The following is a 57,671-nucleotide window of genomic DNA, read 5'->3' on the forward strand; positions in this document are numbered from 1 at the left end:
GTCGGCCTGGCCGTCACCCTCGTCGATCAGCGCCTCGATCCGCTCGTTGAAACCGGCGCGGTTGGGCAGGCCGGTCAAGGCGTCGTGCAGCATTTCCAGCCGCAGCGTCTTGTGTGCCTGGCGCTCGCTGGTCCGGTCGATCAGCGTGATCAGGCCGCGCGGCGCCGGCGCGTCGAGCACGTGCAGGCGCGACAGCCGCACCTCGAACTGGCGGCCGACGACCTCGTCACCGTCGATCCAGTCGAACATCTGCGTATCGTCTTCGCCGGCGAGGAACGCTTCGAGCCGCGCGCCAAGGCCGCTGCGCGCGACGATGCCGCGCCCCTTGCCGGCAGGATCGGCGGCGTCAAGCGCCCGATACAGCCGATTGCTGGCGCCCAGTTCCGGCGCATCGCCGCCGGTCCGGATCATCACCGCCGCCGCCAGCGGCATCGCGTCGAGGAACAGGCCGCGCGCCCGCATCAGCTTGTCGCGCAACACCGGTGGCAGATCGGCGACGCCGATGCCGTCCTCCGCGCGATCGATCGCCGACTGGATACAGTATTTTCGGTTCGGGCGCATCAAAAACGCCCTAGGCCGCAACAGGTTAACGCGAAGTCAACCCGAATGCGGCGTTTCCGTGCCGGGCTGAAACATCCGCCCGGACGTGGGGTTTGCCCTGTTCAGGCGGCACCGGTCCGCCTGAAGCGGGAAACCTAGCCGAAGCGGTTGTCGCGCGGGAAGCCGACCGGCGGCATCCGGCCGGCGGCGCCGCGCGCCGCGCGCCAGGGCGACAGGTCCGCCTCCGTCCGCGTCCGGCCGCTGTCGCCGCCCATCGCCCAGCTCAGCCCGGCGGCAAAGACCAGCGTCGTCGCGTCGGCCAGCCCACCGTCGCGATAGCGCTGGAGCATCACCCCCTGCCCGCGCCCCATTTCCGGCAGCTCGGCGAGCGGGAACAGCACCAGCTTGCGGTTGTCGCCGATCACCGCGACGTAATCCGCCTCCGCCGCGATCGGCCGCGCGATCTTCAGCTTCGCGCCGGGGCGCAGGTTGACCAGTTGCTTGCCCTTGCGGGTTTCCGCCACCGCGTCGGCGGTGCGGGCGACGAAACCGCGCCCGTCCGACGAGGCGACGAGCAGCCGCCCCTCCGCATTGGCGACGGCCAGCGCGACGATGCCGGTATCGGCGTCGAGATCGGTCATCAGCCGCACCGGCTCGCCATAGCCGCGCCCGCCGGGCAGCCGGTCGCCGGCCAGGGTGTAGACGCGGCCATTCTCCGCCGCGAGGATCAGCCGGTCGGTGGTCTGGGCGTGGAGGGCGTGAGCCGGGCCGTCGCCGTCCTTGAACTTCACCGCGTCGGCTGAGGCGAGGTCGATATGGCCGCGCAGCGCGCGGATCCAGCCGCGCTGGGACAGGATGACGGTGATCGGCTCGCGCTCAACCATCGCCTCCAGCGGGATGTCGCGCGTCGGCGCCGCTTCCTCGACCAGCGTGCGGCGGCGGCCGAGCGGCGTTTCCGGTCCGTAGCGTTCGCGCAGCTTCGCCAGATCGCGCTTCAGCCGGGTACGCTGGCGGGCCGGCGAACCGAGCAGCAGGGTCAGCTCCTCCCGCTCCTTCTCCAGCGCGTCGCGCTCGCCGCGGATCTCCATCTCCTCCAGCTTGCGCAGCGAGCGCAGCCGCATGTTGAGGATCGCTTCCGCCTGGCGGTCGGTCAGCGAGAATTCGGCGATCAGCACCGGCTTCGGTTCGTCCTCCGCCCGGATGATCGCGATCACCCGGTCGAGGTTCAGATAGGCTATCAGATAGCCGTCGAGCAGCTCGATGCGGTCGGCGATCTTGGCCAGCCGGTGCTCGGAGCGGCGAACGAGGACAACGAACTGGTGGGTCAGCCAGCCGTCCAGCACCTGCTTCAGGCTCATCACCCTGGGCGTGCGGGTCGCGTCGAGCACGTTCAGGTTCAGCGACACGCGGCTTTCGAGGTCGGTCAGCCGGAACAGCCCGTCCATCAGCAACTGCGGGTCGACGGTGCGGCTGCGCGGTTCGAGGACGATGCGGATATCGGTATCCGATTCGTCGCGGACGTCGGCGAGGATCGGCAGCTTCTTGTCGTTGATCAGCGTCGCGATCTGTTCGATCAGCTTGCCCTTCTGCACGCCGTAGGGGATTTCGGTGACGACCGCGACCCAGGTGCCGCGCCCCTCATCCTGCTTTTCCCAGCGCGAGCGGACGCGGAAGCCGCCGTGGCCGGTGGCATAGGCCTCCGCGATCGCCGCCGGTGAATCGACGATGATCCCGCCGGTCGGGAAATCCGGCCCCTTCACATGCGCGAGCAGCGCCGCGTCGTCGGCCTCCGGCTGATCGATCAGCAGCATCGCCGCGTCGATCACCTCCGCGGCGTTGTGCGGCGGGATGCTGGTCGCCATGCCGACGGCGATGCCGCTGGCGCCGTTGGCGAGCAGGTTGGGGAACAGGCCCGGCATGATTTCCGGTTCCTCGTCCTCGCCATTGTAGGTCGGTCGAAAATCGACGGTGCCGTCATCGAGGCCGGCCATCAGGTCGATGGCGACCTGGGTCAGCCGCGCTTCGGTATAGCGGTAGGCGGCGGCGTTATCGCCGTCGATATTGCCGAAATTGCCCTGTCCGTCGACCAGCGGGTAGCGCAGGGCGAAGGTCTGGGCGAGGCGAACCATCGCATCGTAGACCGACTGGTCGCCATGCGGGTGGTATTTGCCGATCACGTCGCCGACGACGCGGGCGCATTTCTTGTAGCCGGCGGCCGGATCCAGCTTCAGCAGCCGCATCGCCCAGAGCAGCCGGCGGTGAACCGGCTTCAGCCCGTCGCGCAGATCGGGCAGCGAGCGCGCCGTGATCGTCGACAGCGCGTAGACCAGATAGCGCTGGGACAGCGCGGAATCGAACGGGGCGTCAACGATGTTGCCGTCGGACGGATCAAGAACATCACTCATGCCGCGGCGTGTAGCAGCGCTTGGCATCGGACGGAAAGGGCCGTCATCCGGCGGCGTCGAGCTGCGCCAGGTCGGCGGCGACCTCCGCCAGCAGCCATTCGCCGAACTGCTTGATCTTCGGCACGGTGCGGCGGTGTTCGGGATAGACCAGCCAATAGCCGTAGCCGCGCGTCGAGAGCTGCGCGAACGGGCGGACCAGCCGCCCTTCCGCCAGGTCCATCCGCCAGAAGAACGGCGTCAGCATCGCCATCCCCTGCCCGGCGATCGCGGCATGGCCTTCGTTCGCCTGGGAATCGAGGCGGATGCCGGGGCGGATCGGCCCGTCCGGCACCGCGACGCCGGCGTCGCGCAGCCAGTCGTTCCACCACGGGTCGTGCGGGCTGATCAGCGGCAGGCCGGGCAGGTCGGCGGGGGTCAGCGCGCCGCCGTGGCGGGCGAGGAAGGCCGGGCTGCACATCGGCGTGAAGTCGGTGCGGAACAGCAGCTTCGCCACCAGCCCCGGCCAGTCGCCCCGCCCGGTGCGGATAGCGACATCGACGTCGTCGCTGACGAAGTCGGTCAGCGTGTCGGTGGTCAGCATCCTGACCGCCAGGTCGGGGTGGGCCATCTGGTAGCCGCCAAGCCGCCAGGCCAGCCAGGTATTGGCGAAGGTTAGCGAGGTCGAGATGGTCAGCATCGCCGCGTCGTCAGCCCGGACCGAGGCGAAGGCGGTGTCGAGCGTGTCGAACGCGCCGGAGACCAGCGGCGCGATTCGCCGGCCGGTATCGGTCAACGTCACCTGCCGCCGGGCACGGACGAACAACGGCACGCCGACCCGCTCCTCCAGCAGCTTGATCTGGTAGCTGACCGCCGCCTGGGTCATACCCAGTTCCGCCGCGGCGGCGGTGAAATTCTCGTGCCGGGCGGCGGCCTCGAACACCCGGACGGCGGCAAGCGGTGGCAGGCGGCGCATCGCCCATACATAAGCCTGCCTTATGAGTGACGCCAAGGCTTTTGTTGGAAGATTCCCCACGCGATGGGCATATTGATCCCAGCAGCGGGATATTTCTCAACAAGGAGATAGACAATGGTCGATCCAATCGAAGTCCGGATGTGGAGCGACAACCACGTCGCGTTCAGCCGCCAGGTGGAACAGGCCATTCGCGGCTTCTGGCGCAAGTATCAGGTGGCGCATGCCCATGTGTACCGCGCGCCCTGGCGGGGCCGGACCGGCGCCCGCTGACAAAAATGCTTGCCGGAATATTCACCCTGTTCGGCAAGCTGGGGGGAACCGGTCCCGGGTTAACCGGATGCCATGGCCGCCGGATTCCCCCGACTGCTCGTTCTGCTCGCCGCAGCGCCGCTGCTGCTGGGCAGCATCGACCGCACGACCAACCTGGAATCCCGGCTGCTCGCCGCCCATAACCGCGAACGCGCCGCGCTCGATCTGCCGGCGCTGGAATGGGACAGGAAGCTGAGCGCCGACGCCGACGCCTGGGCGCGGGCGCTAAGCAGCACCGGTACCTTCGAACACAGCCGCGACGACCCCGACGACCCCGATCCGCAGGGCGAGAATCTGTGGGCGGGCACCGCCGGCACCTTCTCGCCGGAAGAGATGGTCGGCCTGTGGATCGACGAAAAGCACAATTACCGCCCCGGCCGCATCCCCAACGTGTCGCTGACCGGCGATTTCGAGGATGTCGGCCATTATACCCAGGTGATCTGGCGCGCGACCCGCAAGGTCGGCTGCGCACTCGCCACCGGCGGGCGGGAAGACGTGCTGGTCTGCCGCTACAGCGAAGGCGGCAACGTGCTGGGCGAGCGCGCGATCTGACGGAGCGGACATTCACTTCGCAGCGAGGCCCATGATCCGCCATGAAGAGCGTTATCCGAACTGGCGCGATCGCCACGCCACGCGTTACCGGATGCGCACCGTTCGGAGCAACGCCACATTCAGAGGAAGCTTGCGAAGAGCGCGACGCCCCCCTGCGGCAGCGGATCATCGCGGACAACATTCACCGCATTAAAGATTGCAGGGGTTCATTATATCAGCGAGACACGATCCAAATTTCGAAAACGATGCTGGAACTGGAATGAACGCGCTTTCCGTTATTCGCTTCATATCGTCTCATCCACTCAACCAGAGCGCACCACTTGCAGCTATTTCGCGTTTTATCCGCTGGCAAATCGCGAGCCGCCTCATCAAGGCACCTGTCGCATTGCCGTTCACGGAAAATACGCGCCTGCTCGTCGAGAATGGAATGACCGGTGCGACCGGCAACTGGTATTGCGGCTTGCACGAACCAGAGGAGATGGGTTTCGCGCTCCATGCCCTTCGTTCGGGTGATTTGTTCCTAGATATTGGCGCCAATATTGGATCCTACACCATATTGGCGGCAGGGGCCCGGGGGGCGCGGGCTATAGCAATTGAGCCGGTACCCTCCACCTTTGCAAAACTTGAGGCCAATGTGCGCCTCAACGGCCTCAGCGCAAACGTTCAAACTTTATGCTGTGGCTTGTCATCAGAACCCGGCATTATTCGATTTACGGCAACACTCGATACGATGAATCGGGTCGCCCTGCCTGGCGAGACACTGCCGACCATTTCTGTGCCTGTACGGACAATCGACGATGTCTGTGCCAACAACATTCCGCAAATCATAAAAATCGATGTCGAAGGGCATGAAACTTCTGTCCTAAGTGGCGGAGAGCACACTCTAATATCAGAGCGCGTCGAAGCCGTCGTGATGGAAACTAACGGATCCGGCACAAAGTTTGGTATCTCCGACCAGGACATCAGCGACAAGATGATGCGCTTTGGGTTCCGTCCCTACCGCTACGATCCGTTTAAGCGGACATTCGCTGATTATGCGAACGGAAATAATACGATATTTATCCGTGATGTAGAGAAATTATCAAACAAGTGCCAGCAAGCGAGTCCAGTAAATCTGATAAACGGCACGATATAGATCAATCATAAGAGTCTTTTGATTGTCCGCATTATAATATGACGCGCACAGTACAGGAATAAACTCAAGTCGTGCCTGCACCAATTTAGAAAAACGCGGTCAGGGCGAGCGAGAGGTAGTGGGTGTTCGCGGCGCCGGGGCTGTTGGGCGCCGCGCGGTAGAAGCGGCCCTTGGCCAGCCAGGCGAAATTGCCTTCAAATTGCAGCCGGTCGCGGAGCAGCCAGTGGCGCAGGCGCCCCTCGATCTGGGTACCGGCATAACGCCCGGCGGCGCCGGACGGGTCGCGCACACCGGAGGTGGCGAAGGCATCGGTCGCCGAATCGGCCCATAGGCCGTGGACGGCAACGAAGGCGTCGGTTCGCGACCCCGGCTCCACTTCCAGCCGCAGCGCCGGGCTGATGATGTTGGCGCGGCCGACCGCGCCGTAGATGCCCGACGGCGCCAGATCGCTGCGGCGCGAGCCATAGAGCGTGTCGAACCGGCCGTAGCGCCGGCTGGGGCCGTCGCCCGACGCCCATTCCAGCTCGACCGACAGGCGCGGCCGCCACGGCCCCGCCCAGCTCCGCCCCGCTTCCGCATGGAGGTAGAAGGCGCTGACCGTCTGGCGCGGCGCCGCGGCGGCGGACGAGGCGGACGCACGCCCGAACTGACGGACATATTCGATGTCGAAATCAACGGCGCCGGGCCGCGGATCGCGTAGCAGCCGGGCGGTCAGCGTATGCAGCCGCCGGTCGCGGGTGTCGCGCCCGCCGTCCCGTTCGCGCAGCAGGTAATAGCCGGCCTGCACCCGCGCGCCGGCCAGCGGCAACGTCCCGACCCCGCCGGCGAACACGGTATCGAAGCTTTCGCGATCGACGGCGGCGCGGTTAGCGAGCAGCGCGTCGCGCCCGTCCGGCAGGCGCGTCTGCGGCAGCACGGCGAACAGCACTGCCCCCGGCCCGACATCGTCCTCCGCGCCGAGGTCCAGGCGGAGGCCGGTGAAGCCGTTGGTGCTGTTGCGATAGCTGTCGTCGGCGACCAGCCGGCCGGAGCCGGTGTTCAGCACGAAACGGCCGGCCTGCAGCGTCGCCGCCGGGCCGATCCGCGCCCGGACATAGGCCTGGACCAGTTCCAGCGCGTTGACCTCTCCGGTCGAGATCGGACTGTCGCGATCGGCGAGATAGGCGCGGCTGTCGCGCAGTTCGGCGCCCAGTTCGAGCCCACCGGCGCGATAGCGGGCGCCGACGATGGTGCGGAAGGCCAGCAGCTCATCCGGGGCGCCGAAACCGGCGCGCGCCTGCCGGTCGAGTGTTTCGTAGCGCGCGCGGACACTGCCGGACAGGCTGAATCCGTCCGCGTCGGCGGCGATGGCGGCGGACGGGGCGGCTGCAAGCAGCCCCAGCAGAGCACAGACCCGAAAATGCATCGCAGCCGCGTAGCGGCGCAGGCGCGCGGCGACAAGCTTTCCGGTCAGGCGCGGGCGCCGGCGACCACCCCGACGGCGTTGCGGCGCAGCGCGGTCAGCACCGTCGCGACGATCGCGTCGGCGTCCAGCCCCGCCTCGGCATATTGCCGTTCGGGCGAATCATGGTCGATGAAATGATCGGGCAACCGCATCGTCCGCAGCTTAAGCCCGGCATCGATCAGCCCCTGATCGCTGGCCATGGTCAGCACATGGGCGCCAAGCCCGCCGATGCTCGCTTCCTCCACTGTCACCGCGACCTGGTGGCTGGTCAGCAGGCGGCGGATCAGCTCCTCGTCCAGCGGCTTGGCAAAACGCAGGTCGGCGACGGTGGTCGACAGGCCCTGCGCCTCCAGCCGCTCGGCCGCCTTCAACACCTCGGCCAGCCGGGTGCCGAGCGACAGCAGCGCGACGGTCTTGCCCTGCCGGACGACCCGGCCCTTGCCGATCGCCAGCCGTTCCGGCACCGTCGGCAGCGGCACGCCCACACCCTCGCCGCGTGGATAGCGCACGGCGATCGGCCCGCTGTCATGCAGCGCGGCGGTGTGGACCATGTGGACCAGCTCCGCCTCGTCCGCCGCCGCCATCACCACGAAATTCGGCAGGGTGGCGAGGTAGGTGACGTCGAAGCTGCCGGCATGGGTGGCGCCGTCCGCCCCGACCAGCCCGGCGCGGTCGATCGCGAAGCGCACCGGCAGGTTCTGGATCGCGACGTCGTGGACAACCTGATCATAGGCGCGCTGCAGGAAGGTCGAATAGATCGCGCAGAACGGCCGCATCCCCTGCGCGGCAAGGCCGGCGGCGAAGGTGACGGCGTGCTGTTCGGCAATGCCGACGTCGAAGCTGCGGTCGGGAAAGCGCACGGCGAACTTGTCCAGCCCGGTGCCGGACGGCATCGCCGCGGTGATCGCGCAGATGGCGGGATCGCGCTCCGCCTCGGCGACCAGCGCCTTGGCGAACACGCCGGTGTAGCTGGGCGGCCCCGGCGGCGCCTTCGCCTGCTCGCCGGAAACGACGTCGAACTTGCGGACTCCGTGATATTTGTCGGGCGCCGCCTCCGCCGGGGCATAGCCCTTGCCCTTCTGGGTCACGACATGGACCAGGATCGGCCCTTCGGCCGCGTCGCGGACATTTTCGAGCACCGGGATCAGATGGTCGAGGTTATGCCCGTCGATCGGCCCGACATAGTAGAAGCCCAGTTCCTCGAACAGCGTCCCGCCCATCGTCATGCCGCGGGCGAATTCGTCGGTCTTGCGCGCGGCAACGTGAAGGGGCCGCGGCAGCTTGCGCGCCACCCGGCGGGCAAGGCCACGCAGGCCAAGGAATTCGCGGCTGGAAACGATGCGCGACAGATAGGCGGACAGGCCGCCGACCGGCGGGGCGATCGACATGTCATTGTCGTTCAGGATGACGACCAGCCGGTTGCCCGCCGCCTCCGCATTGTTCATCGCCTCATAGGCCATGCCGGCCGACATCGCGCCGTCGCCGATCACCGCGATCGCCTTGCCCGGTCGGCCGGCGAGCTTGTTGGCGACGGCGAAACCTAGGGCGGCGGAGATCGAGGTCGAGCTGTGCGCGGCGCCGAACGGGTCGTATTCGCTTTCGGCGCGGCGGGTGAAGCCGCTCAGCCCGCCGCCCTGGCGCAGGGTGCGGATGCGGTCGCGCCGCCCGGTCAGGATCTTGTGCGGATAGGCCTGGTGGCCGACGTCCCAGATCAGCCGGTCGGCCGGCGTGTCGAACACGTAATGCAGCGCCACCGTCAGTTCGACGACGCCCAGCCCGGCGCCGAGATGGCCGCCGGTGACCGAGACGGCCGAAATCGTCTCGCCCCGCAATTCGTCGGCAAGCTGGCGAAGCTGGTCGGGGCCGAGGCGGCGGAGATCCGCCGGCGTGTCAACGGTATCCAGCAACGGGGTGGCAGGCGTTTCGGCCATGAAGTTCCTCATTCGCCGAGCATTCTAGAACAGCGTCCCGGCAGTGTCGATGTGTCAGGCGCAGCCGGCGCAGCGGCCGCGCACCTCAATCACCGGCCGTTCCGGCATGAAGCCGCTGCGGCGCGCCGCCTTGCGGACATCGCCGGCGACGCGGTCGTCGTCGACATGGATGGTCTGGCCGCATTTGTCGCACACCAGGAAGATGCAGTCGTGGACGCAGCCGGGGTGGGCGTTGACGACATAGGCGTTGGCCGTTTCCACCCGCCGCGCCAGATTGGCGCCGACGAACAGGTCGAGGATGCGGTAGACGCTGTTGGCGGCGACGCGACGGCCCCGCGCCCGCGACACCGCGTCGGCGATGTCGTAGGCCGAAGCCGGCCGGTCGAAACCCGCAAGCGCATCGAAAATGCAGGCGCGCATGTCGGTCCATTGCTCGCCGGACTGCTCAAGCACGTCCCTGGCGGCCCCGGCCAGCGCCGCCCCTTCGGGCTGGTGATGCTCGTGGCTGTAGCTCATGAAACGGATGTAGGCTTTCACGCCGGTTCCGGCAATATCGGCGGGCCGGCAGACGGGCGGTTCAGCGCACCGCGCGGATGTTCAGCATATGGCCGAAGGCGAGGATGCCGACACCGATGACGGTATAGGCCGCCTCGAGCCCGCTATGGTCCATGGCCAAGGCCGCCGCCATCACGCCAAGACCGATGCCGCCGATCGCCGCCGGCAGCACGCGGCGGTGGCGGACGATGCCGCCGGTCAGCGCGATCAGCCCCAGCCCGATCGCCAGCGTCAGCCCGACTTCGTGGACGGCATGGCTGAAGAAGCTGCCGCCGGCCGAAACCAGCCCGAGCAGCACCGCCGTGCCGATGCAATGCACCATGCACAGACCGGACAGGGCAATGGCCAGGCGATCGAGCAACCCGTCCCGGGCAAGCCATAGCGTGAGTCGCGATTCGTGCATGGCGGCGCTATGCCACAAGCTGTGATGTGTTACAATATATCATTGATATGCTGGGCGACGCTTGCGCCTGCCCGGCGGGGGGGGCATAGGCCCGGCCGATGACCAGCGCCCAACGCCGATGGGGACGGACCGCCGCTGCCCCGCGCCCGCTCGCCCTGTCCTGGTGGCTGCTGCTGGTGGCGGCGCTGGTGTTTCTGATCATCGTCGTCGGCGGCATCACCCGGCTGACCGAATCCGGCCTGTCGATCGTCGAATGGAAGCCGGTGCGCGGCATCATCCCGCCGTTGAACGCCGAACAGTGGCAGTCGGAGTTCGCCGCCTATCAGGCGATCCCGCAATATATCGAACTGAACGCCCACATGACGCTGGAGGGGTTCAAGCAGATCTATTTCTGGGAATATGTCCACCGCCTGCTTGCCCGCGCCATCGGGCTGGTGCTGGCGCTGGTCGTCGCCGTCTTCTGGTGGCAGGGGACGATTCCGCAGGGCTATGGCCGGCGGATCATCATCATCCTGCTGCTCGGCGGGCTGCAGGGGGCGATCGGCTGGTGGATGGTGACGTCCGGCCTGCAATACCGCACCGAGGTCAGCCATATCCGCCTTGCCATCCACCTGATGGCGGCGCTGCTGATTTTCGCCGTCATCCTGTGGACGGTGTTCGACCTGCGCGCGCTGGCCCGCGACCCCGCCGCCCGCCCGGCCCGGCTGACCGGCGTCGGCGCGATGGCGCTGACGGTGCTGTCGGTCCAGATCATGTACGGCGCCTTCACCGCCGGGCTGCGCGCCGGCTATGCCTTCTCAAGCTGGCCGAAGATGGGGGCGGACTGGTTCCCCGCCAACACGCCGATGCTCGACCCGGCCTGGCTGAACCTGTTCGACAACCCGATCGTCGTCCAGTTCATCCACCGCTGGGTCGCCTTTGTCGCCGCCGCCGCGCTCGGCGTGCTGGCGATGCGCGCGGCCAAGCGCGGCGGGCGGGCGGCGGCCCGCGCCGTCGCCGCGCTGCTCCTCGTCCAGATCCTGCTCGGCATTGCCACGCTCTTGAGCGGCGTGCGGATCGATATCGCCGTCGCGCACCAGGCGGTCGCGGCGCTTTTGCTCGCCGCGTCGGTAGCCAGCGCCCATGCGCTAGGCCGCTATAGGGTATTCTGATACCCGTCCGCAAAGGCGCGGATTTGCTTGACTTCCCCCGCCTCCTTCGTCATTAGGGCCGCCGAGCACCGCCGTCCGGCAACGGGTGGCGCTTTGTTTTCGCAAGACGAGGTCTGGGCCCATGAAGGCGCTGATGAAGACCACCAAGTCGGTCACCCCGGCCCAGGTGGAAAAGAAGTGGCATCTGATCGATGCCGACGGTCTGGTGGTCGGGCGCCTTGCCACGATTATCGCCAATATCCTGCGCGGCAAGCACAAGCCGAGCTACACCCCGCATATCGACTGTGGCGACAACGTCATCGTCATCAACGCGGACAAGGTGCGCTTCACCGGCAACAAGCTGAAGCAGAAGATGTATTACAAGCACACCGGCTATGCCGGCGGGCTGAAGGAAATCACCGCCGGCAAGGTGCTGGAAGGCCGTTTCCCGGAGCGCGTACTTGAAAAGGCGGTGGAGCGGATGATCCCGCGCGGCCCGCTCGGCCGCCAGCAGATGCGCAACCTGCGCCTGTTTTCCGGCCCCGAGCACAGCCACGAGGCCCAGAACCCCGAGCCGCTCGACATCGCGGCGATGAACCGCAAGAACAAGGTGGGCGCATAATGTCCGATAACCGCCAGTCCCTGTCCGACCTCGCCGCGCTGACCGGCGCGCAGGCCCCCGCCCCTGCGGCAGCCCCGGCGACCCCGGCCGACGCCGATGCCGCTGAAACCCCCGTCGCCGCCGACGCCGCGCCGGCCCAGCCGACGACGCCGCTGCGCGAACGCCAGGTTGACGCGCAAGGCCGCGCCTATGCCACCGGCCGCCGCAAGGACGCCGTCGCCCGCGTCTGGCTGAAGCCGGGCACCGGCAAGATCACCGTCAACGGCCGCGACCAGACCGTCTATTTCGCCCGCCCGACCCTGCGCCTGGTGCTCAACCAGCCGTTCAGCGTGTCGCAGCGCGAAGGCCAGTACGACGTGGTCGCCACCGTCAAGGGCGGAGGCCTGTCGGGCCAGGCCGGCGCGGTCAAGCACGGCATCAGCCAGGCGCTGACCCGGTTCGAGCCGGTGCTGCGCGCCCCGGTCAAGGCCGCCGGCTTCCTGACCCGCGACAGCCGCACCGTCGAGCGCAAGAAGTACGGCAAGGCCAAGGCCCGCCGCAGCTTCCAGTTCTCGAAGCGCTGATCGGCCGTCACGCCAACCGAAAGGGGCGGCTCCGGGATGCCGGGGCCGCCCTTTTCCTTTGCGCGGCGCGCTCCCCGGCAAAGAAGGGGCCGGCACGTTGCCGCGCCGGCCCAGGGCGTTCGCTGGCGGAACCCCGTTCAGTAATTATAGGCGCGCTCGCCATGCTCGCCGAGGTCGAGCCCCTCGCGCTCGACATCCTCGCTGACCCTGAGGCCGATCGTCACCTTGACGATGCCGAAGGCCACCGCCGAGCCGATACCCGACCACAGCACCGCCACCGCGACCGCCACCGCCTGGGTGGCAAGCTGCGGCGCGACCGCATAGTCCGCGGCGCCCGGCCCGCCGAGCGCGGGCGCGTAAACGATCGCGGTGCCGAGCGAGCCGATGATGCCGCCGATACCGTGGATGCCGAACGCATCCAGCGAATCGTCGAGGCGCAGCCGCGGCTTCAGCATGGTGACGAACCAGAAGCAGCCTCCACTGGCGATTGCGCCAAGCAGGATCGCGCCGAGCGGGCCGCTGTTGCCCGCCGCCGGGGTGACCGCGACCAGCCCGGCGATCGCGCCGGATGCGGCGCCGAGCAGCGAGCATTTGTATCCCGCGACCTTTTCCGCCAGCATCCACGCCAGCACCCCCGCCGCCGTCGCGACGAAGGTGTTGACCATGGCCAGCGCCGCTGCGCCGTTCGCCTCCAGCGCCGAACCGGCGTTGAACCCGAACCAGCCGACCCACAGCAACCCGGCGCCGATCAAGGTCATGACCAGCGAATGCGGCGCCATCACGTCGCGCTGATACCCGGTGCGGCGGCCAAGCATCAGCGCGCCGACCAGCGCGGCGACGCCGGCGTTGATGTGGACGACGGTACCGCCGGCGAAATCGAGCGCGCCCATTTCGAACAGATAGCCGCCCGCCGCCCACACCATATGCGCGATCGGGAAATAGACGATGGTCAGCCAGATCGCGGCGAACAGCAGCGCGGCGGCGAACTTCAGCCGCTCCGCCAGCCCGCCCAGCACCAGCGCGGCGGTGATCGCGGCAAAGGTCATCTGGAACGACACGAACACATATTCGGGAATGGCGACGCCGGCGGTGAAGGTTTCCGCCAGCGTTTCCGGCGTCACTCCGGCCAGGAACAGCTTCGCCCCGTCGCCGATGAACGGCCCGCCGCCGCTGAACGCCAGGCTGTAGCCCCAGCCGACCCAGACCAGCATCGCCAGCGCGCAAACGCCAAGCACCTGGGTCAGCATCGACAACATGTTCTTGGTGCGAACGAGGCCGCCGTAGAACAGCGCCAGCCCCGGCACGATCATCAGCAACACCAGGACGGTCGCGGTCATCATCCAGGCGGTGTCGCCCTTGTCGACGGCGGCGGCGACCCAGGCAGCGGCGGGCGCCGGCAGGGTGGCGAGTGACAGGACTGTGAATGCGGTGATGTATTTATATCGAAATCGCATGTTCCCCCCGGCGCGTTGGCACATCCGGGTATGCGACTCTATCCCTGCGGTAGCGCAGAATTGCAGGCCCCGGAGGACCATGGGCAGGCGGGCGGCGATCAGCCCAATGGCGGGCTAAAAATACACACACACAGCCGTGCGTCGGTCCTAAGTGTGGCACAGCACGGAGCGTGCCAGTTCCTCTGTCCAGCTCGAAATCGGCGATCATCCATGATTGCGGATCGGCATATGGCCAATCTGCGATGCACATCGCCAGCACATGCGCCGCTTTTTTAGGCAGATGTTGTCAGTCCAGTCGGCCAGCCTACTGACGAGAGCCGGTATAGACGTCGGTGAAAGCAAAATATTTGGATATGTAGCCGCCGACGATGTACGAAGAAGGCGAATATGCAGGCGCCGGAGCTTCACCGTGAATGTCGGCCAGCATATGCGCCAGTAGATTGCAGCCAAAAGCGTACGAGGCCGGGTAGTTGCCGCCGATCCGGCAATTGATCTCCATGATCTTAAGCACGCCATCGTCCAGATAAATATCAAGATTGACGATCCCGCGCAGCGGCAGCGTCGATCCGATCTGCCGTAGCAGATCCACAAACGGGTCGCGCACTGCCGCGCGCAGCAAATAGCTCTCGCCATCCTTCTTCGACAGCACTTCCTTCACGCAGCAGTCGACCAGCGTCCCATCGGCGAGTGCGTAATAGGCATCGATGCAGTAATGCGTTCCTGCGCAGAAGGGCTGGAAGATATAGCGCGGATCGTGGTTCTGCTCGAAATGCGGAGCCAGGTCAGCGGGCGCGTGAAACACATGGAACCCGCTTGCCGCCGATCCGCGCCTATCCTTCCGTATGAACGGGAATTGCGCGGGAGGGGCCAGAAACGTTGGCACGCCGGGCAGAGCGTTTTCGGTCAAAAAATCATAGAACGCATACTTATCCTCGCACAGCCGGGCTGTGTCCTCTACTGGATGCAACAACAACGACCCACCGCAAGCACCGTCGCGCTCCAACCCGCCGAGCAGCGGGATTTCAGGATCAATCAGCGTCATATGGGCAAGGGGCGCATACCGCTCCAGTATAGCAGCGAAAGCCGCAACGAAGGCGGAGTCCGACGCCAGCGGCACCACCTCGAAATGGTCCACCTCCACCCGTGCCGGCGGAAACGGCGCGGCATCGCACCCAAGAACGTCCATACCGTAAAGCGCACATTCCTGCTTGAGCAGACGCAGCAAAGCGTTACGCTTACCGATGCCGGAAACTAATAGCGGCCTGGTCGTCATACCGCAGGCTCGCCACGTCGCCATATGCGAGCGTTGAAATTCTCATAAATACGGTGCTGATAATCGTAAATTCGTGCAAATCCTTGACGAACGAGCAACGGCTCTATGATCCGGTCATGGTTGATTGTGAGAACGACGGTTATGTTATTCGGAAGATTATCAAAGAAGCGGCAAGCCATGTCACCTCTGAACGGACTGAAAAAGGAAATCGCCTTGAACGGGGACAAATCCATCGACAGGGCATTACCGTGGATCAGCGTTGCGCGATTACCCACGTTAATCAGAGATATTTCGAAGGGGATCCGGCCATATTCTATGCCGGTCAAATTACGGTATCCCATTTGGGCCGCAGTATAGAGAACAATACCAGAGCCATGGCCGACATCGACGATCGAATCATCAAAGCCGAGGCCACTGGCGCGCAGAAACCGCCTGATCAGACGTGGGTGAACGGGGAAATTTCCGGTGCCGCCACTGACCGGCGACCCCATGTTCTCCGGCGCCTGAGAGTTCGAGAACCGCGTTTTATGCTTCCAGTCGAATATCGATAAATAGGCATAGTAGTATGTCAGGTATAGTGGCTTGACGACCTCACCGCGCTTAACTCTATTCACGAAGGACCGAATTTTACTCCTCATCCCTGATCCTTCCCGGACATCCATTTCTCTCCCATAAAGCGGGGCATTGTTTCATCTGCGCTTGCGTCAATTCCTTGGCGCCTAAGTGCGGACAATACCGTTAACATCAGAATTTTCATATCCAGCGAGAAACTTTGGTTGTCGACGTACCAGACATCCAGGAAGAATTTCTCTTCCCACGAAATAGCATTCCGCCCGTTTATCTGGGCCCAACCGGTGATGCCGGGCAGAACCTCATGCCGTCGCGCCTGACTAGGCGAATAAAGCGGCAAATATTCCATAAGCAAAGGGCGGGGACCCACCAGACTCATCTCACCCTTCAGAACATTCCACAGCTCAGGCAACTCATCAAGGCTAGTTGCGCGCAGAAAAGCGCCCAAGGGCGTGATCCGCTGAGTGTCCGGCAGCCGTTCGCCCTTCGTATCCACCGCATCGCACATGGTACGGAACTTGACCATCTGAAACGCCCGACCGCCACGGCCAGGGCGGCTTTGACGAAACAACACAGGGGCGCCCATGTTGAACCGCACCGCAATCGCGACGACGGCAAGAACCGGGGTCAGCAGCAACAGCCCCGCACCACTCGCAACCACATCGAAAATCCGTTTACCGGTCATCGGTTACGCCTTACCATGCCCGGCGCCGGGTTCAGCAATTTAGCGATAACGTTGGCAATCGTCGCGGCAGCGCTCTCGAACGAATAATGCGCCCAATAGGCTGCCCGCCCCTTGCCGCCCATCGCGATCAGAGCAGACTTGGGCATTCGTGCCATATCGACCATCGCCCGCGCCATTGCGTCTACGTCATCGGGAGGAACAGCCACGCCTGCGCCAATATCAGTGACCATGCCCGCCGCCTCCCCTCGCATACCGATCAGGATCGGCTTTCCCATCGCCATATAGAATTGGGTTTTGGACGGGATTGTAAATGCGAACATTGGATCGTCGATCAAATGCAGTATTAGCACGTCGGCGGCAGCGAATACGTCGCCGATCTGGCTTTGAGGCACTGACGGCCGGAGGGAAACCACGTCGCCGCCGCGACCAGCGATCAACGCGGCGATCCGGTCGCGCTCGACGCCGTCGCCGATCAAGGTCAGCTTGATCCGCGGCACCGTACGCGCCGCCTCATATGCCGCATTGACCATGGTCTCTAACCCCTGGACCTTGCCCATGTTGCCGCCGAACACGAAGTTGAAACGCCCCTCGAACGCAAGAGCAGCAACATCATAGGATCCGGTCGACTCGATGGCGTCTTCATTGGCCCAATTAAACAATGTATCGGTCCGCTCCTCGGGCACGCCGCGTGCAATCAGCCGCCGCGTCATGCCCCGCGATTGCCCGAGGACCACCGCCGCCCGACAATAAACGAACCGACAGATGGGTCCCAAAATTCGTGACAGAACCGACGCCCCGCCCATCCGAGACGTCGCGACCGATTCCGGCCACAAGTCCTGTACCTCCAGGACAAAGGGCCGGCGTGTAAACAAGCCGCTGATCGCCGCGGCAAGGCCCACGGTTATGGGCGGATGATAAACATAGATCGCATCGAAACGCCGGGCACGCAGCAGGCAGAAAATGAATGCCGACAGAAAAAACGACCAGTAGTTCAGCGCGCGGCCGATACTCGAGGAATCGTGACTCGGATAGAGGAACACCCGGTGCACAGTCAGACCGTCGAGAGTCTCGCGCATATAAGGGCGCAATGTATAACCGGGCGCGATCTTGCCGGTCGGATAGTTTGGAAAACCGGTAAGCGCCTCGACCTCGTATCCCCGCTCGATCAGCGCCTTGGCAATCCGCAGCCCCCGGTCCGAGTTTTCGGGCAAGAACCATTGACTGAGATACAGGATGCGTTGCGCCATTGTCCGATCAATCCTGCGCTGAACGGATCAGATTACGGTCAAAAGGTCGACCCATCGCTGCGTAGAACAGCGCACGATTCGCCTGAAGATCATCCGCGGCCGTCTGGCGAACGCTACTGAAGGCCTGCGCCGCCCGCCGACCCTCCTGGCGTTCATCGGGGCTGAGCGTTGCAAAATGCCGTATCCAACTCCGGAATGCCTCGGGCTCATCCAACGGCAAGTCCGCCCCCACGCCCTTACTTTTCAAGTCACGCCACGGCGTCTGGTCGCTGATCAGCACAGGTAGGCCGGCGGCCAAAGCTTCTGAAATCACATGGCCGTAATTCTCCCCAAGCGTGGGGAAGAAAAAGAAATCATAGGCGGACAGTGTGGCAAGTACTTTGTCCGGGTGTAACGCCTCTCGATAGTGTATCAGAATATTGTCTGGAAGGTGTGCAATCTCGGCCTGACACTGCCTCCAATAGACATTGTCTTCCAATACCCCATACACGTCGAGATCAAGGCGAACATTACGAAGCTTCGACAGTATCTTGATCGCACCAGCCAGATTTTTCTTCGGGCTGATCCGTGAAAGGAATATCGCCCGTATCGGCTCCCCATCGCCTCTTGATACCTGCCCAGACAACGGCACTGCCGAATGCCCGGTGAGGTTGTTTGCCACTTCCACTCTGCTCGCCGAGCCCAAAACCCGCTTGATATCCTCAGCCTCGTAACGCGACGAAGCATGGAAGGTGACGTTGCGATAGAGTCCAAACGCTTTGGCGAGAGCTATGAAAATGCGCTTCTTCGACGACTTCAGAGCGAGTGCCCCGCGCGAGAGTTCGCCACGGGGGGCGAGCAACACCGGCCCGCGAGCGATAAGTCCCAGCCGCCGATACAACAGAAACCGCAGGGTCGAATCCACGCTGAAAAAACTGTTCAGATAAAGCAGGTCGAACCGCGTTTTCTTCAGGCCCTTACGTAGAGCGCGCCAGCCCCGGCACCCCGGTGCCCGATAAAAGACCTGTGCCTTGCCACACGCGGTCCAAGCATTGGCAGAGACCCCGTCATAACCCTGCGCGTCCCCCAGATCGCGGTCCGCCGTCACGATCCGAAAATCAAATGCCTCACCCAGTTGTTCCACGATGTTCGCGACAGAGCGAATAGGTCCGCCCGCTTTATAGCCGGGCAGATAATAGCTTATCGACACTAGAATGACCGGTTGAGAAGCGCGCATAAATCCTGCGGTCATAGGGTCCGAGCAATGGTTGAAGTGGGCCCCGCCCAAGGCGGACTCGGCCGCGTTCGGATCGAATGCTCGGAGGCCCTCGCATAGTCTAGAATTTCATCCAGATACGCTGCACCGGCCTTAGCGCCAAGGCAGCGGGCCCAGGCGGCTAGCTCAGCCCTTTTGTCCGGTGTGGGACGTCCCAACGCAATTTGGCAAGAGATGGCGTTCGCCAGTTGCGCGACATCGCCGTAGGGGACAACCGCCCCTAAACCACTGGCGTACACCGCCTCAGCCGCGCCACATCTGTCAGTGCAGATCGCCCGAGTCCCAGCCATAAGGGCCTCAGATACGACAGCGCCCCAACCATCATGCCGGCTGGGCAGTACCAAGCAATCCGCCTGCGCCATGTGACTGGCTATCGCATCCATTGGCTGCCGCCCGAGCCATTTCAGCCTCTTCCCCATAACCGCACTGGCCTCGACACGGAGCATCGCCTCCAACGGTCCAACCCCGATGACCGTCAATTCGACAGACTGCGGTGCGATACACCGTAAAGCCGAGAGAAGCAGGTCGACCCTCTTTCTTTCGATAAGAGCCCCTACGAACAAAATCTGAAACGGTTTCGTTTCAGAATTGGGAGGGGCGCTGGCTGGCGCATTGTCCGGTAGGAAATAGGCGAATGGAAAGACGTTGTCGGGATTTGCTCCACATTCCACCAGCCATGAAGGAGTCCTGTGTCCTATCGCCAATATGCCGGCAAGATGCGTTTCCGATTGCCGGAGCAAACGGCGATAAGCCAGCCGCCGCGCCGCGCCGCGCCACCCGGCATTGTCGACGGCCTCCATCACGACCCAATGCTTGATCCGACGCGCCATCAGCGCGCGCCGGGCAACGCCTACCAGGCCATTACCACGAAAGCCCTGGAAAATATGAGTGGCGTCCGCAGAAACGTCTGCTGCCAGACGGGACACGGCCGGCAGATCGGGCGCCATGTGCAGTCGTGCCTCTCCGGTGTCCGGCGTCTTCCATCCCTGCTTCACTCGGCCTTCGGAAATGGCTCGCTCCGCAACGAAGTTAACGGCGTGCCCCCGGGCTGCCATCCCAGCCACCAAACCCGCCATATGGGGCGAAAGCGTGCGTTGCCAGAACCATATTTCAGACATCCGCTCTGCTCTCCGCCCCGTTCAGGCCATCAGCGTGGGCCCAGCCCAGAAGGATGATGGCAAGCAAGCCTTGCCCCCCCGGCGAGAACAGCGTGTTTTCACCCATGTTGAGCAGAATAATGACCAGACACATCGCAAAAGCGGCTAGGCTTCCGCGCGCCGCACTACGTAAAAGAACTATCAGCCAGCAGGCGACCAGAGCCGCCCCGAACAACCCAAGCTCCTCCATGGTCGCAAGAGGCGCCACCCCCTTTTCCACCGGTGCGCCAGTGGGAATTCCAAACATAGGATCGCGCTCGATGTCCCATACGCTGCCGGGAACCGACGGAATGCCAAAGCCAATCCCCGTATAAGGGTGGTCCCGGATGTTGACCAACATCATATCGATCAGGAAACCGCGAGACTGATCATAGGCACTGAACAGCCCGTCAGCACCCGCACGGCCCGATTTGGTTATGAAATTCTGGATGATATTGGACAAGAGCCCGGCGGCGGAAATCGCGCCAAGAATGGCAAGCCATATTACCATGAAGAACCGGCCAGTGAACAGGCCGGGCGCGACGTCGACAAGCGATCTGCGCGCAAATACCGGCAACACGGCGACGGACAATATCACGCCGAATACCATCGCCAGGCCGGCTGTCCGCGCTTCCGACAGCAGGGTGACGACAAGACCGATAACCGTCACTCCCAGCAATGTCCAACTGGGCTTACTCTGTCCCAGCATCCGTGTGATTGCCCAGGTGCCAACCAATGCCGCAGTACTGCCCATGACCTGCGGGTGATTGATGATCCCCTGAAAACCGGTCCCGTTGACCAGGTAACCGATCGGTAGAACAATGAGCGGCAGACTGACCAGAATAACCGATGTCACCCCCCAGAATATGACACTGGCAATTCTGGCTCTTTCATCTGGCGAACATCCGGACCATGTCGATATCACCGCGACCATCGTTACGATCCACGACACCGCTTTGGTGATGGAAATATCTAGCAGCGGGCTGAACAAAATGGAGTGGGCGACAATGAAGGCGCCTAATAACATGGTGGCCAAGGCGAAACGCGACGAGTGCGCTTTCGATGAAAAAAGTCGACTATGCCCGATAGACGACAGAGCGACAGCAGCGATCACGATATAGCGCGAGGCGCCGCCCCCACCTTCTGGCGCCACTCCGGGACTGGCCATGGTGAACAACCAAGACAGGCAAAGCGCATAGATCGCCGGGCCCCGACCACATAAGGCAAACACCGCGAGGACCCCATAGGAAGCGCTTACGGTTGTCTCCGACCAGCCGCGCATAGCGATGGCGACGACCGGCAAGACATAAGCCAAGCGCGACAGGAAATCGGGGCGCGCGACAGGAGGATTGTAGATTCCGCTAACCATGCGTTTCCTGAGACCTAGGAGCGAATAAAGCACCGTTTCCATGATCGACGGGGTGAGCGCCCAACCGTTCACGACGTCGGTAATGTAGCGCTATCCGCGCCAATTCTCTGCTTTTCATGGTCACGCGGCACTCGCCGCCGGCCGCAGCTGCTTGGTAAACCCCCAAATAAACAGGCCAACCCTCGCTATTGCGCCAACAAGCATCCCCCCTGCCAAGGCATAAACGCCGTGGGAGGAGAACAAGAATGCTGCACTGAGAACAATCAAACTCCATGGAAGGGTGGTCCCTAGAATAAAATAGGGGCGATTCGTGGCCAGCAAATAATTTCCAAGGGAGGTCTGGCCCGCGGTTATGACGCCCACGCCGAGCATGAGCAGAAAGGCCGGCCATGCCGCGGCAAAGGCTGGGCCCGCATAGGATAATATAAAGGGGGCACAAAGGGCAATTGGGATGCTAATCGCTGCCGCCACCGCCATTTGCGCCCAGCAAAGCAGACGGGATGCGCGCTTCAACTCGTCACCGTTCCCGGCTGCGAACAGCGAGGAAAATACCGGCATCGCGGCCTGATTGGTCAGGCTGCTGACCAACAGCAGCGCACCAAGGATATTGCTCATCAAACCATAAACGCCAACAGCGACGAGACCATCCGGAGCAAAAGCCTTTACGACGAGTTGCGCCCCCCAGATTGTAGGTGAATACATCGCCGACGTGAGGAACACCGGAAGCCCGAAAGTCAAAAGCAAAGGTAGGTCGGACCGATGCGGCCAGACAAACGGGTTCGCCCCCAGACCCTTGACCACCCGAAAGTAAACTAGTCCTGCCACGACAAACCGGATTGATTCCACCACGATGAAACCCGCAACGGCGCCCTGCAGTCCCCACCGCATTCCTGACCATGGAACGACCGACAACGACAATCCCGCCACAACAAGCGCGACTGTCCCCAGGGCCTTGCCCTTCTCCAGCGACAAAAGCGCGATCAGCATCAACTCATTGAATGCCATCAGAATTACCCATCCCAGCACCAACGATGGAATCGGCGAGCCAGTGGGCAGACTCAGCACATTCACCGCCACTGTTCCCTTGGCGAACGGCACCGCAATGCAAAGTAGCAAGCTGGTCGTCGCAATGACCGCACCACTCAGGTTGACGATCTGAACGGCGCGTTGCGGGCTTTCCTGCAGCATCTGAGGAACATGTTTCGAAACGAACGGCCCCGCCCCAAGAATGACAAAAAGCCCAAGGACATTGACCAAACCTTGAGTCAGGGTCAGGCGCCCATAGTCTTCCGCGCCCAGCACCCGCGCCAAATAGATGACGACGATCATCATCGCCCCCTTCGAGAGGGCGAACGACACCATCGTCCAGCTGGAAAGCGACAGGAAGCGCTTGAGCGTATCCGGGCTGACCAACTGCGTTAACGGCGTCGCCCAGCGCGTGAAGATACGGCGTGCCTTTCGAGCAAAGACCGCCATCTAATAGCGTTTCCAGACGGTCCGCTGCACGAAATCCGTATAACTCAGGATCAGACGCAGCACCTTGTCGGAAACATTCGGCATCGCATAGTCGCTGACGAGGCGCAGGGTGCGATCCTCGCCGCGCCCCTGGTGCTCTAGGATGGCGAGAGCCTGAAGGACACGTTCCCGGCCAAGGCCGGTCATCATCACCGCACCTTCCTCCATCGCTTCCGGGCGCTCATGCGCCTCGCGGATGTTAACGGCGGGAAAGTTCAGGATCGAACTTTCCTCGCTGATCGTGCCGCTGTCCGACAGCACCGCGTGCGCGTGCACCTGGAGCGCGTTGTAGGCGAGAAAGCCGAACGGCTTCAGCAGCCGGACATTGGCGTGGAATTCCAGCCCATGCTGCTCGATCCTCTTGCGCGTGCGCGGATGAGTGCTGACGAGCACCGGCTCGTCATATTGCGTGGCGATCGCGTTCAGCGTGTCGTGCAGTGCCCGCAGGTTCCGCTCGGAATCGACGTTCTCCTCTCGGTGGGCGCTGACCAGGAAATAACGGCCCGGCTCCACCCCGGCCTCGGCCAGCACCGGCGACGCGGCGATCCCGGCGCGGTAATGGTTCAATACCTCGAACATCGGGCTGCCGGTCTTGATGACCCGCTCCGCCGGCAGCCCTTCCGCCAGCAGATAGGCACGGGCGATGTCGGAATAGGGCAGGTTGATGTCGGCGGTATGATCGACAATGCGGCGGTTGATCTCCTCCGGCACCCGGTCGTCGAAACAGCGGTTGCCCGCTTCCATATGGAAGATCGGGATCCGTCGCCGCTTGGCCGGGATCACCGCGAGGCAACTGTTGGTATCGCCGAGGACCAGCATCGCCTCCGGCTGAACCTCCGCCAGCACCTTGTCGACCGCGATGATGATCTTGCCGATCGTCTCCGCCGCCGAGCCGCCGGCCGCGTCGAGGAAATAATCCGGCTTGCGCAGGCCGAGATCGTCGAAAAAGACCTGGTTCAGTTCGTAATCGTAATTCTGGCCAGTATGGACGATCACATGGTCTGTATGTTCGTCAAGCCGCGCCATCACTCGCGACAGGCGGATAATCTCCGGCCGCGTACCGACGACGGTCATCACCTTCATGCGTGCCATGTCAAACCTTCTCGGCAATCGTGTCGGGGCGCTGGCGGTCAAATATCTCATTCGCCCAGAGTAGCGAGACCATGATGCCGTCGCCGACATTGGTCACGTCATGGGTCCAGCCGGGAACCGTCTCGACGACGACGGGCGCCTCCGCACTGGTGCGTACCTCATGCACTTCGCCGGTCAACATATGGCGAAACCGGAAAAGCGCCTCGCCGTGGACGATCAGGAACTTCTCGGTCTTGGTGTGGTGATAATGGCCGCCCCGCGTCACGCCGGGCAGGGCGTTGAAATAGGAGAATTGCCCCGCATCCCTGGTCTTCAGCATTTCCGAGAATGCACCGCGCGGGTCGCGGTGGCTGGCGATCGGGTAGCTGAACTCCACCGGCGGCAGGTAGGAGACATAGGTGGCGTAGAGCGCCCGGATCAGGCCGCTGCCGACATTCTGGATCAGATTGTCGGCCCGGTCGTCGCGGAACCGTCGGACGATCTCCGCCACTGCGCCGACCGTGCTGTCATAAGCCGGCGCGACCACATGAAAGCCGGTGGCGAAAGCACCGGCATCAAGCAGGCTGATGAAAGCGTCGATGACATCGTCGATGTAGACCAACGTCAGCGGCGCCGCTGGGTTGTCGATGCGGATCGGCAGGCCGCGGGCGATGTTGTGGCAGAAGGTGGCAACTGCGCTGTTGTAGTTCGGGCGGCACCATTTGCCGAAAATATTGGGCAACCGATAGACGGCAACCGGCGCACCGGTGCGTTCCGCCAGGCTGAGTAAAACATCCTCCGCCGCCTTCTTGCTTTCGCCGTAGACGCCAGGCTCGACCGCCTTCGCGGAGGATGCGTAGAGGATCGGGATCGGCCGGCCGGCCGCTTCGACCGCATCGGCCAGCAGAGCGGCGGTGCCGCCATTGCCGGTGGCGAACTCGGCCGGGTCCGTGGGCCGGTTGACGCCGGCCAGATGGACGACCGCATCGGCCGCGCCGATCCGTTCCATCCAGTCCTGGTCGGTCGCGTCGCGCAGGATAGGCACGACGTCGAACCGCCCGGTTTCCTTCAGACGCAGTAGCAGATTCCGCCCGACGAAGCCCCCCGCGCCGGTGACCGCAATGGTGCGGCGGCCGCTCATTCAGTCACCCTCTGGCGTATCGGTCGGGTTTTCGCGGACGCGCTTGATATAATCGAGCCGCAGCAGCGTTTCCGCCATCTCGGCACGGTCGAGGATGCGGGTGTTGTGGGAATTGAAATCGGCATGTTCGGCAACCTCGGCGTTGCCGGTTTCTACGAATGCCGCGTAGTTCAGGTCGCGGTTGTCCGGCGGTACCCGGTAATAGGCGCCCTGGTCCTCCGCTACCGCCATCTCCTCGCGGCTGAGCAGCGTTTCGTAAAGCTTCTCGCCGTGGCGGGTGCCGATCACCTTCAATGGATGATCGGGGACGCCCATGACATCCTTCACCGCCTGTGCCAGCGTCTCCACCGTGGCGGCTGGCGCCTTCTGAACGAACAGATCGCCGTTGTTTCCATGTGCAAAGGCATGGAGCACCAAGTCGACCGCCTCGCCGAGCGACATCACGAAACGCGTCATTGCCGGGTCGGTGATGGTCAGCGGCTTGCCCCGCCGAATCTGGTCGACGAACAGCGGGATGACCGACCCGCGCGATGCCAGCACATTGCCGTAGCGTGTCCCGCAGATCACCGTCGCACCGCCGATCGCCAGGCGTGACTGCGCGATCATCACCTTTTCCATCAGCGCTTTGGAAATGCCCATCGCGTTGATCGGGTAGACTGCCTTGTCGGTCGACAGACAGACGACCCGCGCCACCCGGTTGGCGCGCGCCGCCTCCAGCACGTTGTCGGTGCCCATGACGTTGGTCTTGACCGCTTCCATCGGATGGAATTCGCACGACGGCACCTGCTTAAGCGCGGCAGCATGGAAGATATAATCGGCCCCCTGGGTCGCGCCGGCGATCGAACGGTAATCGCGCACGTCGCCCAGATAGTAACGCAAGCGCTTGTCCCGATAGAACAGGCGCTGATCCTCCTGCTTCTTCTCGTCGCGGCTGAAAATGCGGATTTCCCGAAACGGTTCAGCGATCAGCCTTTTCAGCACAGTCGATCCGAACGAGCCGGTCCCGCCGGTGATCAGGAGAATCTTGTCTTGGAACATGAGCATCCGCTTGTTTGACGACGATCGCGTCCGGATTTCCCCGCGCCTGGAAGGATAAGATCGAACGCCCTTGGCCATAGGTCGTCGCCCTTAACGGATCAAGTATACCGCCGCCGGAGCTGCACGCGACCAAGGCAAGCTGCCTCCACGATGCGCCTACCGACATTCCCAGCTGACAGGAGGGGCGCCTAGCGCGATCGATCCCAGGCGCCTACAGACCGGATCCGTAGCATGATGGTCTCACGAGAAGAAAATATGCCCAACCCGCCTATCGCGCCATGGCCAAGTTTCACCGCCGAAGAACAGGCGGCGGTATCGCGCGTGCTCGCTTCCAATCGCGTCAACTACTGGACCGGCGACGAAGGGCGCGTGTTCGAATGCGAATTCGCCAAATGGACCGGGACAGAATATGCCATAGCGTTGGCGAACGGCACCGTCGCGCTGGATCTGGCACTCCACGCGCTGAAAATTGGCCCCGGCGATGAGGTGATCGTCACCCCGCGCACCTTCATCGCGTCGATCTCGACGGTGGTGAATGCCGGCGCAACACCGGTATTCGCCGATGTCGACCAGGACAGCGGAAATATTTCCGCCGCAACGATCGAGCCAGCAATTACCGACCGGACGCGGGCTATCATACCAGTTCATCTGGGCGGGTGGCCGTGCGACATGAGCGCGATCATGGCTCTAGCCAAGCAGCACGACCTATTCGTCATAGAAGATTGCGCGCAGGCCCATGGCGCGATGGTCGGCAACCACATGGTCGGCTCGCTTGGCCATATAGGCGCGTGGTCGTTCTGCCAGGACAAGATCATGACTACCGGCGGCGAAGGCGGCATGGTGACCACCAATGATCGCGATCTCTGGTCGCGCATGTGGTCGTTCAAGGACCATGGCAAGAGTTGGGAGGCCGTGTACGAGCGCCAACATACCCCCGGTTTCCGCTGGCTGCACGAGAGCTTCGGCACCAACTGGCGGATGATCGAGATGCAAGCGGCCGTCGGCCGGATTCAACTGCTCCGCATGGAGGAGTGGACGAAACGGCGAACGGAGATTGCACATCGCTACTATAAAATGTTGAGATCATTCGCAAATTCCGTGCGAGTGCCGCTGCCAGCCGAAGGATTTACCCACGCTTATTATCGTTTCTATGCCTATGTGAAACCAAGCGGATTGAGGCCGGGTTGGAGCCGCGACCGTATTGTCGCTGAGGTAAACGCTCTTGGCGCACCCCTGTTTCACGGCAGCTGTTCGGAAGTCTACTTGGAAAAGGCCTTCGACGGCACGGGGGTACGTCCCGCAACTCCGCTGGCGAACGCCCATCAATTGGGCGAAACAAGCCTGATGTTCCTGACCCATCCGACGATGACTGAGGCTGACGTGGAGCGGGTCTGTGCGGCGACGAGCCAAGTCCTTATTGAAGCTAGCACCGGGGGCTGATCTGCGCTTTCTATCTCGAGAGGTTCTGCCGTGCCACTGACACCCAATGAAGGCGTCATTTCGCTGGCGCGGAGCCCCATGTCATGATCAGGGATTCAGTCACCCGCCGCGGCGCGCTTGGCGGATTGGTTGCTACCAGCGCAGTCACCGCCGCGCCGGCGGCCACTCCCGGTCGCGACGCTGCGGCCCGCCCGGGAAATACCCGGTCGATCGTCTCAGTCACGGATTTCGGCCTCTCCGGCAACGGCAAGACGCTTGATCAAAGAATCCTGCAGGCGGTGATCGACACCATGTCTGCCAATGGCGGTGGCAGCCTCCATTTCCCCGACGGCACTTATAACCTGGGAGGTGACACGCTTGTTCTGAGGAGCGGCGTATCGCTCATCGGCAATTCCGGCCGAACTAAATTACTGTATAACGGCACCGGCAGAGCCGTCATGCTCGATGACCGCCCGCGTGTTTACGGTGATCTGCGCTTCGAAAATTTCATTATTGATGGATCGGGAACAGATGCGCTCTTTTGTGCGACTGTCGATGCTTCCGCACTTGGCGGAGTAAACATCGATGTCCGTAACATAAAAATCAAAGGGAAATGGGTAAACGGCGCGACCTTCGCCAATCTTTACAACTCATCTATTTCCCGAATTTCCACGGACGGTGCGATCATATCGAACGCCTGCCATCGTATCATGGCCACCGTCAACGGAATGACCTTCCACGATCTTTATACGGGGGGAAGCAGAGGGCATAAATACAGTTACTATATCGATAACAGCGGTCAACTCGGTGCCCCTAATAACCTGCCCATCGGGCATGACATCGCACTTATCGGCTGCGTCGCCCAGGGTGGCCTATATGGCTTTTACATCCGGTCGGCCCGCAGTCTCAGCATCATCGCCCCATATACCGAGGAGGTGGCCAATCCTGTTGTCGTCGGTGAAGTCGGCGCGCCGCGAACCAGCAATGTTATCATCGACGGCGGCGGGCTGGGCGGCACAGACGATCCCACCCGGCCATATTTCGCCCAACGGGGACCGCGCATCCACGTCGAAAACGCCGAACACACCGTCATACGCAGCCTAGACTGCCGCCAAGGGTGCCGGTTGGTCGCTTTGGCTTTCAAAGGCGGCGGCGGCACCGGGGCGAGAGGGTGGGCATCAATCGGCAAAGACGGCAGAGTGAGCCATGCTGTCGTCACCTTTCCTGGGTCGGGCTATGTCCGTGCACCGATCGTTACCGAGCGGACGACAGGAAGCACCTATACCGCAATCTTAGATGACAGTCGGCAAGTCATTGGCGTCACGGTAAACGCCGTCGGGCAAACAAAGCTGGCCACCGCCTATCCGGCGATCGTCACCTACGGCAACCAGGTTCAGGGCCTGATCATCGACGCGCCCTATGCGCGCCTTCTCGATGTGGACGGCCGTCAATGCACCGACACGATGATTCCAGCGATCGCGCGACGGGCCTCTACCAAAGATTCAAGCGGCGGCCTTCTGGTCACCGGCGACTATCTCGGCATGAAGACGTTTGAAGTCGTCGACATTCGCAAGGTCGCTGGAACCGGCCACCGACACTTCGTATCGTGGCGAGATTCGGACGGCATCGAAAAGGGTTGGGTGTACGAGGTTCCGGTAGTGGCAGCACCGTAAGGCCGCCCTCCAATTCGTTCCGAAACGCTGAAAGTGATGGCCTCAACGAACAGGCGCCACCGCGACATTATCGATCCAGCCAATCAAGCGAATCGCGTCACGCGAACCCTCTGCCGACAACTTAATCCATTGAAACGGGCAGTCGGACGGTACGACGAACCTGGACCGGTGCGTGATCCAGCCCTTGGTCGATGCCGGCCACTGTAATGACGCGGCCGTATTTCCGGCGTTTTCGCACAACACAGACCATGTCAGATCCCAACCGCCGTCCGCTTCCTCCGCATAGCTGTCCGCAGACAGCGTATATGCTCCCGGTCGCAATGCCACGAGTTGACGCGCGATCACCGTGGCGAAGCCGCCATCCACCGAAAAGTTGAGCGCGCTATTGTCAGGCACGTCGGGTCGACGCGCACGCTCCGCCGTGGCCTTGTCATTTTCAGTAAGTTCCCACCGGAACGGCGCTAGTCCCCGCTGTTGGTCGAAGCCGCCGTCACGGACGCCGGCATGCCGCGCGCCCACAACCAAAGCGTCAAGCAGGGCGGCATTTTCCGGCATGTGAGCTGCGACCAGCCGCGTTACTAGCGTTTGCATACTGACCTCGCTCGGACGGCTTCCAACCGCATTCAACCGCATGAAAAAGCGCGTCGCATTAGGCAATGGCGTCGCGCGCGCCGCTACCAGCTGCTGAAAGCCAGAACTCCACCAGCGCTTGCGCGCGGCCAAGTCCGCGATCGGGACCACAAGTTGTGGGTCATCGAGCGCCGCGAGCAGAATCGGCGACAAGGTCGCCCAGCCTCGACTCGACGTGCTCATCGCCGCATCGAAATGCTCGAGGGCCCCGCGGACGTCATCGCGTGCCACATTGGCTTCGATCAACCAGAGCTCGGTGGCAAGATCACGCCGTGAAAGCCGATGAGCGTAGCGGAATATGCGATCCGCCGCCAACTTCTTCCCTGCTATGTCGGCCCCCAGCCCCAGGACATTATAGGCCGTCAAGACTGTCGAATCCCGTTGCAGGGCGGCGACTGCCAAGGCTTGGGCGACCGCTACCGTATCCGGCTTATCGGAAGCTCCGAGAAGCATTGCCCGTCCCAACGCAGCGGCCGCACGCGCATCGGCAGACCAAACAGCATGAGCAGCGGCGGGGTTAGTTCGCCATCGACTGTTGGATATGCCGGTTACGGCCACCAGCCACAGACACAGAATAGCAACCGGCACTACAACGAAGGCACGCAGTGCGACGCTGCGCGGTGCGATCACGTCCCAGGTTATGTCGCGATTGGGTTCAGCCATCCTTTCCGGTCTTTTTCTGGCCATAGCCGTAACCGTAATCGTAGCCATATCCGAAATGCGCATGCTTCTGGCTGAATTTCGTCAGGACGGCGCCCAGGATATGCGCCTGTGCATTTTGCAACCGCCCTACCGCCATCTTGCCAAGGCCCGCGCGAATTCCACGCGACTCGACCACAAAAATCGTCCCTGCGACTTTGCTGGCGATCAGCGGGGCGTCCGCAAGTCCCATAACTGGCGGCGCGTCGATAACAACATTGTCGTAATACTTCAGCGCCTCTGCGATGACCTGCTCTATGCGATCGCTAGACAACAACTCGGCTGCATTCGGAGGCGGCGGTCCTGCACTGACTACGGCCAGATTATCGATGCTGCTCTCGCGTATTACATCGACTAGTGTGGCGTTGCCCGACAACAGGCTGCTCAATCCTCTCTCGTTGTCGATTCCAACGCCAATATGTACCGACGGAGACCGCATGTCGCCGTCTATCAGCAATGTACGTCGGTGCAGCCTGGCCAGGCACTGAGCAATGGCAAACGCCGTCGTCGATTTGCCTTCCGCGGGCCGCGTCGAGGTTATCATCAAGCTACGTGGCACACCGTCGGCGGTCGAGAATTGGAGGCTTGTCTGGGCCGACATGTAGGCTTCGGAAATCGGTGACTTCCGGTCGCTTAGTGCATCCGCAACACTCAGACCATCATCGACACTAGGTATGGCCCCTAGAAGCGGTAGATTGAGTGTCGTCTCCAGATCGCCCGGGTCGGTTATAACCTCGTCGATCTGCTCCAGCACAAAAGCCAAACCGAAACCAATCGCCGCGCCGCCGACCAAGGCCAGGAGCAGGTTGATTAAAGGTCGTGGCCTGGACGGCCCTTCGGGAATTTCAGCTTCGTCGACAATAGAAATATTATTGGCACCGATGCCACCCGCGATGCCGATTTCCTTATAGCGCTGGAGAAGACCATCATATAGACTGCGATTGGTATCCACATCCCGCTGGTAAATATTGTACTGGATGCTGCGTCGCCGAAGATTGAGGAAGTTGTTCTTCAAAGTCTCAACCTGTCGCGCCATTGCGTCTTCACGGTCCACCGCTTCACGATATTGGGTCTGGATCGAATCCCGGATCCGCGCTTCTTCCCGAACTATACTGCGATCGAATTGCGCGATCTGTGCCTTAAGCGCTTGCACAGGTGGATAGCCGGGCTCGAATTGGCTCAACAGCTTTTCATAGTCGGCCGCCGCCTGCGCGCGCTCCTGTCGCAAGTTCGCAATAGCCGCTGTGGTCAAATCCTCAGGCAATGCTCGCGAAGACCGCGCTTGGCGCGCGCGACTCTCCGCAGCGACCCGTTCAGCCGTTGCCGCAGCAAGACCGGCATTGAATGCGGTCAGGTCGTCGGCCAGTAGGGGGCGCTCCGTGGACGGCACCTTGGGATCGGCACTCGCCGAACCAACACTGATGATCCGCTGATCTGCGGCGTAGGCCACCAGCTTGCGTTCGGATTCGTCCAGACGCGTACGCGTCTCGGTCAAACGCTCCTCAAGAAAGCGCCGGGCATAGGCGGTCGTCTCATAGCGCCGCTCGAGAGAGGATTCGATGAACAACTTTGCCCAAGCATTGGCCACGCGCGCAGAGAAAGCGGGATCGGGACTGGCGAAAGAAATGGAAACCAGCCGCGACAGACGGACAGGCGAAATCGAAATGTGATCGAGAAGGGTCTCGGCCGCGTCGCGGGCAACCGCGTCGTTCGCCCTGCGCTCGCCGGCGCCAGCCGCGACGGGTTGCTTGATCCCGAACATGTCGAGAAACGCCTGATTATTCGCCAGCCGCAAATCGCGCACGACCCGGTCAGCCAGCGAGCGCGACGCGAGCAACCCATACTGGGTCTGATAGAATTCCTGATCGGCGGCCGTGTTCTTGGGCTCAAGCCCGTCCATTTTCAGGATCTGCGCTTCTTCGCGCGCAATCTCCACCGTCACCGTGGCCGTATACATGCGCGTCATCAACAAGGTTACCGCCACGCCCATGAGCACAGCGACCAATATCGCGCCGATAATCACCCGCCGCCAGCGAACGATAATCCGCCAGTACTGCATCAGAAGCGGCAATGTCGGACCGTCGCGCACCTGCAGTAACAATGCTGGGGGCAAGGCAGAGGCGCCGTCGCGCGCAATCGTATCAGGCTTGTTCATGGACAGAAGGAAGCTCTCGTCGAAGAGGAGTTCATCGCCGATAGGCGATCAAAGTGACCAGCGGCGTCGTGATCAGCGGCGTGATTTTCAGTATCTCCGAGAACATTCTACGCGCCGGCGAATCGCCAACTACGACAATGTCGCTCGGATAAACCCGTGGGTCATCGTACACGCCTCTACGGATCGCATCGAGATCGTACAGCGCTGCGTACTGCTGGCCTTCAACCTTTCGGAACAAGACGACTTCACGCAACTTAGCAAACTCGCCCGCGCCTTTGGCTGAAGCCACCGCGCGCATCAGCGTCATTTCGCCGATCACAGGATAGATACCCGGCTCACGAACCTGCCCGTCCACGGTTATGACATTGCTTGCGTAATCAACGATGTTGACCGCCACCTGGGGGTTCCGAACATAGGTACGCAGCTTGTCTTCGATGAGAGCAGAAACCTGCGACGGCGTTTTGCCACCAGCGTCGATCGCCCCGGCAAGCGGAATCGCGACCCGCCCCCCCGCATCAACCTGGATTTCCTTGCTACTCAATTCCTCGAGACCCAACACTGTCACCGATATTTTGTCTAAAGGCCCGATGAGATAAACCTTCTCGCCATCGGTGCCGACATACTTCGGCGCGGGCAATTCGGTCGTATCCAGCACCTGTACCGCCGGCCCGCCCACCAGCGCCGGCCCCGTGGCGCATCCGGCCAGAGCCAAAGGCGCTGCAAACGACAACTTTAAAAAACGGGAAATCACTATGTTTCACATCTTTCTGCAGCAAGCGGGCGATGTAGACGGACGCGTCACTGTCGTAAAGCTACGAACACGCTCAACCGCCTCGTTCACGAGCCAAACACGCACCGGAAGACAGCCACAATGCCGAAATCGCTAATAACGCCGCAATGATAGGCGTTCGCGCTGGGTAATCGACAAAACTATGCAATAGAATCATGATAATAAAGATCGACGCAAGTCGCGCCATGCCCACGGTAAGCGAGCCTCTTCCTCCTCCGCGCCACACTCGCCAGCAGGCCAGGCCATAGAGGCCTACGGCCAGCGCAAGCAATAGGCCCGCTAGCGCACCGCCTTCTATGATTATTTCAAGAATATCGTTATGTGCATGATTCATATAAATTTCGGAAAGCGCGTCCTGCCGCTCCACAGCACGGTAAACTGAATCGAAACTTCCGAAACCGGCGCCTACGGGAAAGAACTGCTGGCCCAACGCGGCAAATTCGGGAAACAGGACCACACGCGCGTCTCCGCTGATCACTTCCGTCTTGAAACGATCGAGATTGCCGATCTGCGAAACAACGAACAGTAGGGCAATACCTCCTGCGACCGCGCTCCCGACCAACAGGCGCCGATCGACTCGCGCCAGCACACCTTCCCGCCACAACAACAAAATTCCCAGCCCCAGTCCCAAGCCGGTCAGGAGTACGCCTGAGCGTGACCCCGCCACCACGATCGAAACCAGTAGAAACAACAGGACGGCACCAGCAATAGCCCAACGCATCAACGGACTGAAGATACCGGCTAACCGACGCGTCGCGATCCACAACGTCAGCGGAATTCCAGTTGTCAGGAGCAGCGCATTATGATTGCGGTTGGCAAACAAGCCCGTACCCGTGTCAAAACTGGAAACGCGATAGAGACGCAGTGGGCTGGTCGGCCCCTCCGCGAATTGGAACACGGCCATTACACCGGTTACCAGAGCAAGCCCTGCCACCCCGGCCAGCACCCAATCCCGCCGCACCCGCCCCAGCCATGCCGCCGCAACCAGCGCCGCAAACGGCGGAAAAATCGCGAGCAGGCTGTTGATCGTCAGGTCCGGCGTCAGGCTGATTGGGCGCCAGGGCTGTTCGATACCGATAACGCCGGCCGCTTCGGCATACAGGCTCCGTCCGGGCATCGCCGTCCACCATTGCGGCGGCAGTGGAATGAGTTGCACGGCCATGATCGCGGCTAGCGCGGCTAGCAGCAGGAATGGCTGCCGCATGTCGCGCCAGCACTCGCGCGGGAATACCACCAACGTGGCGGCCAATGCGACAATGGCCGTAGCGCGCACAAACATCTGCGACGCGGCGTCGGCGCGTGACGCGCCGCCGCCGAACATGAGCATCACAAAAAATACGGTGATCGCGGCAACCGGAAGCCAGAAAGACAGCCTTCCTACTGACCATTTGATCTGGAACGATTTTTTCCGGTGTCTGGACATATGTCAGTTAGGCGTCCTGTTGCGTGTGCATTCACCCATTCACGGTCGGGCGTCTAGTATTGAAGTGGCATTAGCGTCCTGATCCCACGCCGTAAACTCCACGGCAGACCGCTCTTAGCCCTTGTTAATCCCGCTCGGCTATGCACCGATGCCGCATGCGTAAAATCCTCGTCCTGTTCGGCACGCGGCCTGAGGCAATCAAGCTGTTTCCGGTGGTCGATGCCCTGCGCGGCCGGCGCGGCGTTACGGTGCGCACGCTGGCCAGCGGCCAGCATCGGGCGATGCTCGATCAGGTGCTCGCCGTCGCCGGCCTCGTGCCCGACATCGACCTGGACCTGATGCGGCCGGGCCAGAGCCTTGAGGCGCTAACCGCGCGGCTGTTGACCGGGATCGGCGGAGTCCTCGATACCGAAAAACCCGACCGGGTGATCGTTCAGGGCGACACCGCTACTGCGATGGTTGGCGCGCTCACGGCCTACTATCGCAAGCTGCCGGTGTCACATGTCGAGGCAGGATTGCGCAGTGGCAACATCCATCACCCGTGGCCTGAGGAGGTTAACCGCCGGATCATTTCGACGATCGCCGACCAGCACTTTGCGCCGACCGAGACCGCCGCCGCGGCACTGCGCCGCGAGAATATCGCGCCGGAACGGATCCACGTCACCGGCAACACCGTGATCGACGCGCTGCTCGCCACCCGCGCGCGGATCGCGGCCGATCCTGCGCTCGCCGCCGGACTCGACCCGCTCGTCGCCCGCTTCGCCGGCCGGCGGGTCGTTGCGGTCACCAGCCATCGGCGCGAGAATTTCGGCAACGGAATGGCCGACATCGCCGCGGCGATCCGCGGCGTCGCCGCGCGGCTGGACTGCGCTGTCATCTTCCCCCTCCACCCGAACCCCAACGTCCGCGGAGTGATGGAGCGGGTACTCGGCGATCTGCCGAATGTCGCGCTGGTCGATCCGCTCGACTACCCCCATTTCGTCCGCCTGCTGGACATCGCCGACATCGTTCTGACCGACAGCGGCGGCGTGCAGGAGGAGGCGCCGGCGCTCGGCAAGCCGGTGCTGGTCATGCGCGAGACGACGGAGCGGCCGGAGGGCATTGCCGCCGGCACCGCCCGCCTCGTCGGCACCGACACGGACCGGATCGTCCACGAGATATTTACCCTGCTGGACGACAAGGCGGCCTACGCCAGCATGGCCCGCGCGCATAATCCATTCGGCGACGGCCATGCCAGCGAACGTATCGCGAGGATCGTCGCCGATGAGTCTGGATCGTCCGCCTAGCGTCTGCGTCGTCGGCCTCGGCTATATCGGCCTGCCGACGGCAGCGCTGATCGCCCGGTCCGGGGCGCCGGTGGTCGGCGTCGACGTCGCGCCGGCAGTAGTCGACACGGTCAATTCCGGCCGCATCCACATCGAGGAGATCGATCTGGCGGGGCTGGTCCAGGGCGTTGTCGAACGCGGCCTGCTGCGCGCAGCGCTGGCGGTCGAGCCGGCCGACGTGTTCGTCATCGCCGTGCCGACGCCACTCGGTGCCAATCACGTACCCGATACCAGCCATATCCTCACCGCCGGCCGGGCGATCGCGCCAGTGTTGAAGCCGGGCGACATGGTCATCCTCGAATCGACATCGCCGGTCGGCACCACGGAGGCTCTGCGCGACCTGCTGGCACGGCTGCGGCCGGACTTGCGGGTGCCGGGCCATGCCGGCGACGGCGCCGACATCGCCATCGCCTATTGCCCGGAACGGGTGCTGCCCGGCCGTATTCTGGTCGAGCTGATCGACAACGACCGCTGCATCGGCGGCATCACCCCACGTTGTGCGCGCAAGGCGCTGACCTTCTATCGCCGCTTCGTGCGCGGCCAGTGCGTGACGACGACGGCGCGCACCGCCGAAATGGTCAAGCTGACCGAAAACGCCTTCCGCGACGTCAACATCGCCTTCGCCAACGAACTGTCGCGCGTCGCCGACACGACCGGGCTGGATGTGTGGGAAGTGATCCGCCTCGCCAACCGCCACCCGCGCGTCAACATTCTGCAACCCGGCCCCGGCGTCGGCGGTCACTGCATCGCGGTCGACCCGTGGTTCATCGTCCACGGCGCGCCGGACGACACGCCGCTGATCCGCGCCGCGCGCGCGGTGAACGACGGCAAGACCGACCATGTCATCGCCCGCGCCACCGCGATGATAGAAGCGCATCCGGGCGCCGGCGTCGCCTGCTTCGGCCTGGCGTTCAAGGCGAATATCGACGATTTCCGCGAAAGCCCGGCGCTGAAGGTCGCCACTCATGTCGCCGCCCGCTTCGGCCCGCGCATCCATGTCGTCGAACCGCATATCGACGCGCTGCCAGCCGCCTTCGCCGGCACTGGCGCGCGGCTCTGCGACATCGACCGGGCACTGATCGACTGCGCGCTGCTGATCGTGCTGGTCGACCACGACGTGTTCCGCTCCGTCCCACTCGACGAACGGGCCGACAAGATCGTCTACGACACCCGCGGCATCTGGCCGGACCAGCCGAAACGCGCGGAAGGCACACCGGCGCTGAAGCTGGCGGGGTAAGCGCCGGGCCCCACCCCCTACCCCAACCGCGCCAGCGCGGCTTCCAGCCGCTCGACTTCCGCCGCCTTTTCCGCGTGGTCGGCACGGGCCTTGTCGACCGCTTCCGGCTTCGCGCGTTCGACGAAGGCGGGGTTGGCGAGGCGGGCGGCGAGGCTGTCGCGTTCCTTCGCGGCGGCGTCGCGCGTCTTGGCCAGCCGGGCGCGCTCGCCGGCCAGGTCGACGACATCGCCGATGGGCAGTACGTAGGTCGCCTCGTCGACGACGATCTGCAGCGCGCCGGCGGCATCGGCGGCGCCATGACTGACTTCGGCGATGCGGGCGAGGCGGGCGATCGCCGCCGCCTGCCGCTCCAGCCGCTCCGCGGTCAGCGCCGATGCATCCTGCACCACTGCCGACAGCCGCGCGCCCGGCGGCACGCCCAGTTCGGTGCGGGCGGCGCGGATCTCGCCGACCAGCCGGATCAGCCAGTCGATCTCCGCCGCTGCGTCGGTGTCGTCGGTGCCGGCGCCGCCCTCCACCAGCGGCCATCTGGCGATGATGATCGGGTAGGCGCGCGTGCCCAGCGCGTTCCACAATTCCTCGGTCACGAACGGCATGAACGGGTGAAGCATGACCAGAATCTGGTCGAGCACCCAGCCGGCGACCGCCTTTGTCTCGTCGTCGATCTGGCCCTTGATCAGCTCCAGATACCAGTCGCAGAACCGGTTCCAGACGAAATGGTAGATCGCGTTCGCCGCCTCGTCGAAACGCAAATCCGCCAGCGCCGCGTCGAGCGCGCGGACCGTCGCCAGCGTCTCGGCGATGATCCAGCGGTTGACGGTCAGCGCCGCCGCCGGCGCACGCAATGTCGCCGACGCGCCGATGCCGTTCGCCTGGCAGAAACGCGCCGCGTTCCACAGCTTGGTCGCGAAGTTGCGGTAGCCCTCGACCCGCTTTTCATCGAGCTTGATGTCGCGCCCCTGGCTCTCCATCGCCGCCATGAAGAAGCGCAGCGCATCGGCGCCATACTGGTCGATCAGGCCGAGCGGATCGACGACATTGCCCTTGGACTTGGACATTTTCTGCCCGTCCGCCGCGCGCACCAGCCCATGCAGGTAGAGCCGCTTCCACGGCACATCTTTCATGAACTGGATGCCCTGCATCGCCATGCGCGCATCCCAGAAGAACAGGATGTCGAAGCCGGAAATCAGCAGGTCGTTCGGATAGTGCTTGGCGAGCAGCGGCGCGGTCGCCTCATCGTCCGGCCAGCCCAGCGTCGCGAAGGGCCAGAGCGCGGAGGAGAACCAGGTGTCAAGCACGTCTTCATCGCGCCAGATGGACAATTCGGACGTGAAGAGAGATCGCGTCAATCCCTTTGCAAAGTCATTCGCAATGCCAACATCGCTTGGATCGACGCCGTAGTAATCTCCCGCCAGTTTTCGTGCTGTGGCCTCGTCCTCGGCGACGAACGTTTCAAATTCGCCGGTCTTGTTATCATATTCAATGCCGCCCTCGGCACGCCGCTTCGGCCCATACCACGCCGGAATCCGGTGGCCCCACCAGAGCTGGCGGGAGACGCACCAGGGCTGGATGTTCTCCATCCAGTTGAAATAGGTCTTTTCCCACGTCTTGGGCACGATCTCGATGGCGCCCGAACGCACCGCCTCCATCGCCGGCTTGGCCAGCGTCGCGGCGTCGACATACCATTGGTCGGTCAGCCACGGCTCGATGACCACGCCGGAACGGTCGCCATAGGGAGTCTGGATCGTGCGCGGCTCCGCATCCTGTTCGACCGGGTTGCCGTCCTTGTCCTTGGCCACATGCGGGATGAGGAAACCCTGCTCCTTCATCCGCTCGACGACCAGCGCCCGCGCCTCGAACCGGTCAAGGCCGAGGAAGGCGTCGGGCACCAGCCCGTCCGCCGTCTGCACCACCCGGGCATCGGCATCGAGCATGTTGAGCATTTCGCCCGGCTTGATCCCGGCGCGCTTGCCGACCTCGAAGTCGTTGAAGTCGTGCCCCGGCGTGATCTTGACCGCGCCGCTGCCCAGTTCGGGATCGGCATGCTCGTCGGCAACGATGCGGAACCGGCGGCCGGTGATTGGCTGCAAAATCTCCTTGCCAATCACGCTGGCATAGCGCGGGTCCGCCGGGTTCACCGCCACTGCCATGTCGGCCAGCATCGTCTCCGGCCGGGTGGTCGCGACTTCGATGTAGTCGCGCCCGTCATCCAGCCGCACGCCGTCGGCCAGCGGATAGCGGAAGTGCCAGAAACCGCCCTTCACCTCGCGCGTCTCGACCTCCAGATCGCTGATCGCGGTTTTCAGGCCGGGGTCCCAGTTGACCAGCCGCTTGTCGCGGTAAAGCAGGCCCTGCCGGTGCAGGTCGACGAACACCTTCACCACCGCGCGGGTGAAATGCGGGTCCATGGTGAACTGTTCGCGGCTCCAGTCCATCGAACAGCCGAGGCGGCGGAGCTGGCCGGTAATCGCGCCGCCGCTTTCCGCCTTCCATTCCCACACCTTGTCGATGAACTGGTCGCGGGTGAAATCGGTGCGCTTCTGCCCCTGCGCGTTCATCTGCCGCTCGACCACCATCTGCGTCGCGATGCCGGCATGGTCGGTGCCGACCACCCACAGCGCATCCTTGCCGCGCAGCCGCTCGTAGCGGACCATGACGTCCTGCAACGTGTTATCCAGCGCATGGCCGATGTGGAGCGAACCGGTGACGTTGGGCGGCGGGTTGACGATGGTGAACGGCACCGCGCCGGGCCGGTCGGGGCGGAACAGCCCTTCCTTTTCCCAGCGCGCATACCAGTGCGCCTCGATGGCGGCGGGGTCGAAGGTCTTGGCAAGCTCGGTCATAGGCGCTGTGCCTTAGACGAGGGAGCCGGGCCGGGCCAAGCGGGCGCGTCGAATTATCCGCACGCCCGCCCCCGCCCTACCGCGCCGGCTTCAGCCATTTGGCGAACCAGTCGAACGTCTCGCCATACCACTGGACGCTGTTCTTCGGCTTCAGGATCCAGTGGTTCTCGTCCGGGTAGACCACCAGCCGCGACGGCACCGCGCGCCGCTGGGCGGCGGTGAAGGCGGCGATCCCCTGGGTATAGGGAATGCGGAAATCCTTCTCGCCGTGGATGATCAGCATCGGCGTCTTCCACGCGGTGACGTGGTTGACCGGGTTCCATTTTTCATACTCGGCGGCCTGCTCGAAATAGGGGCCGCCATGCTCCCATTCGTCGAACCACAACTCCTCCGTCTCATAGGCCATGGCCCGCGCGTCGAACACGCCGGCATGGACGACAAGGCATTTGAACTGGTCCGGCCAGGTGCCGGCGATCCAGTTCATCATATAGCCGCCATAGGAGCCGCCGGCGGCGCAGGCATTGGCCGGGTCGACCGCCGGGAATTTCGCCGCCGCCGCCGCAAGGCCCAGCTTCAGGTCCTCCAGCGGCTTGCCGCCCCAGTCGCGGTTGATGCTGTCGGTGAACGCCTGGCCGTATCCGGTCGAGCCGTGGAAATCGATGCTGACCACCGCATAGCCGGGGGCCGCGAACAGCATCGGGTTCCAGCGATAGGACCATCCGTCGGCAAAGCTGCCCTGCGGCCCGCCATGGACCAGCATCACCGTCGGCAGCTTCGCCGTCGCCCCGGCCGGCGCGACCAGCCAGCCGCTGACCGTGTCGCCATTGGCGCCGGGAAAGGTGAAGCGCTGTACGGTCGGCACATCGATCCCGGCCAGCTTCGCGGCGTTGACGTCGGTCAGCCGCACCGCCTGCCCTTTCGCCGACACGCGGTAGAAATCGGCGGGCGCCGTCATCGTGTCGAGGGAGACGATCGCGCCGCCGTCCGGCGTCGGCAGCACACCGGCGGCGTGGCCGCGCTGGGTCAGCCGCGTCACCTTGCCGTCAGCCACGCTCACCCTGAACAGCGGCGAATCGAGGTGGTCGCCCGCCGTCACCAGCAGGCTCCTGCCGTCGGCCGCCCAGGCGATCGAGTCGACCGACCGGTCCCAGTCGGGAGCCAGCGCGCGGACCTCGCCGGTCGTCAGGTTACGCAGGTGCAGCGCCAGCCGGTCCGCTTCGTAGGTCGGCCGCGCCATCGCGGCATAGGCCAGCCATTGGCCGTCCGGAGACACGGCGGGCAGGCTATCCATCGCCTTGTTGGCTTCGGTCAGGTTGACTGGCCCGCCGCTGCCGTCGGCCGGCGCGGCGAAGATGTCGAGGTTGGTCGACAGCGGCTCGATCCGTCCCGCCTCGCGCAGGGTGAAGAACAGCGTCTGACCGTCGGCGCTCCACGCCAGTTCCTCCGCCCCGCCGTAGGGCTTGGACGGCGAATCGCCGATCAGCGGCCCGGCCACCGCTTTCGCCGGCCCGCCGGCGAGCGGCTGGACATAGACGCGCTGGCGCACGCCCGGCGTCGCCCAGGTATCCCAGTGGCGGACGAACAGTTGGTCGTATGTTCTACCGCTGCCGTTTTCGGCTTTCGCCGCCGCCGAACAAGGCAGCGCCGCACAGTGGGTTGAGCTATCCGCCCAAATCGCGACGCGATCGCCCTTCGGCGACAGCAGGAAACCCGCCAGGTCGACGGCATGGCGCGTCACCTGTTCCGGCGCGCCGCCGGCCGCCGCCATCCGCCATAGCTGGTCGCTGCCCGACGCGTCGGTCAGGTAGTAGATCCACGCTCCATCGGCGGAAAAAGCCGGGTCATGCGCATTCTTGCCGGCCACCGTCGCCAGCCGCGCCGGCGCCGCGCCCTTCGCCGTCAGGTCGAGCGACCACAGGCTGGTCACCCCCTTGTTGGCGGCAAGGTCGGTTTCGCGCTGCTGCCAGACCAGCCGGCGGCCGTCGGGGGAGAGGGTTGCGGTGCCAATCCGGCTGAGGCCAGCGAGATCGGTGGCGGTCATCGGCCGGGCGGTGGCGACGGCGGACGGAAGGGCGAGCCCACACAGGGCCGCGAGCATGATCCTGTTCATGCCAAAGGTTTAGCACCGCCGGCGGCGCGCGCAATCGCGCCGGTGCGGGCTTACGGGCGGTCGCCGGAAATCCGGGCGATCTCCTTCGCCACCATCGCCTCGACGATGCGCGGCAGGTTGGCGTCGAGCCATTCCTTCAGCATCGGCCGCAGCATGTCGCGAACCAGCCCCTCCAGGCTGTTTTCCGGCGCATCGTCCTCGGCCCGGACCTTCAGCCGCGCCAGGCTGGCGAGCGCGTTGCGGCTGGCGCTGGCCACCGCGGCGGAGACGATATCCTCTTCCGCCACCGGATCGGTGGCGGCCGATTCGGGCGGATTCGCCAGTGGGGCCTTGGCGGCGGGGGCCTCCGGCTCGGCCGCGTCGACGGCGTCGGTCAACTCAAGCACTTCCGCCTCGGGCGTCGGGCGGGGCTGGCTAACCGCTTGTTTCGGCGTCTTTGCCGACGATTTGCGACGGGGAGCGGGCGCATCGTCCTCGGCGATGATGCGCTTGATGGAGGACAGGATCTCCTCCATCGAAGGTTCGTGGCTGATATGCCCCATCGGCGCGTTTACCCTATTTGGCAGGCGTCGGGGCTGTTTCCGGATTTTGAGAGGGCGTGTCAACGGTGCGCGTCGCCACAGGCTGCGGCGTCTTGCCGGAGTCCCAGTCCCAGATCGCGTGGCTGACCCGCCGGTAATTGGCGGTCGGGTCGTAGAGCGCGGTGCCGCCGTCGAGGGCAAGGTCGCGCGCCTCCGCCCGGCCCATCGCCGCCAGCAGGGCGAAGCCGGCGACATAGGCGTCACGCCGGGCGGAGACGAGCTGCACCTGCGCGTTCAGCAATTCCTGCTCGGCGTTCAGTATGTCGAGGATCGTGCGGTTGCCGACGCTGTTTTCGGCGCGGACGCCTTCCAGCGATAGGGTGTTGGCGCTGACCGCGACCTGCGAGGATTCGATCACCTCCAGCGACGACCGCCAGCTGGCGAAGGCGGCGCGGGTCTGGGCGACGACGTCGCGCTCGACCGCGATCGCATTCTCGATCGCCTGGCCGGACCGCGCCTGCGCCTGGCGGACCAGCGCGCTCGGCCGCCCGCCCTGGAAGATCGGGATCGTCGCCGACACGCCGACCGTCGCGCTCTTGGTGTCGATCGTCCGACCGCCGCCGGGGATGCTGTTCAGATAGTCGTTATAGCCGCCGCTCGCCACCGCCGACACGCGCGGCAACCAGCTCGATTCGGCGGCGTTGATGTCATAGCCCGATGCCTGCCGCTCCTTGTTGGCGGCGAGCAGATCGGGATTTTCGGCGATCGCCACGTCGACCGCCGAATCGGGATCGGCCGGCAGGTCGGGCAGCGGCGGCGGCGGCTCCAGATCGCTCGGCACGTCGCCGACCAGCTTGATGTAATTCTCGCGGCTGGCGATCAACCGGGCCTGGGCGCCGCGCAGGTCGCTCTGCGCGATCGCCAGCCGCGCCTCCGACTGGGCAACGTCGGTGCGGGTCAGGTCGCCGACCTCGAAGCGGTCTTTCGCCGCCTGCAGGTTGACCTCCAGCACCTTCACATTCTCGCGGTTCAGCCCGACGATCGCGCGGTCGCGGATCACGTCCATATAGGCGGCGACGGTCTGGCTGAACACGCTCGCCTCGGTCGCGCGCAGCGCCTCCACCCCGGCCTCGACCCGCGTCCTGGCGGCGCGCACCGCGTTGCGCACCGCGCCGCCCTGGTAGATCGGCACCGCCAGCTGGACATTGCCGGTCAACGCGCGGGCCGGGTTGTTGGCGGTCAGGCCGCCGCCGGAAACCACCGCCGTGTTCGACAGATACTCGTCGTAATTCACCGACGCCTGCGCGCTCGGCAGGCCGTCGGCGCGGGCAATCGGCACATTCTCGTCATTTGCGCGCTGGCCGGCGCGCGCACCGGTCAGGATCGGGTTATGGGTATAGGCCTTGATCAGCGCGTCGCGCAGCGTTTCCGCCGCGGCGGGCGCCGTCAGGCCGAACAGCGCGATCGAAACGCCTGTCAGCAAGGAAACACGCCGGATCATAGGCACCTGCTCAGAAACGGAAGATCGGCGGCTTGTCGAAGCCGGGAAGAAGGACGGTATCGGCATCGGCGAACGCATCGAGGCCGAATCCCGTTCCGCCACGCCGGCCGATCGCCAGCCGGGTGACCCCATCCTCGACGAGGCCGGTGACCAGCCGCCCGTCATCGGCAAGCTGGGCGACCAACGCCTCCGGCACCTCGGCAACGGCGCCGTCGATGACGATCAGGTCGTAAGGCGCGCCGGCGCCGTGCCCAGCGGCCAGCGCCCCGGTGACGACCGCGACATTGGCGGCATCGGCCAGCGCCGCCTTCGCCTGCGCCGCCAGCGCCGCGTCCGCCTCGACCGCGACGACCCGCGCCGCCAGCCGGGCGAGCACCGCCGCGCCATAGCCCGTCGCCGCGCCGATCAGCAGCACGGAGTCGGTCGGCGCCACCTCGGCCCGGGTCAGCAGCCGGCCAAGCGCCATCGGCGGGTTCAGAGCCCGGCCGTCGCCCAGCCGGATCGCGGTATCGACATAGGCGATCGCCGCCCGCTCCGCCGGCACGAAGCGCTCGCGCGGCACCGCGTCCATCGCCGCTATCACCCGCGGATCATCGACCGCGTTCGGGCGCAGCTGAGAGGCGACCATCGCCTGGCGCATCGCGTGGAAATTCTGCTCGGTCATCTCGACCCCTTCGTCGCACAACTGTTTTAGTCATGCAATACACTATTGTCGACGCCCGCTTCTATCCAGTCCCGCCGCCGCCGCCAAGCGCGCTTTCGCCAAAGTGCCCGCCACGGCACCGAAAAAGCGCAGGGAACGCCATCGTCGTGCCGATCCGGCCGGCGGCCTCCAGCCCCGACCCGGCGCCAAGCGAGCGGACGGGCGGAACGGCCGACGGCGCGAGCGGTTGAGAGAACAGGCGTGCGGCAGCAATCGGAGGTGAGACATGGCCGACCAGATCGACGACATCAGCGGCACCGGCATGGAGCAGATCAAGATCGCGATGAACACATTCTACCTGTGCCTTGATTACGCGATGCGATTCATCACGGCCCACGAAGGGGCGGACGCCGCCGAAACCTTCAAGCGCCAGATGATACACCGGTTGAAAAGCGGCGACATCAACATGGCGCTGCTGGAAGAATCGAAAACCTTCGACCTCGTCATCGCCAAGGTCGAGGCGCTAGCGGCACCGGCCTGAAGCACCACAGCGTGAAGAAGGCGGAGGTGCGGCCCTCCGGCTTCGGCATGGCCTACGCCCGGTCGTGGCGGCTTCCCGCCGCCCCGGTGGCGGACGGCGCAACGGAAGCGCCCGGAATGGGGCGGAACAGAGCCGAAACTGGAAACCGCTCCGGATTTCCGTGAAAACTCCCGGTTGACAGCGCGCACGGAACCAAGGAAACGCGCCGTTCCGGCCCGATGGCGGAGTGGTTACGCAGAGGACTGCAAATCCTTGCACGCCGGTTCGATTCCGGCTCGGGCCTCCACTCTATTCCGACAGACCAGCTTCAGCCCAGCGCCTCCGCATCGACGGCGTAGAGCAGCCCGGCGCCGCCGGTCGCCCCGGCTTCCAGCCCGATCGCCTCCGGCACGATGCGTTCCAGATAGAAGCGCGCCGCCGCCTTCTTAAGCGCCAGGAAGGCCGGGTCCGCATCGGCAGTCTCCGCCGCGCGCGCCTGCCGCGCCATCAGCCAGCCGCAGGTCGCGACCGACAGCATGGTCAGGAACGGATGGCTGCCGGCCAGCCGGTCCTCCGCGCCCGCCGCCGCCAGCGTGGCGCCGGCCCGTTCGACCGCGCCGACCAGCGCCGCCAGTTCCGGCACAGCTTCCGCCCGGATGTCGGCGAGCAGCGCGGCGAACACCGCGCCGCCTTCCAGCCCCAGCTTGCGGCCGACCAGATCGGCGGCCTGGATGCCGTTGGTCCCCTCGTAAATCGGCGCGATCCGCGCATCGCGAAAATGCTGGGCGGCGCCCGTCTCCTCGATATAGCCCATGCCGCCATGGACCTGCACGCCAAGCGACGACACCTCGCAGCCGACGTCGGTGCCATAGGCCTTGGCGAGCGGGGTCAGCAGGTCGAGCCGCGCCTGCGCGTCGGCGTCGCCCAGATGCGCGCGGTCGAGCTGGCCGCCGGCGTAATAGACCAGCGCTCGCGCCGCCTGGGTCAGCGCCGCCATCCTGAGCAGCATCCGCCGCACGTCGGGATAGGCGGCGATCGGCTGGCCGCCCTGCACCCGCTCGCGCGCATAGGCGGCGGCCTGCTGGCGCGCCCGCTCGGCGATCTGCACGCCCTGCAGGCCGACGTTCAGCCGCGCGTTGTTCATCATCGTGAACATCGCCCGCATCCCGCCATTCTCCGCGCCAATCAGCCAGCCGTGGCAGTCCCCATTGTCGCCATAGGCCATGACGCAGGTCGGCGAGGCGTGGATGCCCAGCTTGTGCTCGATCGACACGCAGCGCACGTCGTTGGGCGTGCCGTCCAGCCGGATTTTGGGGACGATGAACAGTGAGATGCCGCGCGTTCCCGCCGGCGCCCCCGGCGTGCGGGCGAGGACGAGGTGGACGATATTGTCGGTCAGGTCGTGCTCGCCGAAGGTGATGAAGATCTTGGTGCCGGCGATCCGCCAGCTTCCGTCCTCCGCCGGCGTCGCCCGCGTCTTCAGCGCGCCGACGTCGGAGCCGGCCTGCGGCTCGGTCAGGTTCATCGTGCCGTTCCATTCGCCGGTCACCAGCTTCGGCAGCCAGGCGGCGCGCTGTTCGTCGGTGCCGTGCTGGACCAGCGCCTCGATCGCCGCCGGGGTCAGCATGTTGACCAGCGAAAAGCCCATATTGGCGGTGCCAAGATCCTCCATCACCACCGTCGCCAGCACGTTGGGCAGGCCCTGCCCGCCAAATGCCTCCGGCGCGCTGATGCTGCCCCAGCCATTGGCAACGAACGCCTGATACGCCTCGCGGAAACCGTCCGGCATCGTTACCGCGCCGTCGTTCCACACCGCGCCGACCTCGTCGCCGACGCGGTTGAGCGGCGCATATTCCCCGGCGGCGAACGCCCCCGCCCCGTCGACGATCGCATCGACCAGATCGGGCGTCGCGGCGGCGAAGCGCTCATGCGCCGCCAGCTCGGCGATGCCGACGATATGGTCGAGGAGGAAACGCTGTTCGGCGGTCGGCGGGGTGAAGGGCATCGGGGCCATCCGGTCTTGCTTGTGGGTTCCCAGCGCTATAGCCCGGCCGCGACATAGCGTCCAAAGGCCATTGCATGCCCATCCTCGTCACCGGAGCCGCCGGTTTCATCGGCTACCACCTCGCCGCGCGGCTGTTGGCGCGGGGTGGCCGGGTGATCGGCATCGACAATTTCAACGCCTATTATCCGCCGGCGCTGAAGGAGGACCGGGTCGCCGACCTCACCGCCCGCTTCGGCGACGCCTTCCGCCCGCTGCGCGTCGACTTCGCCGACGCCGATGCGCTCGACGCCGCGCTGGCCGGGGTCGACTTCGGCAGCATCGCCCATCTCGGCGCCCAGCCGGGGGTGCGCTATTCGATCGACAATCCGCGCGCCTATGCCCGCGCCAACCTGCTCGGCCACCTGAACATGCTGGAAGTGGCGCGCCACCGCGCGGTGCCGATGGTCTACGCCTCCTCCTCCTCGGTCTACGGCGGCAATGCCAGCACCCCGTTCCGGGTCGAGGACCGGGTCGACCACCCGGTATCGCTCTATGCCGCGACCAAGAAGGCCGACGAATTGATGAGCGAGACCTACGCTCATCTCTACCGCATCCCGCTGACCGGCCTGCGCTTCTTCACCGTCTACGGCCCGTGGGGGCGGCCGGACATGGCACCCTGGCTGTTCACCAGCGCGATCCTGGAGGGCCGGCCGATCAGGGTGTTCAACCACGGGCGGATGCGCCGCGACTTCACCTATATCGACGACATCGTCTCCGGCGTCGTCGCCTGCCTCGACAACCCGCCGCCCGACGACGGCGCGCCGAAGGCGGGCGGCAGCACCGCGCCGCACCGCCTCTACAATATCGGCAACAACCGGTCGGAGGCGCTGACCGACTTCATCGCGGCGATCGAGCAGGCCTGCGGCCGCAGCGCGATCCGCGACCTGCAACCGATGCAGCCCGGCGACGTGCCGGAAACCTATGCCGACATCTCGGCGATCGCCGACGAGCTCGGCTATGCGCCGACCACCGATATCGCGAGCGGCATCCCGCGCTTCGTCGCCTGGTTCCGCGCCTATCACGGGATTTGACATGGCATCGGTCGAAACCGTGCTGCAGCCGTTCGGGGCCGACAGCATCGCCGAAGCGGCGGCGCTGATCCGCGCCGGCCAGCCGGTCGCCGTGCCCACGGAGACGGTCTACGGCCTCGCCGCCGACGCGACGAGCGGCGAGGCGGTGGCGCGGATCTACGCCGCCAAGGGCCGCCCGGCCTTCAACCCGTTGATCGTCCACGTCGCCGATCGCGCCGCCGCCGAGCGGATCGCGGTGTTCGACGCCACCGCCCGCGCGCTCGCCGACGTGTTCTGGCCGGGGCCGCTGACGCTGGTGCTGCCGCTCGCCGCCGGCTCGCTGGTCGCCGGCATCGCCACCGCCGGGCTGCGGACAGTGGCGCTGCGCTGCCCGGCGCACCGGGCGATGGCGGCTTTGCTTGCCGAAACCGGCCTGCCGCTCGCTGCACCCTCCGCCAACGCCAGCGGCACGATCAGCCCGACGCGCGCCGCCCATGTCCTGCGCAGCCTCGACGGCCGGATCGCGATGGTGATCGACGACGGCCCAACCACCCACGGTATCGAGTCGACGATCGTCGCCGTCGGTGCCGACGGGCTGCGCCTGCTCCGCCCCGGCCCGATCGACGCCAGGACGCTGGCGGAAGCGGCGGGACTGCCGGTCGCCGCGCCGGCCGCCGCCGGCATCGAGGCCCCGGGCCAGATGGCCAGCCACTACGCCCCGTCCAAGCCGATCCGCCTCAACATCAGCGGCGATCCGGGCGCTGCGTTTCTGATCGGCTTCGGCCCGGGCACCTGCGACTATACGCTGAGCGAAGACGGCGACCCGGTGGTGGCGGCGGCGCGGCTGTTCGACGCGCTCCACACCGCCGACGCGGCGCCGCACCCGGCGATCGCCGTCCGCCCGATCCCCGCGGCCGGCCTCGGCGCCGCGCTCAACGACCGCCTCCGCCGCGCTGCTGCGCCGCGTTAGGACGACAGGCACGGCACCCGCCTCGCCTGTCAGACGCCGTTACCCCAGCAGGCTTTTCGCGAACGCCCGCACATCGGCGCCGATATCCTCGCGCTCCAGCGCCAGCGCCAGATTGGCCTGGATGTAACCGGCCTTGTCGCCGCAATCGTAGCGCACGCCGTCAAAGGTCAGGCCGTGGAACGGCTGCTTGCCGATCATCGTCGCCATCGCGTCGGTCAACTGGATTTCGCCACCGGCGCCACTTTCCTGCCGGCTCAGCACATCCATCACCTCCGGCTGGAGGATATAGCGGCCGATCACCGCCAGGTTGGACGGGGCGGTGCCGGCGGCCGGCTTCTCGACCAGGCCCCTGACTTCGGTAACCGCGCCGTCGCGCCCGCCGGGGGTGATGACGCCGTACATATGGGTGCGGTCGGCCGGCACCTCCTGCGCGCAGATGACGTTGCCGCCGCCGATCCGCTCATAGGCGTCGACCATCTGTTTCAGGCAGCCGGGCCTGCCGACCATGAAGTCGTCGGCGAGCAGCACCGCGAACGGCTCGTCGCCGACGATGTCGCGCGCGCACCAGACGGCGTGGCCCAGCCCCATCGGCTCCTGCTGGCGGACATAGGCGGCGGAACCCGGCGTCATCCGCGTCGCATCGAGCATGGCGAGCGACTTGCCGCGACTCGCCATCGTCGTCTCCAGCTCGTAGGCGATATCGAAATGGTCCTCGATCGCCGACTTGCCGCGCCCCGTGACGAAGATCATCTGCTCGATCCCCGCCTCGCGCGCCTCGTCGACCGCGTACTGGATCAGCGGCCGGTCGACCACCGGCAGCATTTCCTTCGGCAGCGCCTTGGTCGCCGGCAGGAAACGCGTGCCGAGACCGCCAACCGGAAACACCGCCTTACGAAGCCGTTTCATGCAATACCCCTGTTACCTCACCACACATAACGCAGCCGGGCGTTACACCCGGAAGCTTAATCCTTGCCTGCCATGCCCTGTCAGGAGGCGACGGACGCCTTCACGCCCCGTGCCTGCACCACCGGCCCCTGCCGCTTGCGCTCGGTGTCGACCCAGTCGACATTGCCGTCGGCCGACGCATATTCCGGCACCGCCAGCAGCAGCGCGTCCCGCGCCTGCTCGACATTGCCGGCGGCAATCGCCGCCCGGGTCCGCTGGATCACCGGCATCAGCATCTCCCAGGACCGGAAAACCTCCGTCGCCTTCATGATCCGGGGGTGGGCGGTCGGCTGCGGATTGTCGCCGATCAGCAATTCCTCGTACAGCTTCTCGCCGGGGCGCAGGCCGATTTCCCTAATCTCGACGTCACCGGCCGGATGGGCCTTGTCGCGCACGGTCAGACCGGACAGCTCGATCATCCGCCGCGCCAGATCGATGATCCGCACCGGCTCGCCCATGTCGAGGACGAAGACCTCGCCGCCCTCGGCCATCGCCCCGGCCTGAATGACCAGCTGCGCCGCCTCCGGAATGGTCATGAAATAGCGGGTGATCTCCGCATGGGTGACGGTCACCGGCCCCCCATCGCGGATCTGCTGGCGGAACAGCGGCACCACCGACCCGCTCGATCCCAGCACATTGCCGAACCGGACCATCGCGAAACGGGTGCCGCCCTGCTCCGCCGCCAGCGCCTGAAGCACCAGCTCGGCGAAACGCTTGGTCGCACCCATCACATTGGTCGGCCGCACCGCCTTGTCGGTGCTGATCAGCACGAAATCGTCGACGCCATGCTCGATCGCGGCCAGCGCCACCGTCATCGTGCCAATCACGTTGTTGCGGATGCCCTCGATCGGGTTGTGCTCGACCAGCGGCACATGCTTGTAGGCGGCGGCGTGGTAGACGGTGTTCGGCCGCCAGGTTTCCATCAGCGCCGCCATCCGGCCGGAATCGTCGACCGAGGCGAGCAGCGGCACCAGACGCGGCGGCTGTCCGACCGCGCCAGCCGCTGTGGCGGCGGCAAGGCGCTTCAGCAGGTCGCGGTGGATCGCATAAAGCGCGAATTCGCTCATTTCGACGAGCAGCAGCACGGACGGCCGCTCGGCGAGAATCTGGCGGCACAGCTCGCTGCCGATCGACCCGCCCGCGCCGGTGACCAGCACCACCTTGTCGCGGATATTGTAGCGCATCCGTTCCGCGTCCGGCGCTACCGCATCGCGGCCGAGCAGATCGTCGATCTCCAGTTCGCGGACATCGCTGGCCAGCACGTCGCCGCGCGCCAGGTCCATCAGGCCGGGCAGCGTCCGCACCCCGACCTGCGCCTTGCGCAGCCGCTCGATGATCGCGTTGCGGCAGCTGCGCGACGCCGATGGGATCGCCAGCAGGATATCGTTGACCTTCAGCCGTTCGATCACCACCGGCAGCTTCGCCGGATTGTAGATGGTCAGGCCGTTCAGCGTGCGGTTGTGCAGGCTCTCGTCATCGTCGAGGAAACCGACGACCCGCATTTCGGTGCTGTTGGCAACCGCGCCGAACAACTGGCGCCCGGACGAGCCGGCGCCGTAGATCAGCACGTTGTCCCGCCGCCGGCTGCTGTTCAGAATCGCCTGATAGGCGCCGCCCAGCCAATAGGCGGCGACCGCGCGCGTCGCGCCGACGAACAGCAGCAGCAGCACCGGCTGGATCAGGCCGACGGTGCGCGGCACGCCAGGCGCGCCGACCGCGGTGAACCAGGCGGCATAGAGCAGGCCGTAGATCGCCACCGCCCGCGCCGCTGCCAGGAAGGCGCGGGTACCTGCGAAGCGGAACACCGTGCGATACAGGCCGGCCATGCTGAAGATCGGAATCGCGAGCAGGATCGACACGAAAACCGGCAACAGCCGCCCGTCGGACAGCGTTACCCATTCGCCGATGCGCAGGAAATAGGCCAGCCAGACGGTCAGCACGCACAAGCCGACGTCGACGCTGACGACAATCACGCGCTTCGAAATGCGCGGCAACCCGAGCAACGGGGAAATAGCCTTGTCGAAATTCATTCCAGACTCCGCGAAGTGCGCGAACACAACGCCCCCCCGAATACGCCGAGGCCGGCTATGAGCCGGGAAATGCTGTCAGATCAAGCCTTTCGCTGATCAGGTCGGCGTGTTCGATGCACATTATGCGCCGATCGCGTTAAATTTCATGACACTAGCAGGCCCTGCGCCGCGGCCTGATACAGGCCCCGATAGGCGGCGATCATCATACTTTCGTCGAAACGATCGGCCGCGACGGCGCGATTGGCGGCGCCAACCGCCCGGCGCAGTCGCCGGTCGGCGAGCAGCGCGGCCAGCGCCCGCGCCAGCGCAGCCTCGTCGTCGGCGGGGGTTATGAACGGCCGGTTCTCGACCGCGACCATGGCGGCGATGTCGCCCACTGCCGGGGCGACGACCGGCAGGCCGGCGGCCATCGCCTCGATCAGCGACAGCGGCGCCTGCTCGCTGTCCGACGACAGGGCAAATACGTCGAACAGGCCGATGTGCCGCCACGGCGCGGCGACATGGCCGGGCAGGTGGACGCGCCCGGCGATCCCCCGCGCCCGTGCCTCGGCCAGGATCGCGCCGCGTTCCGGCCCGTCGCCCAGGATCAGCAGATCGGCATCGCCGCCGGCCGCCGCGACGGCGCGGACCAGCCGCGGCAGATTCTTGACCGGGCGCAGGCCGGCGACGCTGCCGACCACCGGCCGCCCCCGCCGCCGGACAAAGCCGGGCAGCGGCTCCGGCCGCTGGATCCGGCTGTCGATCGGGACGCCGTTCTCGATGCGGTGAAGCCGCGCCGCCGGCTGCTTCCACACACTCCGCGCGATCGCCTCCAGCCGGCGGGATGGCACGACCAGCGCCGCCGCGCCGGGCAGGGCGATGCGGCGGAACAGGTTGCGGCCGCCGTTCAGCCGCACCGCCTCATCGGCGCCGAAGCCGTCCTCGTGGTGGACGAGCGGCGGGCCACCGAACAGGCGCCGCGCCATCACCGCGTCCATCGCCCCCCAGTTGTAGGTCAGGATCAGGTCGAACCCCGCCATATAGCCGGCAAGCGCGCGGTAGCGGGCGAGGCCGGGACGGCCGGCGAGTGGCGGCGCGTCGGCGGGGAAGCGCGCGTCGATTCCCGGCGCGATCGCGGCGCGGGCACCGAGCGCGCCGGGCACCGCGCTGACGATGCTGTGGGTCGCGGAAGCGCCGAATGCATTGATCAGCCGCACGGCGCGCGCTTCCTTTCCGCCCGGCGCGAAGGTCGAATGGAGATGCAGGATGTGCACCGCCGCCGCTTCAGCGCGCGGCGGCGACGCGGGCAAGCAGCCGATCGACCGCCGCGACCGCATCCGGCTCGCCAAGCGCCGGCGCATGGCCGACGGCGGGCACGGTCACCGCCTCGGCCAGCGGCAGCCGCGCGCCCATCCGACCCAGCGTCTCTGCGCTCAGCACGTCGGACAGCGCGCCGCGCAGCAGCAGCGCCGGTGTCCCTGCCAGCCGGTCGAGCGCCGGCCACAGGTCGATACCGCCGTCGCCACCGGGGGCGCGGAACGGCTCGGCGATCTTCTGGTCATAGTCGAGGACGACGCGCCCGGCCGCGTTCAGCCGGTAGAGCCGCTTGGCCATCACCAGCCAGTCGGGCAGGCGATAGCCGGGGTAGATCGCGGCGTTCGCCTCCGCCACCGCCCGCGCCGCGTGCAGCCAGGTCGGGAACGACCCGCCCTTGCCGACCTGGGCGCGGATGCGGGCAAGGCCGGTGGCGTCGATGTCCGGGCCGATGTCGTTCAGGACCACCCCGACCATCGTCTCGCGCGCGGCGGCGGCGAGCAGCATCGCCACCAGCCCGCCGAGCGAGGTGCCGATCGCGACGAAGCGGGCGATGCCCAACTCGCCGAGCAGCGCCTCGACATCCTGCACATAGGTCAGCGGCACGTAGGACATCGGGTCCTTGGCATAGGCACTGTCGCCCCGGCCCCGGAAATCAACGGCGATCACCCGCCAGTCCGGCGCCAGCCGCTCGGCCAGTTCCTCGAAATCGCGAGCGTTGCGGGTCAGGCCGGGCAGGCACAGCAGCGGCGGCAGCCCGGTGCCGCCGGCATAGTCGCGGTAGTGGAGCCGCAAGCCGTCGTTCGACCACCAGTATCCGTCGACGAAATCGGCCATGCTTGCGTCCCTTGCCAAGGCCACCCCATATCGCCGCATGGTTCCTCCCCCGCAAGCCTGTCGCCCCGACACGCCGATCACCGCGCTCGGCGCGCTGATCGCGGTGCCGGTCGCCGCCGCCGCCTTCCCGGAAACGGTGCTGCGCTACCGCAACGACCGGGCGGCGGCGGAGGTCGGGCTGGACGGGCTGGACGACGCGGCATGGACCGCTCATTTTGGCCGCTTCGCGCCGCTGCCCGGCAACCTGCCGCAACCGCTGGCGCTCAAATATCACGGCCATCAGTTCCGCATCTACAACCCGCAGTTGGGCGACGGGCGCGGCTTCCTGTTCGCCCAGCTTCGCGACCGCGCCGGTCGGCTGATGGACCTTGGCACCAAGGGGTCCGGCCAGACCCCTTACAGCCGCTTCGGCGACGGCCGGCTGACCCTGAAAGGCGCGGTGCGCGAAATACTGGCGGCGGAAATGCTGGAGGCGCTTGGCGTCCACACCTCGCGCGCGCTGTCGGTGATCGAGACCGGCGAACAACTGACCCGCAACGACGAGCCGTCGCCGACCCGTTCGGCGGTGCTCGTCCGGCTCAGCCACGGCCATATCCGCATCGGCAGCTTCCAGCGCCTCGCCCATGGCGGCGACACGGACGGGCTCAGCCGCCTCGCCGCCTATGCGCTGGAACAGTATTATGGCGAGGAAGCGGGCGACGACGCCCCGGCACGGCTGCTCGGCCATGTCGCCGCCGGCGCCGCCCGGCTTGCCGCCAGCTACATCGCCGCCGGCTTCGTCCACGGCGTGCTGAACAGCGACAATATCAACATCACCGCCGAAAGCTTCGACTACGGCCCGTGGCGCTTCGCGCCGCACTTCGATCCGCAGTTCACCGCCGCCTATTTCGACCATGCCGGCCTCTACGCCTTCGGCCGCCAGCCGGAGGCGATCCAGTGGGATGTCGTCCAGCTCGCGATCGCGCTCAGCCCGGTGGCCGACCGCGACGCGCTGGTCGCCGCGCTGGAACGCTTTCCCGCCGCCTATGACGCAGCGCTGGCCGAACGGATGCTGTGGCGGCTGGGCGTCGTCCAGCAAGGTGCGGCGGCCGACGGCGCGCTGGTGCTGGCGCTGGAACAGGCGCTGATCGACAGCGGCGTACCGATCGACCGCTTCTTCTTCGACTGGTCCGGCGGCACCCTGCGCGATCGCGAGCGCGCGCCCGCTTATGCCGGCGACGCCTTCGCCGATTTCCGCGCGCTGATCGCCTGCTACCGCCCCGCGCGCGGCCATACCCACCCCTACTGGCGGGGTGAACCCTGTTCGATGCTGATCGACGAGGTCGAGGCGCTCTGGGCGCCGATCGCGAAGGCCGACGACTGGACCGCCTTTTACGCCAAGATCGCCGCCGTCCGGGCCATGGGCGAGGCATTGACCGGCGCTGCCAAATGATGTGGAGCGTTTCTTGAAGGAATGGGAGCGTATGGCGGCTGACATCATTTCGACTGAACCGGCGACCGGCGCGACCGTGTGGCAGGCCCCAGCCAGCGACGTCGATGCGGAGGTCGCCGCCGCTCGCGCCGCCTGGGCCGGCTGGGCATCGCAATCGCTGGCCTTCCGCACCGAGGCGCTGCGCCGCTTCGCCAACGTCGTGCGCGGCCGGCACGAGGCGCTGGCCGACCTGATCGCGCGCGAGACCGGCAAGCCGCTGTGGGAAGCCCGCACCGAAGTGGATTCGGTGGTCAACAAGGTCGACATCTCGGTCGCCGCCTATGCGGAACGCACCGCCCAGCGCCGGATGGAAGGCGCGCTCGGCGGCCGCACCGCGCTGCGCCACAAGCCGCACGGCGTGCTGGCGGTGCTCGGCCCCTACAACTTCCCGGCCCACCTGCCCAACGGCCACATCATCCCGGCCCTGCTCGCCGGCAACGCGGTGGTGTTCAAGCCGTCCGAAAAGACGCCGGCGGTCGGGCGGATGCTGGTCGAATGTTACCATGCCGCCGGGGTGCCGGAAGGGGCGGTACGCCTCGTCGTCGGCGGGCCGGACGCCGGCCGGGCGCTCGCCGGCCACCGCGCCATCGACGGGCTGCTGTTCACCGGATCGGCGCGCGCCGGCCTCTCCCTCCACCGCCAGTTCGCCGACACGCCGGAAAGGATCCTGGCGCTGGAGATGGGCGGCAACAACCCGCTGGTGGTGTGGGACACCGTCGACATCCATTCGGCGGCGGTGCTGGTCATCCAGTCCGCCTTCCTGTCGGCCGGGCAGCGCTGCACCGCCGCGCGGCGGCTGATCGTGCGCGACGGCGCGCATGAACCGCTGCTCGCCGAGGTGGTCAAGCTGACCGACCGGCTGATCATCGGCGAACCGCACAGCGACCCGGCGCCCTATCTCGGCCCGGTGATCGACAACGCCGCCGCCGACACGCTGACCGAGGCATTTCTCGACCTGATGATGAAGGGCGGCCGCCCGATCAAGCACCTCGAACGGCCGATCGACGGCCGGCCATTCCTGAAACCGGCGATCATCGACGTGACCGACGTCGCCGACCGGCCCGACGAGGAAATGTTCGGCCCGGTTCTGCAAATGATCCGCGTGCCCGACTTCGAAGCGGCGCTGGCCGAAGCAAACAACACCCGCTACGGCCTCAGCGCCTCGCTGGTCGGCGGCTCGCCGCAGCTTTACGACCAGTTCTGGGCCAATGTCCGCGCCGGCATCGTCAACTGGAACCGGCCGACCAACGGCGCCTCCTCCTCCGCCCCGTTCGGCGGCATCGGCCT

48 protein-coding genes and 1 tRNA gene (2 of these 49 running past the window's edge) are annotated in these 57,671 nt (G+C 65.2%); 16 read left to right on the top strand and 33 right to left on the bottom strand.

The window, feature by feature from the left end; genetic code table 11:
- The 3 genes from E4A53_RS00280 to gcvA form a co-directional block, all read right to left on the bottom strand.
- Window positions 1–561, bottom strand: the 5' portion of a protein-coding gene (locus tag E4A53_RS00280) for a putative bifunctional diguanylate cyclase/phosphodiesterase (protein WP_239018058.1). It extends 1,221 nt beyond the left edge of the window; the window shows 561 of its 1,782 coding nt (coding positions 1–561); its start codon is at window positions 559–561; its stop codon lies off the left edge, out of view.
- A 134-nt stretch (window positions 562–695) separates the two neighbouring features.
- Complete coding sequence (gene parC / locus E4A53_RS00285; protein ID WP_136161117.1) at window positions 696–2,945, bottom strand: DNA topoisomerase IV subunit A; 2,250 nt, start codon at window positions 2,943–2,945, stop codon at window positions 696–698.
- Window positions 2,946–2,988: 43 nt separating this feature from the next.
- A complete protein-coding gene (gcvA, locus tag E4A53_RS00290) occupies window positions 2,989–3,897 on the bottom strand; it encodes a transcriptional regulator GcvA (protein WP_136161118.1) in 909 nt (302 codons plus the stop codon).
- A gap of 114 nt (window positions 3,898–4,011) precedes the next feature.
- Between gcvA and E4A53_RS14560 the strand changes: the two genes are divergently transcribed.
- From E4A53_RS14560 to E4A53_RS00300, 3 genes are all read left to right on the top strand, one after another.
- Window positions 4,012–4,167 (top strand): hypothetical protein, encoded by a 156-nt coding sequence (locus E4A53_RS14560; RefSeq protein ID WP_168694262.1) that lies wholly within the window; start codon window positions 4,012–4,014, stop codon window positions 4,165–4,167.
- A gap of 72 nt (window positions 4,168–4,239) precedes the next feature.
- Complete coding sequence (locus E4A53_RS00295; RefSeq protein WP_136161119.1) at window positions 4,240–4,758, top strand: CAP domain-containing protein; 519 nt, start codon at window positions 4,240–4,242, stop codon at window positions 4,756–4,758.
- A 259-nt stretch (window positions 4,759–5,017) separates the two neighbouring features.
- The gene (locus tag E4A53_RS00300; protein WP_136161120.1) at window positions 5,018–5,893 is read left to right on the top strand and encodes an FkbM family methyltransferase; all 876 of its coding nucleotides are present in this window, start codon (window positions 5,018–5,020) and stop codon (window positions 5,891–5,893) included.
- 85 nt (window positions 5,894–5,978) lie between these two features.
- On the opposite strand, the gene E4A53_RS00305 is transcribed toward E4A53_RS00300, so the two are convergent.
- The 4 genes from E4A53_RS00305 to E4A53_RS00320 all read right to left on the bottom strand — a co-directional run bounded on the left by E4A53_RS00305 (window position 5,979) and on the right by E4A53_RS00320 (window position 10,226).
- Window positions 5,979–7,298, bottom strand: a complete 1,320-nt coding sequence (locus E4A53_RS00305; RefSeq protein ID WP_239018059.1) for an alginate export family protein — start codon at window positions 7,296–7,298, stop codon at window positions 5,979–5,981.
- A gap of 44 nt (window positions 7,299–7,342) precedes the next feature.
- On the bottom strand, window positions 7,343–9,268 hold the full coding sequence (dxs, locus tag E4A53_RS00310; RefSeq protein ID WP_136161121.1) for a 1-deoxy-D-xylulose-5-phosphate synthase: 1,926 nt from the start codon (window positions 9,266–9,268) through the stop codon (window positions 7,343–7,345).
- Window positions 9,269–9,322: 54 nt separating this feature from the next.
- Window positions 9,323–9,784: a Fur family transcriptional regulator gene (locus tag E4A53_RS00315; RefSeq protein WP_136161122.1), complete on the bottom strand. Its 462-nt coding sequence runs from the start codon at window positions 9,782–9,784 to the stop codon at window positions 9,323–9,325.
- A gap of 61 nt (window positions 9,785–9,845) precedes the next feature.
- Window positions 9,846–10,226: a MerC domain-containing protein gene (locus E4A53_RS00320; protein ID WP_136161123.1), complete on the bottom strand. Its 381-nt coding sequence runs from the start codon at window positions 10,224–10,226 to the stop codon at window positions 9,846–9,848.
- Between the two features lie 98 nt (window positions 10,227–10,324).
- On the opposite strand from E4A53_RS00320, the gene E4A53_RS00325 reads away from it, so the two are divergent.
- The 3 genes from E4A53_RS00325 (at window position 10,325) to rpsI (ending at window position 12,541) form a co-directional block, all read left to right on the top strand.
- A complete protein-coding gene (locus E4A53_RS00325; protein ID WP_136161124.1) occupies window positions 10,325–11,377 on the top strand; it encodes a COX15/CtaA family protein in 1,053 nt (350 codons plus the stop codon).
- Between the two features lie 121 nt (window positions 11,378–11,498).
- A complete protein-coding gene (rplM, locus tag E4A53_RS00330) occupies window positions 11,499–11,978 on the top strand; it encodes a 50S ribosomal protein L13 (protein ID WP_136161125.1) in 480 nt (159 codons plus the stop codon).
- Window positions 11,978–12,541 (top strand): 30S ribosomal protein S9, encoded by a 564-nt coding sequence (gene rpsI, locus E4A53_RS00335; protein WP_136161126.1) that lies wholly within the window; start codon window positions 11,978–11,980, stop codon window positions 12,539–12,541. Before rplM ends, rpsI begins: the two co-directional genes overlap by 1 nt.
- A 137-nt stretch (window positions 12,542–12,678) precedes the next feature.
- Here the strand turns inward: rpsI and E4A53_RS00340 are convergent, their stop codons facing one another.
- The 12 genes from E4A53_RS00340 to E4A53_RS00395 all read right to left on the bottom strand — a co-directional run bounded on the left by E4A53_RS00340 (window position 12,679) and on the right by E4A53_RS00395 (window position 26,301).
- On the bottom strand, window positions 12,679–13,995 hold the full coding sequence (locus E4A53_RS00340; RefSeq protein WP_136161127.1) for an ammonium transporter: 1,317 nt from the start codon (window positions 13,993–13,995) through the stop codon (window positions 12,679–12,681).
- A 304-nt stretch (window positions 13,996–14,299) separates the two neighbouring features.
- Window positions 14,300–15,268 (bottom strand): ATP-grasp domain-containing protein, encoded by a 969-nt coding sequence (locus E4A53_RS00345; protein WP_168694263.1) that lies wholly within the window; start codon window positions 15,266–15,268, stop codon window positions 14,300–14,302.
- The gene (locus tag E4A53_RS00350) at window positions 15,265–15,906 is read right to left on the bottom strand and encodes a class I SAM-dependent methyltransferase (RefSeq protein WP_136161129.1); all 642 of its coding nucleotides are present in this window, start codon (window positions 15,904–15,906) and stop codon (window positions 15,265–15,267) included. Before E4A53_RS00350 ends, E4A53_RS00345 begins: the two co-directional genes overlap by 4 nt.
- Window positions 15,903–16,523 carry a sugar transferase gene (locus E4A53_RS00355; RefSeq protein WP_136161130.1) on the bottom strand — a complete coding sequence of 207 codons (621 nt, stop codon included), beginning with the start codon at window positions 16,521–16,523 and terminating at the stop codon, window positions 15,903–15,905. Before E4A53_RS00355 ends, E4A53_RS00350 begins: the two co-directional genes overlap by 4 nt.
- A complete protein-coding gene (locus E4A53_RS00360) occupies window positions 16,520–17,770 on the bottom strand; it encodes a glycosyltransferase family 4 protein (protein WP_136161131.1) in 1,251 nt (416 codons plus the stop codon). The genes E4A53_RS00355 and E4A53_RS00360 overlap by 4 nt, the downstream gene beginning before the upstream one ends.
- Window positions 17,771–17,777: 7 nt before the next feature.
- Complete coding sequence (locus tag E4A53_RS00365) at window positions 17,778–19,001, bottom strand: glycosyltransferase (RefSeq protein WP_136161132.1); 1,224 nt, start codon at window positions 18,999–19,001, stop codon at window positions 17,778–17,780.
- Window positions 18,998–20,143, bottom strand: a complete 1,146-nt coding sequence (locus E4A53_RS00370) for a glycosyltransferase family 4 protein (RefSeq protein ID WP_136161133.1) — start codon at window positions 20,141–20,143, stop codon at window positions 18,998–19,000. The genes E4A53_RS00365 and E4A53_RS00370 overlap by 4 nt, the downstream gene beginning before the upstream one ends.
- A complete protein-coding gene (locus E4A53_RS00375; protein WP_136161134.1) occupies window positions 20,136–21,602 on the bottom strand; it encodes an O-antigen ligase family protein in 1,467 nt (488 codons plus the stop codon). Before E4A53_RS00375 ends, E4A53_RS00370 begins: the two co-directional genes overlap by 8 nt.
- A gap of 48 nt (window positions 21,603–21,650) precedes the next feature.
- Window positions 21,651–23,006 (bottom strand): oligosaccharide flippase family protein, encoded by a 1,356-nt coding sequence (locus E4A53_RS00380; protein WP_136161135.1) that lies wholly within the window; start codon window positions 23,004–23,006, stop codon window positions 21,651–21,653.
- A complete protein-coding gene (wecB, locus tag E4A53_RS00385; protein WP_136161136.1) occupies window positions 23,007–24,137 on the bottom strand; it encodes a non-hydrolyzing UDP-N-acetylglucosamine 2-epimerase in 1,131 nt (376 codons plus the stop codon).
- 1 nt (window position 24,138) lies between these two features.
- Entirely contained in the window at window positions 24,139–25,257 is a 1,119-nt protein-coding gene (gene wbjC, locus E4A53_RS00390; RefSeq protein ID WP_136161137.1) for a UDP-2-acetamido-2,6-beta-L-arabino-hexul-4-ose reductase, read from the bottom strand.
- The gene (locus E4A53_RS00395) at window positions 25,258–26,301 is read right to left on the bottom strand and encodes a polysaccharide biosynthesis protein (RefSeq protein WP_275401782.1); all 1,044 of its coding nucleotides are present in this window, start codon (window positions 26,299–26,301) and stop codon (window positions 25,258–25,260) included.
- A gap of 225 nt (window positions 26,302–26,526) precedes the next feature.
- Between E4A53_RS00395 and E4A53_RS00400 the strand changes: the two genes are divergently transcribed.
- Together E4A53_RS00400 and E4A53_RS00405 are read left to right on the top strand one after the other, a co-directional pair.
- Window positions 26,527–27,735 carry a DegT/DnrJ/EryC1/StrS family aminotransferase gene (locus E4A53_RS00400; RefSeq protein WP_239018060.1) on the top strand — a complete coding sequence of 403 codons (1,209 nt, stop codon included), beginning with the start codon at window positions 26,527–26,529 and terminating at the stop codon, window positions 27,733–27,735.
- An 83-nt stretch (window positions 27,736–27,818) separates the two neighbouring features.
- Entirely contained in the window at window positions 27,819–29,387 is a 1,569-nt protein-coding gene (locus tag E4A53_RS00405; protein WP_136161138.1) for a glycosyl hydrolase family 28-related protein, read from the top strand.
- 42 nt (window positions 29,388–29,429) lie between these two features.
- Here the strand turns inward: E4A53_RS00405 and E4A53_RS00410 are convergent, their stop codons facing one another.
- The 4 genes from E4A53_RS00410 to E4A53_RS00425 form a co-directional block, all read right to left on the bottom strand.
- On the bottom strand, window positions 29,430–30,680 hold the full coding sequence (locus tag E4A53_RS00410; protein WP_136161139.1) for a hypothetical protein: 1,251 nt from the start codon (window positions 30,678–30,680) through the stop codon (window positions 29,430–29,432).
- Window positions 30,673–32,871, bottom strand: coding sequence for a GumC family protein (locus E4A53_RS00415; RefSeq protein WP_136161140.1), 2,199 nt, complete (start codon window positions 32,869–32,871; stop codon window positions 30,673–30,675). The genes E4A53_RS00410 and E4A53_RS00415 overlap by 8 nt, the downstream gene beginning before the upstream one ends.
- Window positions 32,872–32,902: 31 nt before the next feature.
- Entirely contained in the window at window positions 32,903–33,622 is a 720-nt protein-coding gene (locus E4A53_RS00420) for a polysaccharide biosynthesis/export family protein (protein WP_239018061.1), read from the bottom strand.
- 73 nt (window positions 33,623–33,695) lie between these two features.
- Window positions 33,696–35,084 (bottom strand): O-antigen ligase family protein, encoded by a 1,389-nt coding sequence (locus tag E4A53_RS00425; RefSeq protein ID WP_136161141.1) that lies wholly within the window; start codon window positions 35,082–35,084, stop codon window positions 33,696–33,698.
- 155 nt (window positions 35,085–35,239) lie between these two features.
- Between E4A53_RS00425 and wecB (E4A53_RS00430) the strand changes: the two genes are divergently transcribed.
- Window positions 35,240–36,370, top strand: a complete 1,131-nt coding sequence (wecB, locus tag E4A53_RS00430; RefSeq protein WP_206366180.1) for a non-hydrolyzing UDP-N-acetylglucosamine 2-epimerase — start codon at window positions 35,240–35,242, stop codon at window positions 36,368–36,370.
- On the top strand, window positions 36,348–37,646 hold the full coding sequence (gene wecC / locus E4A53_RS00435) for a UDP-N-acetyl-D-mannosamine dehydrogenase (RefSeq protein WP_136161143.1): 1,299 nt from the start codon (window positions 36,348–36,350) through the stop codon (window positions 37,644–37,646). The genes wecB (E4A53_RS00430) and wecC overlap by 23 nt, the downstream gene beginning before the upstream one ends.
- A gap of 17 nt (window positions 37,647–37,663) precedes the next feature.
- On the opposite strand, the gene E4A53_RS00440 is transcribed toward wecC, so the two are convergent.
- From E4A53_RS00440 to E4A53_RS00460, 5 genes are all read right to left on the bottom strand, one after another.
- The gene (locus tag E4A53_RS00440) at window positions 37,664–40,489 is read right to left on the bottom strand and encodes a valine--tRNA ligase (protein WP_136161144.1); all 2,826 of its coding nucleotides are present in this window, start codon (window positions 40,487–40,489) and stop codon (window positions 37,664–37,666) included.
- A gap of 76 nt (window positions 40,490–40,565) precedes the next feature.
- On the bottom strand, window positions 40,566–42,599 hold the full coding sequence (locus tag E4A53_RS00445) for a S9 family peptidase (protein ID WP_136161145.1): 2,034 nt from the start codon (window positions 42,597–42,599) through the stop codon (window positions 40,566–40,568).
- Between the two features lie 50 nt (window positions 42,600–42,649).
- Window positions 42,650–43,141, bottom strand: coding sequence for a DUF2497 domain-containing protein (locus tag E4A53_RS00450; protein WP_136161146.1), 492 nt, complete (start codon window positions 43,139–43,141; stop codon window positions 42,650–42,652).
- A 13-nt stretch (window positions 43,142–43,154) separates the two neighbouring features.
- Window positions 43,155–44,621, bottom strand: a complete 1,467-nt coding sequence (locus tag E4A53_RS00455; protein WP_136161147.1) for a TolC family outer membrane protein — start codon at window positions 44,619–44,621, stop codon at window positions 43,155–43,157.
- A gap of 10 nt (window positions 44,622–44,631) precedes the next feature.
- Window positions 44,632–45,285, bottom strand: a complete 654-nt coding sequence (locus tag E4A53_RS00460) for a protein-L-isoaspartate O-methyltransferase family protein (RefSeq protein ID WP_136161148.1) — start codon at window positions 45,283–45,285, stop codon at window positions 44,632–44,634.
- 265 nt (window positions 45,286–45,550) lie between these two features.
- Between E4A53_RS00460 and E4A53_RS00465 the strand changes: the two genes are divergently transcribed.
- On the top strand, window positions 45,551–45,805 hold the full coding sequence (locus E4A53_RS00465) for a hypothetical protein (protein WP_136161149.1): 255 nt from the start codon (window positions 45,551–45,553) through the stop codon (window positions 45,803–45,805).
- 212 nt (window positions 45,806–46,017) lie between these two features.
- Window positions 46,018–46,091 (top strand) — tRNA-Cys (locus tag E4A53_RS00470).
- 21 nt (window positions 46,092–46,112) lie between these two features.
- Here E4A53_RS00470 and E4A53_RS00475 read toward each other — a convergent pair.
- The gene (locus tag E4A53_RS00475; RefSeq protein ID WP_136161386.1) at window positions 46,113–47,789 is read right to left on the bottom strand and encodes an acyl-CoA dehydrogenase family protein; all 1,677 of its coding nucleotides are present in this window, start codon (window positions 47,787–47,789) and stop codon (window positions 46,113–46,115) included.
- A 74-nt stretch (window positions 47,790–47,863) separates the two neighbouring features.
- Between E4A53_RS00475 and E4A53_RS00480 the strand changes: the two genes are divergently transcribed.
- Window positions 47,864–48,859: an NAD-dependent epimerase/dehydratase family protein gene (locus E4A53_RS00480; protein WP_136161150.1), complete on the top strand. Its 996-nt coding sequence runs from the start codon at window positions 47,864–47,866 to the stop codon at window positions 48,857–48,859.
- 1 nt (window position 48,860) lies between these two features.
- On the top strand, window positions 48,861–49,808 hold the full coding sequence (locus tag E4A53_RS00485; RefSeq protein ID WP_136161151.1) for an L-threonylcarbamoyladenylate synthase: 948 nt from the start codon (window positions 48,861–48,863) through the stop codon (window positions 49,806–49,808).
- 39 nt (window positions 49,809–49,847) lie between these two features.
- On the opposite strand, the gene galU is transcribed toward E4A53_RS00485, so the two are convergent.
- From galU to E4A53_RS00505, 4 genes are all read right to left on the bottom strand, one after another.
- Complete coding sequence (galU, locus tag E4A53_RS00490; RefSeq protein ID WP_136161152.1) at window positions 49,848–50,714, bottom strand: UTP--glucose-1-phosphate uridylyltransferase GalU; 867 nt, start codon at window positions 50,712–50,714, stop codon at window positions 49,848–49,850.
- A gap of 80 nt (window positions 50,715–50,794) precedes the next feature.
- Window positions 50,795–52,783, bottom strand: a complete 1,989-nt coding sequence (locus E4A53_RS00495) for a polysaccharide biosynthesis protein (RefSeq protein ID WP_136161153.1) — start codon at window positions 52,781–52,783, stop codon at window positions 50,795–50,797.
- A gap of 143 nt (window positions 52,784–52,926) precedes the next feature.
- Window positions 52,927–54,036 carry a glycosyltransferase gene (locus tag E4A53_RS00500; protein ID WP_239018062.1) on the bottom strand — a complete coding sequence of 370 codons (1,110 nt, stop codon included), beginning with the start codon at window positions 54,034–54,036 and terminating at the stop codon, window positions 52,927–52,929.
- A 10-nt stretch (window positions 54,037–54,046) separates the two neighbouring features.
- Complete coding sequence (locus E4A53_RS00505) at window positions 54,047–54,913, bottom strand: alpha/beta fold hydrolase (protein WP_136161155.1); 867 nt, start codon at window positions 54,911–54,913, stop codon at window positions 54,047–54,049.
- Window positions 54,914–54,950: 37 nt separating this feature from the next.
- Between E4A53_RS00505 and E4A53_RS00510 the strand changes: the two genes are divergently transcribed.
- Complete coding sequence (locus E4A53_RS00510; RefSeq protein ID WP_136161156.1) at window positions 54,951–56,345, top strand: protein adenylyltransferase SelO family protein; 1,395 nt, start codon at window positions 54,951–54,953, stop codon at window positions 56,343–56,345.
- Between the two features lie 31 nt (window positions 56,346–56,376).
- A protein-coding gene (gene astD / locus E4A53_RS00515; protein WP_136161157.1) for a succinylglutamate-semialdehyde dehydrogenase crosses the window boundary here: on the top strand, window positions 56,377–57,671 show its 5' portion. Its footprint extends 118 nt past the window's final position; the window shows 1,295 of its 1,413 coding nt (coding positions 1–1,295); it begins with the start codon at window positions 56,377–56,379; its stop codon lies off the right edge, out of view.

The sequence above is a fragment of the Sphingomonas flavalba genome (assembly GCF_004796535.1).
Lineage (GTDB): Bacteria > Pseudomonadota > Alphaproteobacteria > Sphingomonadales > Sphingomonadaceae > Sphingomonas_L > Sphingomonas_L flavalba.

Bases quoted from the DNA above. Each gene is read 5' to 3' on its own strand.
- parC (WP_136161117.1), bottom strand. From the start codon at position 2,945: ATGAGTGATGTTCTTGATCCGTCCGACGGCAACATCGTTGACGCCCCG.
- gcvA (WP_136161118.1), bottom strand. From the start codon at position 3,897: ATGCGCCGCCTGCCACCGCTTGCCGCCGTCCGGGTGTTCGAGGCCGCC.
- E4A53_RS14560 (WP_168694262.1), top strand. From the start codon at position 4,012: ATGGTCGATCCAATCGAAGTCCGGATGTGGAGCGACAACCACGTCGCG.
- E4A53_RS00295 (WP_136161119.1), top strand. From the start codon at position 4,240: ATGGCCGCCGGATTCCCCCGACTGCTCGTTCTGCTCGCCGCAGCGCCG.
- E4A53_RS00300 (WP_136161120.1), top strand. From the start codon at position 5,018: ATGAACGCGCTTTCCGTTATTCGCTTCATATCGTCTCATCCACTCAAC.
- E4A53_RS00305 (WP_239018059.1), bottom strand. From the start codon at position 7,298: ATGCATTTTCGGGTCTGTGCTCTGCTGGGGCTGCTTGCAGCCGCCCCG.
- dxs (WP_136161121.1), bottom strand. From the start codon at position 9,268: ATGGCCGAAACGCCTGCCACCCCGTTGCTGGATACCGTTGACACGCCG.
- E4A53_RS00315 (WP_136161122.1), bottom strand. From the start codon at position 9,784: ATGAGCTACAGCCACGAGCATCACCAGCCCGAAGGGGCGGCGCTGGCC.
- E4A53_RS00320 (WP_136161123.1), bottom strand. From the start codon at position 10,226: ATGCACGAATCGCGACTCACGCTATGGCTTGCCCGGGACGGGTTGCTC.
- E4A53_RS00325 (WP_136161124.1), top strand. From the start codon at position 10,325: ATGACCAGCGCCCAACGCCGATGGGGACGGACCGCCGCTGCCCCGCGC.
- rplM (WP_136161125.1), top strand. From the start codon at position 11,499: ATGAAGGCGCTGATGAAGACCACCAAGTCGGTCACCCCGGCCCAGGTG.
- rpsI (WP_136161126.1), top strand. From the start codon at position 11,978: ATGTCCGATAACCGCCAGTCCCTGTCCGACCTCGCCGCGCTGACCGGC.
- E4A53_RS00340 (WP_136161127.1), bottom strand. From the start codon at position 13,995: ATGCGATTTCGATATAAATACATCACCGCATTCACAGTCCTGTCACTC.
- E4A53_RS00345 (WP_168694263.1), bottom strand. From the start codon at position 15,268: ATGACGACCAGGCCGCTATTAGTTTCCGGCATCGGTAAGCGTAACGCT.
- E4A53_RS00350 (WP_136161129.1), bottom strand. From the start codon at position 15,906: ATGAGGAGTAAAATTCGGTCCTTCGTGAATAGAGTTAAGCGCGGTGAG.
- E4A53_RS00355 (WP_136161130.1), bottom strand. From the start codon at position 16,523: ATGACCGGTAAACGGATTTTCGATGTGGTTGCGAGTGGTGCGGGGCTG.
- E4A53_RS00360 (WP_136161131.1), bottom strand. From the start codon at position 17,770: ATGGCGCAACGCATCCTGTATCTCAGTCAATGGTTCTTGCCCGAAAAC.
- E4A53_RS00365 (WP_136161132.1), bottom strand. From the start codon at position 19,001: ATGACCGCAGGATTTATGCGCGCTTCTCAACCGGTCATTCTAGTGTCG.
- E4A53_RS00370 (WP_136161133.1), bottom strand. From the start codon at position 20,143: ATGTCTGAAATATGGTTCTGGCAACGCACGCTTTCGCCCCATATGGCG.
- E4A53_RS00380 (WP_136161135.1), bottom strand. From the start codon at position 23,006: ATGGCGGTCTTTGCTCGAAAGGCACGCCGTATCTTCACGCGCTGGGCG.
- wecB (WP_136161136.1), bottom strand. From the start codon at position 24,137: ATGGCACGCATGAAGGTGATGACCGTCGTCGGTACGCGGCCGGAGATT.
- wbjC (WP_136161137.1), bottom strand. From the start codon at position 25,257: ATGAGCGGCCGCCGCACCATTGCGGTCACCGGCGCGGGGGGCTTCGTC.
- E4A53_RS00395 (WP_275401782.1), bottom strand. From the start codon at position 26,301: ATGCTCATGTTCCAAGACAAGATTCTCCTGATCACCGGCGGGACCGGC.
- E4A53_RS00400 (WP_239018060.1), top strand. From the start codon at position 26,527: ATGATGGTCTCACGAGAAGAAAATATGCCCAACCCGCCTATCGCGCCA.
- E4A53_RS00405 (WP_136161138.1), top strand. From the start codon at position 27,819: ATGATCAGGGATTCAGTCACCCGCCGCGGCGCGCTTGGCGGATTGGTT.
- E4A53_RS00410 (WP_136161139.1), bottom strand. From the start codon at position 30,680: ATGGCTGAACCCAATCGCGACATAACCTGGGACGTGATCGCACCGCGC.
- E4A53_RS00415 (WP_136161140.1), bottom strand. From the start codon at position 32,871: ATGAACAAGCCTGATACGATTGCGCGCGACGGCGCCTCTGCCTTGCCC.
- E4A53_RS00425 (WP_136161141.1), bottom strand. From the start codon at position 35,084: ATGTCCAGACACCGGAAAAAATCGTTCCAGATCAAATGGTCAGTAGGA.
- wecB (WP_206366180.1), top strand. From the start codon at position 35,240: ATGCGTAAAATCCTCGTCCTGTTCGGCACGCGGCCTGAGGCAATCAAG.
- wecC (WP_136161143.1), top strand. From the start codon at position 36,348: ATGAGTCTGGATCGTCCGCCTAGCGTCTGCGTCGTCGGCCTCGGCTAT.
- E4A53_RS00440 (WP_136161144.1), bottom strand. From the start codon at position 40,489: ATGACCGAGCTTGCCAAGACCTTCGACCCCGCCGCCATCGAGGCGCAC.
- E4A53_RS00445 (WP_136161145.1), bottom strand. From the start codon at position 42,599: ATGAACAGGATCATGCTCGCGGCCCTGTGTGGGCTCGCCCTTCCGTCC.
- E4A53_RS00450 (WP_136161146.1), bottom strand. From the start codon at position 43,141: ATGGGGCATATCAGCCACGAACCTTCGATGGAGGAGATCCTGTCCTCC.
- E4A53_RS00455 (WP_136161147.1), bottom strand. From the start codon at position 44,621: ATGATCCGGCGTGTTTCCTTGCTGACAGGCGTTTCGATCGCGCTGTTC.
- E4A53_RS00460 (WP_136161148.1), bottom strand. From the start codon at position 45,285: ATGACCGAGCAGAATTTCCACGCGATGCGCCAGGCGATGGTCGCCTCT.
- E4A53_RS00465 (WP_136161149.1), top strand. From the start codon at position 45,551: ATGGCCGACCAGATCGACGACATCAGCGGCACCGGCATGGAGCAGATC.
- E4A53_RS00475 (WP_136161386.1), bottom strand. From the start codon at position 47,789: ATGCCCTTCACCCCGCCGACCGCCGAACAGCGTTTCCTCCTCGACCAT.
- E4A53_RS00480 (WP_136161150.1), top strand. From the start codon at position 47,864: ATGCCCATCCTCGTCACCGGAGCCGCCGGTTTCATCGGCTACCACCTC.
- E4A53_RS00485 (WP_136161151.1), top strand. From the start codon at position 48,861: ATGGCATCGGTCGAAACCGTGCTGCAGCCGTTCGGGGCCGACAGCATC.
- galU (WP_136161152.1), bottom strand. From the start codon at position 50,714: ATGAAACGGCTTCGTAAGGCGGTGTTTCCGGTTGGCGGTCTCGGCACG.
- E4A53_RS00495 (WP_136161153.1), bottom strand. From the start codon at position 52,783: ATGAATTTCGACAAGGCTATTTCCCCGTTGCTCGGGTTGCCGCGCATT.
- E4A53_RS00505 (WP_136161155.1), bottom strand. From the start codon at position 54,913: ATGGCCGATTTCGTCGACGGATACTGGTGGTCGAACGACGGCTTGCGG.
- E4A53_RS00510 (WP_136161156.1), top strand. From the start codon at position 54,951: ATGGTTCCTCCCCCGCAAGCCTGTCGCCCCGACACGCCGATCACCGCG.